Source organism: Streptomyces sp. cg36 (genome assembly GCF_041080675.1).
Taxonomy (GTDB): Bacteria; Actinomycetota; Actinomycetes; order Streptomycetales; family Streptomycetaceae; genus Streptomyces.
Window position 1 is genome coordinate 1 of record NZ_CP163522.1, and the last position, 54,972, is coordinate 54,972.

Annotated in this window: 62 protein-coding genes; 42 read left to right on the forward strand and 20 right to left on the reverse strand. The window is 71.5% G+C overall.

Annotation, left to right across the window (positions count from 1 at the left end):
* Positions 1-1,095: 1,095 nt before the first annotated feature.
* Both AB5J87_RS39685 and AB5J87_RS39690 read left to right on the forward strand, forming a co-directional pair.
* Positions 1,096-1,653 (forward strand): replication/maintenance protein RepL, encoded by a 558-nt coding sequence (locus AB5J87_RS39685; RefSeq protein ID WP_362499913.1) that lies wholly within the window; start codon positions 1,096-1,098, stop codon positions 1,651-1,653.
* Complete coding sequence (locus tag AB5J87_RS39690; protein WP_224291230.1) at positions 1,650-2,123, forward strand: helix-turn-helix domain-containing protein; 474 nt, start codon at positions 1,650-1,652, stop codon at positions 2,121-2,123. Before AB5J87_RS39685 ends, AB5J87_RS39690 begins: the two co-directional genes overlap by 4 nt.
* Positions 2,124-2,397: 274 nt before the next feature.
* Here AB5J87_RS39690 and AB5J87_RS39695 read toward each other — a convergent pair whose 3' ends face one another.
* Entirely contained in the window at positions 2,398-3,234 is an 837-nt protein-coding gene (locus AB5J87_RS39695; RefSeq protein ID WP_369384205.1) for a hypothetical protein, read from the reverse strand.
* Between the two features lie 173 nt (positions 3,235-3,407).
* Between AB5J87_RS39695 and AB5J87_RS39700 the strand changes: the two genes are divergently transcribed.
* Positions 3,408-3,704 (forward strand): hypothetical protein, encoded by a 297-nt coding sequence (locus AB5J87_RS39700; protein WP_369384206.1) that lies wholly within the window; start codon positions 3,408-3,410, stop codon positions 3,702-3,704.
* 111 nt (positions 3,705-3,815) lie between these two features.
* Positions 3,816-4,319, forward strand: coding sequence for a hypothetical protein (locus AB5J87_RS39705; protein WP_369384207.1), 504 nt, complete (start codon positions 3,816-3,818; stop codon positions 4,317-4,319).
* Positions 4,320-4,441: 122 nt separating this feature from the next.
* Here AB5J87_RS39705 and AB5J87_RS39710 read toward each other — a convergent pair whose 3' ends face one another.
* The 11 genes from AB5J87_RS39710 to AB5J87_RS39760 form a co-directional block, all read right to left on the reverse strand.
* Complete coding sequence (locus AB5J87_RS39710; RefSeq protein ID WP_369384208.1) at positions 4,442-4,702, reverse strand: hypothetical protein; 261 nt, start codon at positions 4,700-4,702, stop codon at positions 4,442-4,444.
* Positions 4,699-5,004, reverse strand: coding sequence for a DUF6247 family protein (locus AB5J87_RS39715; protein ID WP_369384273.1), 306 nt, complete (start codon positions 5,002-5,004; stop codon positions 4,699-4,701). Before AB5J87_RS39715 ends, AB5J87_RS39710 begins: the two co-directional genes overlap by 4 nt.
* A 77-nt stretch (positions 5,005-5,081) precedes the next feature.
* The gene (locus tag AB5J87_RS39720; RefSeq protein WP_369384209.1) at positions 5,082-5,648 is read right to left on the reverse strand and encodes a hypothetical protein; all 567 of its coding nucleotides are present in this window, start codon (positions 5,646-5,648) and stop codon (positions 5,082-5,084) included.
* A 14-nt stretch (positions 5,649-5,662) separates the two neighbouring features.
* A complete protein-coding gene (locus AB5J87_RS39725; protein WP_369384211.1) occupies positions 5,663-6,220 on the reverse strand; it encodes an XRE family transcriptional regulator in 558 nt (185 codons plus the stop codon).
* Between the two features lie 3 nt (positions 6,221-6,223).
* Positions 6,224-8,350 (reverse strand): helix-turn-helix domain-containing protein, encoded by a 2,127-nt coding sequence (locus tag AB5J87_RS39730; RefSeq protein ID WP_369384212.1) that lies wholly within the window; start codon positions 8,348-8,350, stop codon positions 6,224-6,226.
* A 198-nt stretch (positions 8,351-8,548) separates the two neighbouring features.
* On the reverse strand, positions 8,549-9,367 hold the full coding sequence (locus AB5J87_RS39735; RefSeq protein ID WP_369384213.1) for a DUF721 domain-containing protein: 819 nt from the start codon (positions 9,365-9,367) through the stop codon (positions 8,549-8,551).
* On the reverse strand, positions 9,364-11,997 hold the full coding sequence (locus AB5J87_RS39740) for a hypothetical protein (protein WP_369384214.1): 2,634 nt from the start codon (positions 11,995-11,997) through the stop codon (positions 9,364-9,366). Before AB5J87_RS39740 ends, AB5J87_RS39735 begins: the two co-directional genes overlap by 4 nt.
* Positions 11,998-13,008: 1,011 nt before the next feature.
* Positions 13,009-13,434, reverse strand: a complete 426-nt coding sequence (locus tag AB5J87_RS39745) for a deaminase (RefSeq protein ID WP_342211097.1) — start codon at positions 13,432-13,434, stop codon at positions 13,009-13,011.
* A gap of 35 nt (positions 13,435-13,469) precedes the next feature.
* Complete coding sequence (locus AB5J87_RS39750) at positions 13,470-14,150, reverse strand: dihydrofolate reductase family protein (protein WP_111340008.1); 681 nt, start codon at positions 14,148-14,150, stop codon at positions 13,470-13,472.
* Between the two features lie 4 nt (positions 14,151-14,154).
* Positions 14,155-15,588, reverse strand: a complete 1,434-nt coding sequence (locus tag AB5J87_RS39755; protein WP_369384215.1) for a helix-turn-helix domain-containing protein — start codon at positions 15,586-15,588, stop codon at positions 14,155-14,157.
* Positions 15,589-15,709: 121 nt separating this feature from the next.
* The gene (locus tag AB5J87_RS39760) at positions 15,710-17,029 is read right to left on the reverse strand and encodes a GNAT family N-acetyltransferase (protein ID WP_369384216.1); all 1,320 of its coding nucleotides are present in this window, start codon (positions 17,027-17,029) and stop codon (positions 15,710-15,712) included.
* 344 nt (positions 17,030-17,373) lie between these two features.
* On the opposite strand from AB5J87_RS39760, the gene AB5J87_RS39765 reads away from it, so the two are divergent.
* From AB5J87_RS39765 to AB5J87_RS39890, 26 genes are all read left to right on the forward strand, one after another.
* Positions 17,374-18,192, forward strand: coding sequence for a hypothetical protein (locus AB5J87_RS39765; protein WP_369384217.1), 819 nt, complete (start codon positions 17,374-17,376; stop codon positions 18,190-18,192).
* Positions 18,193-18,709: 517 nt separating this feature from the next.
* The gene (locus AB5J87_RS39770) at positions 18,710-19,009 is read left to right on the forward strand and encodes a WhiB family transcriptional regulator (protein ID WP_111340004.1); all 300 of its coding nucleotides are present in this window, start codon (positions 18,710-18,712) and stop codon (positions 19,007-19,009) included.
* A 148-nt stretch (positions 19,010-19,157) separates the two neighbouring features.
* Positions 19,158-19,355, forward strand: a complete 198-nt coding sequence (locus AB5J87_RS39775; RefSeq protein WP_111340003.1) for a hypothetical protein — start codon at positions 19,158-19,160, stop codon at positions 19,353-19,355.
* Between the two features lie 207 nt (positions 19,356-19,562).
* Positions 19,563-19,823, forward strand: coding sequence for a hypothetical protein (locus AB5J87_RS39780; protein WP_241990241.1), 261 nt, complete (start codon positions 19,563-19,565; stop codon positions 19,821-19,823).
* Positions 19,820-21,568, forward strand: coding sequence for a DUF2637 domain-containing protein (locus AB5J87_RS39785; protein WP_369384218.1), 1,749 nt, complete (start codon positions 19,820-19,822; stop codon positions 21,566-21,568). The genes AB5J87_RS39780 and AB5J87_RS39785 overlap by 4 nt, the downstream gene beginning before the upstream one ends.
* Before the next feature lie 356 nt (positions 21,569-21,924).
* Positions 21,925-24,027 (forward strand): hypothetical protein, encoded by a 2,103-nt coding sequence (locus tag AB5J87_RS39790; protein WP_369384219.1) that lies wholly within the window; start codon positions 21,925-21,927, stop codon positions 24,025-24,027.
* A gap of 149 nt (positions 24,028-24,176) precedes the next feature.
* The gene (locus AB5J87_RS39795; protein WP_369384274.1) at positions 24,177-26,597 is read left to right on the forward strand and encodes a DNA translocase FtsK; all 2,421 of its coding nucleotides are present in this window, start codon (positions 24,177-24,179) and stop codon (positions 26,595-26,597) included.
* Between the two features lie 2 nt (positions 26,598-26,599).
* Complete coding sequence (locus AB5J87_RS39800; RefSeq protein ID WP_369384222.1) at positions 26,600-26,902, forward strand: hypothetical protein; 303 nt, start codon at positions 26,600-26,602, stop codon at positions 26,900-26,902.
* Between the two features lie 114 nt (positions 26,903-27,016).
* Positions 27,017-27,655 carry a hypothetical protein gene (locus AB5J87_RS39805; protein WP_369384223.1) on the forward strand — a complete coding sequence of 213 codons (639 nt, stop codon included), beginning with the start codon at positions 27,017-27,019 and terminating at the stop codon, positions 27,653-27,655.
* 105 nt (positions 27,656-27,760) lie between these two features.
* Positions 27,761-28,507 (forward strand): hypothetical protein, encoded by a 747-nt coding sequence (locus AB5J87_RS39810; protein WP_369384224.1) that lies wholly within the window; start codon positions 27,761-27,763, stop codon positions 28,505-28,507.
* A 275-nt stretch (positions 28,508-28,782) separates the two neighbouring features.
* Positions 28,783-29,211 carry an RRQRL motif-containing zinc-binding protein gene (locus tag AB5J87_RS39815; protein WP_111339996.1) on the forward strand — a complete coding sequence of 143 codons (429 nt, stop codon included), beginning with the start codon at positions 28,783-28,785 and terminating at the stop codon, positions 29,209-29,211.
* A 19-nt stretch (positions 29,212-29,230) separates the two neighbouring features.
* A complete protein-coding gene (locus tag AB5J87_RS39820; RefSeq protein ID WP_111339995.1) occupies positions 29,231-29,476 on the forward strand; it encodes a hypothetical protein in 246 nt (81 codons plus the stop codon).
* Entirely contained in the window at positions 29,473-29,763 is a 291-nt protein-coding gene (locus tag AB5J87_RS39825) for a hypothetical protein (RefSeq protein WP_369384226.1), read from the forward strand. Before AB5J87_RS39820 ends, AB5J87_RS39825 begins: the two co-directional genes overlap by 4 nt.
* Positions 29,764-29,885: 122 nt before the next feature.
* A complete protein-coding gene (locus tag AB5J87_RS39830) occupies positions 29,886-30,503 on the forward strand; it encodes a hypothetical protein (protein ID WP_369384227.1) in 618 nt (205 codons plus the stop codon).
* Positions 30,500-30,853 carry a hypothetical protein gene (locus tag AB5J87_RS39835; protein ID WP_369384229.1) on the forward strand — a complete coding sequence of 118 codons (354 nt, stop codon included), beginning with the start codon at positions 30,500-30,502 and terminating at the stop codon, positions 30,851-30,853. The genes AB5J87_RS39830 and AB5J87_RS39835 overlap by 4 nt, the downstream gene beginning before the upstream one ends.
* On the forward strand, positions 30,850-31,851 hold the full coding sequence (locus AB5J87_RS39840) for an AAA family ATPase (RefSeq protein WP_369384230.1): 1,002 nt from the start codon (positions 30,850-30,852) through the stop codon (positions 31,849-31,851). The genes AB5J87_RS39835 and AB5J87_RS39840 overlap by 4 nt, the downstream gene beginning before the upstream one ends.
* Before the next feature lie 228 nt (positions 31,852-32,079).
* The gene (locus tag AB5J87_RS39845; protein WP_111339985.1) at positions 32,080-32,853 is read left to right on the forward strand and encodes a hypothetical protein; all 774 of its coding nucleotides are present in this window, start codon (positions 32,080-32,082) and stop codon (positions 32,851-32,853) included.
* Positions 32,854-32,975: 122 nt separating this feature from the next.
* Positions 32,976-33,833 carry a DUF4097 family beta strand repeat-containing protein gene (locus AB5J87_RS39850; protein WP_369384232.1) on the forward strand — a complete coding sequence of 286 codons (858 nt, stop codon included), beginning with the start codon at positions 32,976-32,978 and terminating at the stop codon, positions 33,831-33,833.
* A 121-nt stretch (positions 33,834-33,954) separates the two neighbouring features.
* Positions 33,955-34,200 carry a hypothetical protein gene (locus AB5J87_RS39855; RefSeq protein WP_111339983.1) on the forward strand — a complete coding sequence of 82 codons (246 nt, stop codon included), beginning with the start codon at positions 33,955-33,957 and terminating at the stop codon, positions 34,198-34,200.
* Between the two features lie 163 nt (positions 34,201-34,363).
* Positions 34,364-34,669: a hypothetical protein gene (locus AB5J87_RS39860; protein WP_369384233.1), complete on the forward strand. Its 306-nt coding sequence runs from the start codon at positions 34,364-34,366 to the stop codon at positions 34,667-34,669.
* Positions 34,670-34,761: 92 nt separating this feature from the next.
* Positions 34,762-35,445: a GGDEF domain-containing protein gene (locus AB5J87_RS39865; RefSeq protein ID WP_369384234.1), complete on the forward strand. Its 684-nt coding sequence runs from the start codon at positions 34,762-34,764 to the stop codon at positions 35,443-35,445.
* On the forward strand, positions 35,442-35,882 hold the full coding sequence (locus tag AB5J87_RS39870; RefSeq protein WP_369384235.1) for a hypothetical protein: 441 nt from the start codon (positions 35,442-35,444) through the stop codon (positions 35,880-35,882). The genes AB5J87_RS39865 and AB5J87_RS39870 overlap by 4 nt, the downstream gene beginning before the upstream one ends.
* A gap of 54 nt (positions 35,883-35,936) precedes the next feature.
* The gene (locus tag AB5J87_RS39875; protein ID WP_369384237.1) at positions 35,937-36,143 is read left to right on the forward strand and encodes a hypothetical protein; all 207 of its coding nucleotides are present in this window, start codon (positions 35,937-35,939) and stop codon (positions 36,141-36,143) included.
* Entirely contained in the window at positions 36,140-36,625 is a 486-nt protein-coding gene (locus AB5J87_RS39880; protein WP_369384239.1) for a hypothetical protein, read from the forward strand. The genes AB5J87_RS39875 and AB5J87_RS39880 overlap by 4 nt, the downstream gene beginning before the upstream one ends.
* Entirely contained in the window at positions 36,622-36,807 is a 186-nt protein-coding gene (locus tag AB5J87_RS39885) for a hypothetical protein (RefSeq protein ID WP_369384240.1), read from the forward strand. The genes AB5J87_RS39880 and AB5J87_RS39885 overlap by 4 nt, the downstream gene beginning before the upstream one ends.
* 83 nt (positions 36,808-36,890) lie before the next feature.
* Positions 36,891-37,127 (forward strand): hypothetical protein, encoded by a 237-nt coding sequence (locus AB5J87_RS39890; RefSeq protein WP_369384241.1) that lies wholly within the window; start codon positions 36,891-36,893, stop codon positions 37,125-37,127.
* A gap of 131 nt (positions 37,128-37,258) precedes the next feature.
* On the opposite strand, the gene AB5J87_RS39895 is transcribed toward AB5J87_RS39890, so the two are convergent.
* The 3 genes from AB5J87_RS39895 to AB5J87_RS39905 all read right to left on the reverse strand — a co-directional run bounded on the left by AB5J87_RS39895 (position 37,259) and on the right by AB5J87_RS39905 (position 40,125).
* Positions 37,259-38,167 carry a ParA family protein gene (locus AB5J87_RS39895; protein WP_369384242.1) on the reverse strand — a complete coding sequence of 303 codons (909 nt, stop codon included), beginning with the start codon at positions 38,165-38,167 and terminating at the stop codon, positions 37,259-37,261.
* 43 nt (positions 38,168-38,210) lie between these two features.
* Complete coding sequence (locus AB5J87_RS39900; protein ID WP_369384243.1) at positions 38,211-39,707, reverse strand: ParB/RepB/Spo0J family partition protein; 1,497 nt, start codon at positions 39,705-39,707, stop codon at positions 38,211-38,213.
* 112 nt (positions 39,708-39,819) lie between these two features.
* Positions 39,820-40,125, reverse strand: a complete 306-nt coding sequence (locus AB5J87_RS39905) for a hypothetical protein (protein ID WP_369384244.1) — start codon at positions 40,123-40,125, stop codon at positions 39,820-39,822.
* A gap of 360 nt (positions 40,126-40,485) precedes the next feature.
* Here AB5J87_RS39905 and mobF point away from each other — a divergent pair, with 360 nt between their 5' ends.
* The 5 genes from mobF (at position 40,486) to AB5J87_RS39930 (ending at position 45,519) form a co-directional block, all read left to right on the forward strand.
* Complete coding sequence (gene mobF / locus AB5J87_RS39910) at positions 40,486-42,375, forward strand: MobF family relaxase (RefSeq protein ID WP_369384245.1); 1,890 nt, start codon at positions 40,486-40,488, stop codon at positions 42,373-42,375.
* A 105-nt stretch (positions 42,376-42,480) separates the two neighbouring features.
* Entirely contained in the window at positions 42,481-43,065 is a 585-nt protein-coding gene (locus AB5J87_RS39915) for a hypothetical protein (protein ID WP_369384246.1), read from the forward strand.
* Positions 43,066-43,121: 56 nt separating this feature from the next.
* Positions 43,122-43,853, forward strand: coding sequence for a hypothetical protein (locus AB5J87_RS39920; protein ID WP_369384247.1), 732 nt, complete (start codon positions 43,122-43,124; stop codon positions 43,851-43,853).
* A gap of 197 nt (positions 43,854-44,050) precedes the next feature.
* A complete protein-coding gene (locus AB5J87_RS39925; RefSeq protein WP_369384248.1) occupies positions 44,051-44,248 on the forward strand; it encodes a hypothetical protein in 198 nt (65 codons plus the stop codon).
* Between the two features lie 842 nt (positions 44,249-45,090).
* Positions 45,091-45,519, forward strand: a complete 429-nt coding sequence (locus AB5J87_RS39930; RefSeq protein WP_369384250.1) for a hypothetical protein — start codon at positions 45,091-45,093, stop codon at positions 45,517-45,519.
* Between the two features lie 420 nt (positions 45,520-45,939).
* On the opposite strand, the gene AB5J87_RS39935 is transcribed toward AB5J87_RS39930, so the two are convergent.
* Positions 45,940-46,748 (reverse strand): IS5 family transposase gene (locus AB5J87_RS39935; protein ID WP_369384251.1). Its coding sequence is split into 2 segments (ribosomal slippage): positions 45,940-46,400 and positions 46,400-46,748, totalling 810 coding nucleotides; the frame shifts between segments, so codons are not numbered across the junction.
* Between the two features lie 42 nt (positions 46,749-46,790).
* Here AB5J87_RS39935 and AB5J87_RS39940 point away from each other — a divergent pair.
* From AB5J87_RS39940 to AB5J87_RS39955, 4 genes are all read left to right on the forward strand, one after another.
* Complete coding sequence (locus tag AB5J87_RS39940; RefSeq protein WP_369384253.1) at positions 46,791-48,062, forward strand: replication-relaxation family protein; 1,272 nt, start codon at positions 46,791-46,793, stop codon at positions 48,060-48,062.
* A 50-nt stretch (positions 48,063-48,112) separates the two neighbouring features.
* Positions 48,113-48,742: a hypothetical protein gene (locus tag AB5J87_RS39945; RefSeq protein ID WP_369384254.1), complete on the forward strand. Its 630-nt coding sequence runs from the start codon at positions 48,113-48,115 to the stop codon at positions 48,740-48,742.
* Positions 48,743-48,823: 81 nt separating this feature from the next.
* Positions 48,824-49,351, forward strand: a complete 528-nt coding sequence (locus AB5J87_RS39950) for a hypothetical protein (RefSeq protein WP_369384256.1) — start codon at positions 48,824-48,826, stop codon at positions 49,349-49,351.
* 93 nt (positions 49,352-49,444) lie between these two features.
* Positions 49,445-49,741 carry a hypothetical protein gene (locus AB5J87_RS39955; RefSeq protein ID WP_369384258.1) on the forward strand — a complete coding sequence of 99 codons (297 nt, stop codon included), beginning with the start codon at positions 49,445-49,447 and terminating at the stop codon, positions 49,739-49,741.
* Here AB5J87_RS39955 and AB5J87_RS39960 read toward each other — a convergent pair.
* Entirely contained in the window at positions 49,720-49,986 is a 267-nt protein-coding gene (locus AB5J87_RS39960) for a hypothetical protein (RefSeq protein WP_369384259.1), read from the reverse strand. The genes AB5J87_RS39955 and AB5J87_RS39960 overlap by 22 nt on opposite strands.
* A 138-nt stretch (positions 49,987-50,124) precedes the next feature.
* Here AB5J87_RS39960 and AB5J87_RS39965 point away from each other — a divergent pair, with 138 nt between their 5' ends.
* On the forward strand, positions 50,125-50,532 hold the full coding sequence (locus AB5J87_RS39965) for a hypothetical protein (RefSeq protein WP_369384260.1): 408 nt from the start codon (positions 50,125-50,127) through the stop codon (positions 50,530-50,532).
* A gap of 3 nt (positions 50,533-50,535) precedes the next feature.
* On the opposite strand, the gene AB5J87_RS39970 is transcribed toward AB5J87_RS39965, so the two are convergent.
* Positions 50,536-50,817 carry a hypothetical protein gene (locus tag AB5J87_RS39970; protein WP_369384262.1) on the reverse strand — a complete coding sequence of 94 codons (282 nt, stop codon included), beginning with the start codon at positions 50,815-50,817 and terminating at the stop codon, positions 50,536-50,538.
* Between the two features lie 104 nt (positions 50,818-50,921).
* Complete coding sequence (locus AB5J87_RS39975) at positions 50,922-51,182, reverse strand: hypothetical protein (protein ID WP_158564905.1); 261 nt, start codon at positions 51,180-51,182, stop codon at positions 50,922-50,924.
* Between the two features lie 210 nt (positions 51,183-51,392).
* On the opposite strand from AB5J87_RS39975, the gene AB5J87_RS39980 reads away from it, so the two are divergent.
* On the forward strand, positions 51,393-53,321 hold the full coding sequence (locus AB5J87_RS39980; protein ID WP_369384263.1) for a pRL2-11: 1,929 nt from the start codon (positions 51,393-51,395) through the stop codon (positions 53,319-53,321).
* Between the two features lie 135 nt (positions 53,322-53,456).
* Complete coding sequence (locus AB5J87_RS39985; protein WP_369384264.1) at positions 53,457-54,269, forward strand: hypothetical protein; 813 nt, start codon at positions 53,457-53,459, stop codon at positions 54,267-54,269.
* A gap of 99 nt (positions 54,270-54,368) precedes the next feature.
* On the opposite strand, the gene AB5J87_RS39990 is transcribed toward AB5J87_RS39985, so the two are convergent.
* On the reverse strand, positions 54,369-54,935 hold the full coding sequence (locus tag AB5J87_RS39990; protein WP_369384265.1) for a hypothetical protein: 567 nt from the start codon (positions 54,933-54,935) through the stop codon (positions 54,369-54,371).
* Between the last annotated feature and the right edge of the window lie 37 nt (positions 54,936-54,972).

Below are 54,972 nucleotides of genomic sequence, written 5' to 3' on the forward strand. Positions count from 1 at the left end.
GGGCATAGAGCGCGAATTGCGCAAGCGCAATTCGGATTCCCCCGCAAGCGGGGGAATGGAATTCCGCAAGCGGAATTCCGAACGGAATGCAATTCGCGCAAGCGCGAATTGGAGGCGACCGCGCAAGCGCGATCACCGGGGCTGGCTACGAGGGGAGGTGCATCACGCGCGGGACTGTGTAGCGCTTGGGGTTCCTGCCCACCACCCCCGCAACAAGGGTGACGGACCGTCGGCCCGATCGAGTGCCGGCCTCCACCGCAGTGACGGGCTCCGCTGCGCTCCACCCTGACCACTCCCCCACCCTCGAAACCGGCCGCTCACGTTCACGAATACCCCGCCAGCTTACACGTCCAACCCACTACTGTGGGGCGGATTACGTACACGCATCACCCGAGCGAGCGAACGCGCAACCAGCGTGATGCATCACGCAGCGCGGGTGTGTAGCGTTTGGGTCCTGGCCGCACCACCCCTAAGCCCGTCCAAAAACTCACCGGCTGAATTCACGATTGCACGGCCTTGAATACCTTAGCCACAGAACGGAAGCCCGATATGGGAATGACGGAATTCGGCGTACGGAGGTACATGAGCCGTTCGGCCGCCAGGCCGTACGGCGGAACCCACCACCGGCACCGGCCCCGCCTCCATGCTTTTGAGCGTCATGGCCGGTACAACCCGAGACGCAGCTCCGCTGGTGCCGCCTACGGTCCGCACCCGACACACGGAGCCGCACGCGAAGCCGCCTCAGCCCCGTCCGGGGGCCGACGCGCAGCAGCTGGCGGGCCGCCGGCGGATGGATCCGCGGCCTCCCCCGCCTGGTCGCGAGCCTCGCCGCTGGATGGAGCGGCTGGAGGGCGCGGCGCGGGCCGTAGGGGGCGCGCCTCTAAAGATCAGATAGGTGCGAGCCTCTGACCTGCGAAAACGCGCGAGATATATGCAGCCTGAGTGAATGGATCACGCCCGAGGGAGGCGAGTTGCATGCACGTAGGTGAATAGATCGTTCCTGTCCAGAGACACGCCCGCCGCGTGCATACATCGCCTGCATAACATCGCAGATCTGCTATGTTATGCAGCCCCGACGATCATGGAGGAGAGCCCGTGGCCCAGCCCTTGAGGCGCAGCGCGGAGGCGCCGGCGACCACGCCGCGGCTGGCCCCCGCTCCGCCGCCCGCCGATGCCGTCAACGGCATGGAGACGGCGCAGCAGCTGGTGAGCAGCCTGGAGAGGCTCGCCAAGCGCGGCGGCACCTTCACGACGAAGGACCCGGTCAAGCCGTACGTCTTCTACGGCAAGGGGCACCTGAGCATGTCCCAGGTGATCGAGGACAACCTGTGGAAGTTCGATCTGAGCGCCATGTCGCGGAACGTCTTGGACTACCTCAAGACGCACCACGACAAGGAGGGCCTGGTGGAGATGACCCAGGGCGGCCTGGCGAAGAAGTACGGCTGCTCGCAGTCGAAGATCTCCCGCGCCGTGAGCCAGCTCAGCCACCACAACTTCACCTGGCGGGAACGCCGTGGGGTGTACCGGCTCAACCCGCTCTACGCTTACCGGTGGGGCAGCGAGAAGCAGCTGCGCCTGGTGAAGTCGCTCAAGAAGACCCTGGTCGACCACGAGATCACCATCCCGACGGTGAGGAACGAGGCCACGCGATGAGCTCCGCTTCCATTCCTGGTTTCCACAACCCGGAGATCTTCGAGGTCCTGCCGAACGCCTGCCTGTCCCCGACGGCCCGCGACGTCTTCGACGTGCTGACCTCCCGCCAGGAGCCGGGCGGCCTGGTCAAGATCCGCCAGCAGGAGCTAGCCGAGCGCCTCGGGCTCACCCAGTCCGTGGTCTCCCGGGCCATCAGCCAGCTGCGCGACAAGGGCATCATCAGCGAGCGGCAGCGCCGCGGCGAGGTCCTCATCCACCCGCTGCTGGCCGGCTACGAGTCGCTGAGCCACATGGTCAACCACCTCAAGGCGCCCGACACGTTCGTGTGGCCGCTGAACTTCCCGACCGGCGACATCCGCCCGCCGCGCGCCCGCGACGCCCGCATCGGCACAGACTTCGACCCGGACCCCGACGGGGGCGAGGACGCCCCGCTGCCGGACGCACCGCCCGCTCTGCGACTGGCCGGATGATCCGCGACTCCTGCCCCGCCACCACGGCGCCCACCCCACCGGGAGGGCGCCGTCGTCGTTCCCGGCCGCCCCGCTGCAGCACGGTGGCCGGCCCGCTCGCCGTCGTCGGCAGCGCGCTGTCTCGCGTCGTGCTGTATGCAGCAGCCGCATAGATCTTTTGGCCTGCTGTACGAGCAGCACCCTTGTCCCGCCTGGCCCATGCAAAAGCTGCGCTGCCCCGGACCCTCGCCGTACAGCAGACCGCGAGCACGACCAGGACCACGGGCAGCACCGACTACAGCACCGTCCCGGCCAGGGCCCGGCGGTCACCGGTCAGGGCGTAGCGGCGGGCAGCGAGGCCGTGGTCGAGGGGCTCGCCGATCTGCTCGCACAGGAGCGCCAGGACGTCGGCGGCCTCGGTGTCGGACAGGTAGGCGGGGGCGACTTCGAGCATCAGCTCCCCGATCGCGTGGCTGCTGGCGGCGAGGTCGTCGACGACGGCGCGCAGCGCGGCGACGGCCGGGTCCGCCGGCGGTTCGGCGGGCGCCGGGGGCGGCGCGGTGCGGACGTCGCGCACGGCCTGGCGGACCACGGCGCGCACCGTGGCCGTGTCGAGGGCCTGGAGGCCGCTGTGGGCGAGCGCGGCGAGTCGGCGGGTGATGATCTCCGCGACGGCGTCCGTACGGCCGGAGACGGCGATCAGGGCCCGCTGGGACAGCCCGTAGTCGAGCGCGGCCGCGGCGCCCGGGGCGCTGTCTCGCGTGCGAGACGTCTCGGGGCCGGCGGCAACGGCGTCGTGGATCGCGGCGAGCGCGCGGGCGACATCGAGGAGCCGGTACGCCTGGGCGCGGCTGATGCCGAACTCTGCCCGGCAGTACGACTCCCAGCTGCTGTGCCCGAGCGGCACCCAGACGCGGGCGGCGTGCGCGTCGCGGACCCGGGCGGCGAGGACCGCCACGGAGCGCCGGACGTCGTCCATCGCCTCGCGCAGCCCGGCCGTCAGCTCCCGGGCGCGGGCCTCGCTCAGCGGCGGCCGCGCCGGTTCGACGCCGTGCTCCTGGTCCTCGTTGTCCTCGCCCACGACTCCATCGTCCTCCGCGCCGGCGAGCACCACCAGGGCGTGCGGGAGCACGAGGCGCGAGCTCCGTCTCACACCCTCACAGCCTCACAATTCACCCCGTCCACCTGGGAAAACGGCCTGTGAGTCTCCTAGCCTCACAGCGTGACACCGGCACGCGGGGCGGGGCTGTCACGCTGATCCGCGACGGCGGGCGCGGGCCTGCCGCACGAGGCGAAGGGGGCCCGGTGGCGGGGATCGAGCGGGAGCCGGCGGAGATGCGGATACCGAAGGCGGCGCTGGACGCCTTCGCCGCGGCGCTGAGCGTGCGCACGGTGGCGATGAGGACCTGGCCGAACGACGGCCTGGAGTGGATGTACCCGGTGGGCACGTGGGACGAGGCGCACCTGGAGGTCGCGCTCCTGCCCGGCGGCGAGGAGGTCTGGCTGCGGATGTCCACCGACTGCTCCAGCGTCGCCGTGTGGACGATCGAGCAGTGGTGGGAGTTCGCCGGGGAGCTGCCCGGCGCGACGCCGCCGGCCTGAGCCGCGGGCGGCCGGAGCACGGACGGCGGAAGTCGGCGTGGCTCCGGCGGGCCAGGGTCGTTGAGCACCCGGCCGGGGTGCTGGCCGCCGGAGCGACGCGAGCGAGGACCGATGCCGAAGAAGCCCCACGACCCGACGTACGGGTTCGACGCGGAGACGAACACGGTCCGGGTCGATCAGCACGACCTGGCGCGGCTGCTGCTGATGTTCCGCAAGGTGATGCGCGAGCAGCCGCCCGGCACGTGGAAGCACATGAACGACTACGACCTGTCCTTCGAGCGCCTCGCGGACGCGGTCGACGCCAGCTCGGAGATCCGGTACGGCAAGCGCTGGACGGGACCGGATGCGCGGATGCGGTGCACCACGACCGAGGCGGCCTACGAGTGGCCGAACGGCGCCCCGTACGACGGGGAGGGGACGTTCACCTGGTTGGTGCCGGGCTACGGCTCCCACGCCACCAAGGACGAATCCTTCCGCAGCGTCACGCACAAGGCGCTGTGCGGGTTCAGCTGGGCGAAGGACGATCGGCCGCGCCGGGTGGAGGGGCTGCCGGAGTGCCCGGAGTGCCGGCGCGAGGTGCAGCTCGGTGCCGACCGCCCGCGCGGCGCCTGGTGACAACTGCCGGGCGGATACGCGTTGCCGCCGGGTGGCAACGGGTGGATACAGCGGTGGCTACGATGCGCAACGGCCCGGCCCCGGCAGCTGCAATGCCGGGGCCGGGCCGTTGCCACGGGTGGCTACCCGAGCCAGACGATGTTCAGGACCGTCAGGCTGTTCAGGGGCCGGTTGACCCAGTAGGTGACGGAGAGCTGGCCGACGGCCGCGTAGCGGACGTCCTCACCCTCGTCGTCGTCGGTGTCGAACTGCCGGAAGCCGAACGGATCGCCGGCGGCCGCGGCGAGGATGTCCCACACGGTGTCCACCGCGTGCTCGGGCAGCGCGTCCAGGACCTTGGCGGCCGGGGCGGAGACGCGGACCGCGTACGGCGCCGGGCTCACCCGCGACGGCGGCGGAGCTCCGCCAGGTCGACGGCGTCGCTGTCGTCGTACCCGGAGGCAACGAACGCGTCGACAGCCGGGGCGTGCGCGAGGCGGCCCTGCCACTCCTGGACGACCTCGTAGAGCCCGGCCAGGGAGAAGCTGCGGCGGGATTCCTCGAGGGCGGCGGTCCACTCGCGCTCGAAGGCCGGCACCCAGCGGTCCGCGCGCTTGTCGGCGCGCAGCTGGGCGAGGAGTTCGGCCGGCGCCCCGGGCGCGGGGGCGTAGGCGGTGACGGGTGCGTGGTCGGGCTGCGCGCTCATCGTGTCCTCCCAGCGGGTCCTCCCCTCACCGTACGCGCGCCGGGTGGCCGTGGATGCGGTCATGGGCGGATCCCCTCCTACCGGGTCAGGGTGCGGGCGACGGCCTGGGCGTGCTCGCGCAGCGGCAGGTCCTGCTTGTCCCAGGTGGCGGCCACGTAGTTGAGGAGTTCGGCCGTGGCGCGCTCCGAGTCGCTCGGGTCGCTGGTGAGCAGCTTGTCGGCGGCGAAGGCGACGTCGACGGCCGGGGTGGACAGGTCCTCCGGAGCGAGGGCGTTGCCGCGGTCGACGTCCAGGACCAGGAGGTGGCGCACCAGGTTGCGGGACTGGATGGTGATGGTGTCCTCGCGCGGCGAGTCCGCGTCCGCGACGGTGAAGCCGGGGTGGTTGAGGATCGCCGCGGCGATGGCCTCGGTGAGCACCGGCTCGGGCAGCAGGTCGTCCTCGGTGGGCTCCGCCTCCTTGAAGGTCAGCGTGTAGTTGATGCCGGCCTCGGTGGTGAACCACACCGTGTCGCCGCCCGGGTCGGCGTCCGCGGCCGCGAAGTGCGGGCTGCGGCGCAGCGCGTCGGCGACCCGGACCGGGTCGTGGTCGGCGTCGAACAGCGGGCTCTTGTCGCGGTCGATGGGCGGAAAATCAGCGGTCACGTATTCGCTCCTAGTCAGTAATCCAGATCAAGGTAATCGATGTCGTTGATTTCTACGTCCGACAGTCCCATAGCGCGACCGCCGCCGTCCTGGAAATAGACCTCCTTAAACCCTTCGGCGATGATTCCGCGCATCTGCTGGTCGCTGGCCCCCGCGTCGCGGGCGTCGAACAGCTGCTGCGCGTACGTCGCGGGGAGGTGCACGGTGAGGCGGCGGAACCGCCCGTCGTCGGTCGATCCTGCGGACGACGTGTAGCCGAACCGGGCCCGGGTCTCCACCGTGATCCCGCCCGACGCGGCGGCCTGCTTCTGCCGGCGCTTGCGCACCAGCGGCTGCCAGCGGGCCTTCACCGCGTCGTCGATCTTCGCGGCGACGTCGGCGCGGGCGTGCTTGCGGGCGCCGCGCCGGTACCTGTTGACGGAGTCGGCGGTGACCCCGAGCTCCTGGGCGACGGCCTTGGCGCTGCCGAACTGCTTGATCAGGAACCCGATCTGCCCCTTGAGAGTCTTGGGCGGGTCCTTGGTGAACGCCTCGCGGTCGGCCCGCTCGATCGCGTCCTCGATCTCCCCCACGGGCTACTCCCCTTCGTCCAGGACGGCGTCGCCGCCCTTGATGTGGCGGGCCGGGTTGAGGCCCTTCTCCATGAGGTCGACCGCCCACAGCATCTGCTGGACGCCCTCCAGCTTCGCCAGGCCGGGCGTGGGCCCGAGGCGGAATCCGCCGGGCTGCGGCTTGCCGGAGGCGGCGTACGGGAGGAAGTCGAGCGGGGAGGTCCCCGGGCTCGGGTAGACGACGCAGTCGGAGAGCACGGCCAGCGGGTACAGGCCGGTCATGTCCGCCATGTTGCGGAGCTTGCGGTGCATGTTGACCCGGGCCTTGCTGATGACGGCGGCCCGGATGTCGGGGCGCCACGTCGGCCGTGCGAGGGCCGGCCACGTCTCGCCCTCCTTGTAGTGCTTGCCCTGGGGGCGCTCGCGGAGCTTGCCGACGCCCCCCTTCACCGTGGCCTTGATCGCGGAGAGGACGGCGGCCAGGCCCGGATCCTTCTCCTTGTGGTGCTCCATCGCCGCCAGGAACTCGGTGTCGGACAGGTCCCGGGTGACGCCCATGTCGGCGAGGGTGTCGACGTAGGCGTTCTTGAGGCGGTCGTGCCACGGGTCGAGGTACGCGCCGGTCTCCCGGCGCAGGTACGCCTCGATCGGGTGCACGTCGTAGCCGAGCTCCTGGGCGTAGGCGAGGGTGTGCGTCTGGTACCAGGCCGGGCCGGTCGGGCGGGAGCCGTCCGGCGTGAACGGGCTGGGCAGGCGCGGGTCCAGCTCGATGTGGCTCAGGTCGGCCAGCCAGCTCCCGGGGATCTTCGGGTTGAACTTCGGGGCGTGGAAGTGGTCGGGCGCGCTGAGGCCGACGACCAGGCGGGCCGCGGCGGCGAGGAACGCCGTGTTCAGGTCGAGGCCGACCGCCCACGGCAGGGTGCACTCCTCATCCGAGAGCGTGTCCACCGAGCGCACCCACTGGTACGCCTCCTCGTTGAGGAAGCCGCCGGTCCAGCCGGAGTTCACGACGACGGGGTGTTCCGGGGTGGCCTCCGGCGGCGCAGGGTCCATCGGCTCGGTGCCGAGGCTGCCCGCGTTGTGGCCGGACACCCAGTTCCCGGTGGCCGGGTCCTGCACGGCCTTGGTGGGCGGGCGCAGTGCGGTCATCAGCTCCAGGCCGGAGACGGCGGTGGAGCCGCGCGGGGTGATGACCCGCTGGGCGTACACGCCGAGGACGCGGGCGATGTCGGCCGGCTCCATGTCGGTGACGCCGGGCCAGGACCGCTCGTCGAGGGCGTCCCAGGACAGGATCGCCAGCTGCACGCACTGGCGGTCGCGGCCCTGTGCCTTGCGGTAGATCCGCGCCCACGGTCCGAAGCCCCGCTGGGTGAGCTGCCACTTGGCCTTCGCGACCTGCTTGACGACCGGGTGGTCCTCCGGCAGGCGCAGCGAGCGGCGCTGCTCGTGGCCCTCCAGGCGCTCGGGCAGCCCCAGCTTCACGGCGGCCGCGGCGGTGAGGACGATCAGCGGGTCGCTGTCCTTGCCGTACCGGTTGAGCTTGGCGGCGCCGAGACCGGACTCGCGCAGCGTCCACTCCACCAGCTCCGGCACGGTGGTCGCCGGGCAGTCCAGCACGACGCCGCCCGCCGCGTACGCGGAGCCGTCGCCGTCCAGGACGGCCAGCGGGCCGTGCGGGAAGCGAGGGTCGACCGCGGGCTTCGCGGCCTTCTTCGCGGCCGGACGCCGGGACGACGTCGCCGGGCGCGCGGCCGGACGGGCAGGACGCTCGGGTACCGGCTTCACCGCAACGCCGATGTCGGGCTCAGCCTCGTCCTGCTCCACGGTGGGCACGCGGGTGAACGTCTGCGGCACCTCGGGCTGAGGCGCGACGGCCGGGGCCGGGGCGGCGGGAGCCGCGTGGGCGGGGTACTTCGCCGCCCATCCCTTGAGGAGCCGCTGGTACGCCTCCAGGCGCGGCGACTTCGGCTCGGAGCGGCCGTTCTCGTAGTTCTTGACCGTCTGCACGGTCGACTTCAGCGCGGTCGCGAGGCGGGCCTGGGTGATGCCGGCGGCCTCGCGAAGGCGGGCGCGCTCCGCCGGGGGCGGGAGCTGCGGCTCCTCCTCCAGCAGCGCGTCGATGTTCGCGAACAGCTCCTCTTCGGATGCCATGTCGATCTCCTTTCGTGCCCTCACCCTAGCACTGTTTACCCTAGCCTTTAACCCACTTTTTAACCCGTTCGGATTCATTGATCGGGCGGGAAATGGACGGCTCGAAGGGTCTGCCGCAGGCCCTGGCTCACACCTGACAGCCTCATCGCGCACCGCCTCCACCTGCGGAAACGCCGTGTGAGGCTGACAGCCGGAGCGTCATGCTGTCTGCTCCAGGCGGGGCGGCGCGGCCACGGTGCGCCCGGCCTTCTCGGCTCGGGCCCGGCGCAGCGCGGCGGCCTCGGTCGCGGCGGCCTGGCGGCGGCGCTGGAGGCGGGCCTGCTCGATCGGGGCCGGAGCATCGTCGGCGGCGACGTCGGGCTCGGGGAACGCCCGGCGCGACAGCTCGCGCATCGCGGCGGTCTGCCGCTCCACCGCCTCCGCGATCCCCGGGTCCACCCGGGACGGCGGCGCGGCCTGGCGGTGCGCCTCGATCGCGCGCCGGTACCCGTCCGGCGGCGGTCGGCGCTCCACCGGGACGGCGGGCAGGTCGGGCGCGGCCGGGGCGGCGGCCGCCGTGATGGTGGCGGTCCTCGCGGGCGCGGGCGCCAGGACGTGCAGGGCGCGGACGTTCGCGCCGGGCACCCGCTCGTTGGCCGCCGCGATCAGCTTCGGGGCGCTCCAGCGCAGCTTCGTGCCGACGGCCGGGGCGTCGGGGACGACGTCCAGGCGGCCGGTGTCCGCGTCGAACGCCGTCGCCTGCACGCGCCCGGCGAGCTCGGGCACGGCCGCGGCGAGGATGGCGTCGAAGTCGGCGAGGACGGAGCCGCCGGCGGCCGGGGCGACCATGCCGCGCTCGGTCATCATCATGCCGATCGCCGCACCGAGCCCGAGCGGCTCACGGCCGTCACGGCGTACGACGGTGGTGGTGCGCCGCTTGGGCTTCTTCGTCTGGTTGGCGCCGTTCTTCTTCGCCGCCTCCCGGGCCGCGACCAGGGCCTGGCGGGCGAGGTCGACGCCGCTCAGCTCGCCGGTCATGCGATCACCGCCCCGGTGGCGTCGCCGTCCAGCGGGCGCGCGGCGAGGCCGGGCAGTCGCTCCGTCCACGACGCGGTCCTCCGGGCCGGGGCGGCGGGCCGCTCGTGCAGCTGCTTCAGCCGCGCCGCCAGCAGGTGCTCGGCTACCCGCTCCCGAGCGGTGTCGGCGGCGTTCGTCGCGGCGGCGACCGCGTCCGCGCCGGTCGGGTTGTGCTGGAACCAGGGGCGGCCCTGCTCGGACCGGTACGCCCGCCGGGCCTCGGCTTCGGCCTCCGCAGTGCGGCCCAGCATCGCCAGGGCGTCGTCCTGGTACTCGCTGACGGCCTGCTGCGCGACCTGGAGCGCGGTGAACGCGTACGCGTCCGCAGCGGCCTGCGGATCGGCCTCCAGGGTGGCCACGTCGGTGATCTCCAGGAACTCCTGCCAGGCGGCGGCGGTGCTGTCCTCGATGGCCGTGCGGGCCCCGGCGACGGCCGCCGCGACGCTGGCCGGGTCGCTCAGGTCGGCGGAACCGGCCGCCACGAGAAGGCCGGCCTCACCGATCAGGGCCTCGGTCTGACGGCGGTGGTCGCACGCCTCGCACAGCCCGGCCGACCGGCCGCGCCCGCAGTCCTCGCACGCCAGCGCCTGCCGGACCGCGTCGGCGGCGGCCGCGGCCTGCCGCTCGCGTTCCGCCTGCTCAGCGGCTGCCGCACGGGCTGCCTCGCGCCGGGCCCGCTCCGCGCGGGCCTGCTCCTGGCGCCAGGCGAGGTCTTCGGCCTCGATGGCGGCCCGCTCGCGCAGCCGCTCCTCGAGGACGCGGCGGCGCTCGACGTCGGACAGGTCGGGCAGCTCCCGGTCGATGTCCGCGCCGATCCGGGCACGCCAGGCACGGCGCAGGTGGATGACGTTGCCGCAGTTCTCGCAGTCCTCGCCGGTGTCGAGCCGGACCCCGTCGTCGCACTTGAGGTGCGAGCAGGCCCGGCGCTGGGGCAGGCCCCGGTGGATCAGCCACGGGAACGGCTTGTCGACCATCGCCTCGCCGCCGGTCTCCGCCAGGCGGTCGGTCAGCCGGTCGGCCAGCAGCCGCGGCGCACCCTCCGGCGCCACGCCCAGGCCCGCCAGGTTCGCCAGCTCCGCCTTCGCGGCGGCTTCCACCTGGTCCTGCTGCCACCCCGACAGCCGCTCCCACAGCCAGGAGACCGGTCCCAGCGCTACCCGCAGACGAAGAGCAGCCGGGAGGGCCACCCGCCTCTGCTGCTGCGCCTTTTCCCACCCTCCGGCCTTCGGCCGGCCACCGACACCGGCCCCGGCAGCGCGCTGCCCCACCCGCTCATCGACCGGGGACTCCTTCGGCTTTTCCCCGCGCAGCGGGCCGCCCTCAGCCACCGGCGACGCCGACCCGGTAGCGGCGGTCTCGCCGTTGACGGCCTGGTCCTCGCGCACGCACACGCGCTCCGGCAGATCACCGGACCCCCCACGGCCTTCGCCGGAAAAACCACAATCAAGCTGCGGAGAAACGACGGGAGTAACCACAGAAGCGTGGTCTGCGTGGAGCTCTGCACCATCGGGACGCTCCTGATCCACAGCATCCCCGGCACCCTCAGCACCACCGATCCCAGGCGTACCAAGGGCACCAGCAGCACCGGCCGGACCATGATCTCCGCACGCACCATCAGGACGCGCCGAAAACACCGCACCGGCGCTCTCAGCCGCCTCCACAGAGGCCAGCGTGCGGCCATACGCGCGGGCGACCGGCAGCAGCATGACCCGGCCCCGGCCGTTCATCCGCGTCGACGTGGCCTTGCGCTGCCGCGCCACGACACCGGCCTCCGTCAGCCTCGCCAGGACCTTCCGGGCCCCCGACGGCGAGCAGCCCAGCAGCCGGGCCAGCGTCGCCGCCCCGCGCCCCTCGCGCTTCTTCACCGAGCCGCCGACCAGCTGCAGCCAGCCCGACGCCCGCGTGTTCAGCACCATCAGCAGCAGCCCGAGCCGGTCGGTCGCCGCGCCCTTGCCCGTCCGGCCGGCGAGCAGCCCCGGCGGCGTCGGCTCCTTGTCCTTCGGCGTCCAGCCGTGCCCGAACAGCGCCTCCAGGAGACGCAGCAGCGTCGCCAGCTCCGCCTTCGTCAGCACCAGCGGATGCCCCGCTCCCCCGCCGTGGTGAGCCCGCCACAGCGGCATGACCAGGCAGTCCAGCCCGGTCGGGTGCCCCTTCCCGTCCCTCACCACCTGCGTGTGCACCGCGTCCGAACCGCGGAGCACCGGCAGCACCTTGTGGTGGACCGTCGACTCCTTCATGCCCATCCACCGGCCGAGCTCCGCACCCCAGATCGAGGTCTGGAGGTCGTCGTCCTCGCCCTTCGGCGCCCGCGACTTCGCGTAGAGCACCACCGCGGCCAGCTTCGGCGCGTCCTTCAACCCGGCGATCGACGGGTCGGCCAGCAGCGCCTGGACCGCGTCGCGCAGCCGAAGCCGCATCGCCCGACCGAGGCGCAGCGGGTCCTCCGGGCCCTCGCCGTCCGGCTTCCCGGCGGCCGGCACCGACCGCAGCGCGTTCCGCTGCCCGGGAAGCCAGGACCCGTCGACGGAGTTGCCGAAGATGTCCGGCAGCGGGTGGTCCAGCACGGCGGCCGACGCCGCCCCCGCGCTCACAGGGACATCCCCGAGGTCAGGCGGTCAGCCGACCGGGCGTAAACGGTGTGACAGTTGGGGGGTGTGATGTACGTCACAATCCCGCCAGGGGGGACACCACAACCTGCGGTAATCACCCCCAAGGGGGTACTGACCTGGTCGTGGTCGACCTGACAAGACGACCGAAGCTCCTGCATTATGGCGAGACCAACCTTCATATGGATCAACGCGGACGGGCCCCTTGGCGGGGGCGCGATCGCAACGGCTCATGTGGTGGGCGGGGCAGTACGAAGGCCCAGAAGCGATCTCCTTTCGTTTGGTGGCGTTTTCGAACTGGTGTTTCGAAGCCCTTGGCGGGGCCTCGGAACGACCGAGGTGTTGGTCCTGGCTAGGGACCGGTGCTGCGGGTGTTGCTGCTGGACCCAGATGGGGCCCTTGTGGTCCTGGCTAGGGACCGGTGTTGCAAATGGCCCTGATGAGGGGCCGAGTGGGAGATATGCGGCTTGATAGCCGCGGCTCAGGACCGGTGACAGCCGGGATCTGAGCGGACCGCTCTGGTGGGGGATTGCCGCCAGGCGGTAGACGGGCCGCGCGAGGCCGAAGGGGATGGCTAGTCCGCCTCTTCTTGGCGCGCGCGGCCGATGGCCGGCTAGGTCATCCCAACCCCCTGAATCCGGAGGCTGGCGTCAGCATGTCCAGGCGCGCACCCGATGGCGTGATCGCGATGGTGGAACGGCCTTGCGGCGCGTGTAGTTCCGCAGACGCGGGTACTCTTCATTTCGCGATCACCTCCTTTCCAGGTGTCGCCCAACGAGGCATTGCCCCGTACGAGGCCCCGAGGACCATGCCCGGTCCCGGGGTTCTCGTCGTTAAGGATCACATCTGTGATCACCCTAACCCCCTGTGACGACACACAGGCGGGTCGAAAACGCAACAGGCCCGAGAAGTCCCGAATGCCGGAAGAATTGCGGCGTTTGACGGGAAACTCGTTACCGAGGTGAGTCGCCCAGTGGGTAAGTCGCTGAGTCCGCATCAGGCCAGCCCGCCCAGGTGCGCGTTAACTTCCTTCGCGGACGCAGCCAGCTCGTGCAGTTCCACGACCACGACCCCGGCCTCCACCAACTGCTCGTAGCCGATGCAGTCGTCGACGAACAGCGACGGCTCCCGCCAGGCGATGACCACCCGCGGAATGCCCGCCTCGAGGATGCGCTGTGCGCACGGGGTACGCGGCGAATGCCGCTGTGAGCAGGGCTCCAACGTGCTGTAGAGCGTCGCCCCGGCAACGAGCCGGGGGTCCGCCTTCCCGAGCGCGGCCTCTTCCGCGTGCTCACGCGGGTCGGACTCCCGGGAGTAGCCGGCCGCGATCTCGTTGCCGTCCTCGTCGACGATGAGCGCCCCGACCGAGTAGGCACCTGCGGCCGGCGGGCACATCGCGGCGAGGGAGATGGCACGCCTCATCCACTGCATGTCCTGCCATCGGTCGGGCGCGTACATCAGGCGCGTCCCTTCGGGGCGTAGCGGACGAGGACGACGTCGTCGATCGCGCGGACCTCGAGGACCTGCATCCGCGCGGTCGACCCGCCCGGGTAGTCGGCGGCTCCGAGGAACCGGGCGGCCTCCGGCTGGCCGACCAGCAGCGGCGCGATGGCGAGGTGCACTTCGTCGGCGAGGTCCTGGGCCATGAGCTGGGTGTGGATCGTGCCGCCACCCTCCACCATCAGCTGCTTGACGCCGCGGCGCCCGAGCTCATCGAGGACCAAGCCCCAGTCGAGGTCGGGCCCGACGCTGACGACGTCGGCAAGGTCCCCGAGCGTCGCGCGCACCTTCTCCACCGCGCTGTCGACGGTGACGACCAACTTGTCGCCACCGTGGTGCCAGAACTTCAGGTCGGCGGCGAGGTCGCCGGTGCGGGTGACCGTGACCTTGAGCGGGAACTCTGGCTTGCCGTCGGCGACGCGCTGAGCACGGCGTTCGTCGCTGTTGACCAACAGGCGCGGGTTGTCCCGGCGCATGGTGTTCGCGCCGATCAGGATCGCGTCGGACTCCGCGCGGACCTGGTCGACGCGGTCGAAGTCGGCGGCGTTGGACAGGCGCAGCCGCTCGGGGCTGGTGTCGTCCAGGTAGCCGTCGACCGACATGGCGGCCGACAGCAGCACGTACGGGCGGGCAGTCATCTGCTCAGGCATCCGTTTCTGTCTCGTGGAAGAGGGTGGAGTCGAAGGCGGCGCGGAACTCGGACACGACCGGCTCGCGCTGCCAGGGGATCAGGGCCTTGTCGAGCCGGGCGAGCTCGGTGGTGATCCGGCCGGAGCCCGTGTCCTCCGCCACCGTCAGCGCGTGCATCCCGATGGCGGCGGCCTGCTCCGGGACGCGCGCGCCGGCCAGCGCCACGGCCTGCCGCGCCAGGTAGACGCCGCGGTCGCGGTGGTAGCCGTCGGGCATCATCCGGATGGCGGCGCCGAACGCGTCCGCGGCCTGGTCGTGCTTGCCGAGAGCCTCCAGGCCCTGGGCGCGGTGAATCTCCACGTACGACGCGTTCAGCCACACGCCCCACGGGGTGGGGTCGGCGGCGGCGCCATCGAGGGCGTTGCGGACGTCGTCGATCGCCCGCTCGCTCTCGTCAGCGTCACCGCGCAGCGCGTGGCCATACGCCTCGTACGTGCGCGCAACGGCGGCAAGCCGGCTGCGCGGCCGCGCCATGTTCTGGGCGGCTTCCGCGAGGTCGACCACGTCGACCAGGTCCGCGACGTCGCCGGCCAACTGCGCCTTGCGGGCCATCACGTACGTGGTCAGGTCCTGGTCACCGACCGTTTGCGACCACTGCATCGCCCGGTCCAGCCAGTACGAGGCCGCCTTCGGGTCGCCCAGGTCCTGGTAGAGCCAGGACAGGAACTCGCCGTACTGCGTCTGGAGTTCCATCAGGTCGCGTCGGTCGGCGCCCTTCGCCTCGCGACGCAGCTCCTGGATGACCTGGATGTGATCGCGTGTCGCGCGGACCGCGTGCCAGGGGCCCAGCAGGTTGTCGTTGTCGATCAGCAGGCGGCGGGTGCGGCGCAGGTGCTCCACCGGTGTCGAGCCGTACGCAGATGCGGCCCGAGCCTTGCGAACCAGGCCCGGAACGGCACCCGAGTCCGCAAAGGCCGGCGAACCGATCCCTGCGGCGGCCGCCGCCCCGATCCCCACCCCCGTGCGCAGCAGCGCACGCCGATTCATTGCCACCCAGACCACCGACCCATCACGTAGACGACACGGGACCGAGATCCCTTCATCGTCCGACGCTGCCTGGTCCGGCATGGCCAGGGCCAGATCAACCGATGACTTGGCCACATGAACCGGCTGATTGGCCACATGCCCAGGCTCGTCTCCGATGCGCTCCCACAGCCGGAGCAGCATGCCGTTCGCTCCCAACGCACTGTCCAGCTGTGCGGCCTGCGCGCGGGTGGCCATGCGCTCAGCACGCTCGAATCGTCCCAGGTGGGAGTGGTCAACCATCGCCCGCTTGGCCAGGGCACGCAGGCTGAGACGGCGCAGATTCCGCAGCTCACGCAGCTCGTAGCCCCAGTTGTGCAGGGGCGACACCCAAGGCGTCAGCTCCCTTGGCTTCTGTGCCATCTCGCCCCAATCCTGTGGCTGATGTGGCCAGTTAGCCCGGCCACATGTCAGATCTGGAACTTGCAGCTCCCCGGGCTTAGAACCGAAGCAACGGTTTCCGAGCCCAGCGAGGGGGTGTTGCTCAGTGAGTGCTGTCGGGCAGTTCGATCTTCAGTTCAGGTCCGTCACCACGGCTGTAGTTGGCCGCGCGCTGGAACAGGGCACCGCTGCTGCGGTCGGCCGCTTCCACAGTCCGGACGTGCACGAATCCACGGTCGCTGTAGTACCGCTGGAGCTCGTCGTTGGAGCGCCACGCGTCCAGGCGAAGCAGCTGCTTGCCCTGGCGGAGCGCTTCCCGTCCAGCCCAGTCGAGCACGGCCGAACCAAGGTCCTGGCCTGCTACGTCGCGACGCACGACCATGCGGTGCACGTAGAGCGCGGGGTCGTCGGCCTCGGAAGGGGTCCAGAAGTCAGGGTCGGCGTGCTCGTCGATGGTGATGGTCGCGACCGGCGCACCGTCTGCTTCGACGATCCAGCACTCGCCGGCTTCGATGTTCGCCTTGATGCGTTCCTCGCGGGGCGGGTACTGCCACTGGTCGATGCCGCGCTTGTTGAGCCACGAGGCGGCGTGTTCCCAGAGCTCGATGACCGTACGCAGGTCGGTGGCGACGGCGGGACGGATCGTCAGAGCGTCCGCGACCTGGGGCCGACTGCGCTCGTAGGTGATGACGTGCCGGTCGCCGGGCAGGACGTTGACCACCGCGCGGACGGGCCTTCCGTCCTTCGTGAAGCCCGTGCACAGGTGTACGGCGACCGGCGTACCGGGGCCGAGCTGCAGGCGGTCAGCCTCTTCGGGCGTCGGCATCCGGACGTGCAGCTCATCAAGGGCGCGGACCTGCTCGTAGCCGAGTTCCGCCAGGACGACGTTTGCGCCGCGGGCGATGTCGTCCGGGTTCATGATCTCGCTGTTCTGGACCAGGGACAGCGGGAAGTGGCTGTCGTTGGTGTTGTACGGGATGCCGTCGACGAACCGGACGCGCCGGCGGACAACCACCAGCTCGCCCTCGTTCATCTGGAGGCGCTCGCGGACGTGTCGCGAGGGCGTCTCCACCTTCACCTCGATGTGCTGGCTGGCCTCCCGGCCTTCCTCGTGCATCTGGGTGAGGAACTGGTCCATCTCCGGCGACAGCGGGCGCTTTCGGAACTCGCCCTGCGGTCGGTACACCATCGGTCGCCGACTGCGGACGAAGTAGCCGCGGGGCCGGTCGCTGATGATGAGACCTTCGTTGACCAGGACTTTCAGTCCCTGTACGGCCGTCGAACGGGTGGTGTCCCATTCGGCCGCGATCTCTGCTTCGGTCGGCAGCCGGTCACCCGGGGCCAAGGTCCCGTCGGTGATCTGAGCGCGGAGTCTGTCCGCGATGCGCTGATAGAGGGCTCGTGCCCTGCCACTGACTGCCATGGGAGATGTCTACATGCCCGGGAATGACTAGTCAATGTAGGCGAAGGGGCTTGACCCCGTGTCGCGCGCCGTGCATGCTTCATTGCGTCGGGCATTGAGTAGTCAATGTAAGTCGACTACCTGAAGCTTTTCACCAGCACCACCGCAGTAAGTCGTCTGCTCCTCACGGGGCGGCCGGGGTCGATAGCACCACCAAATCCCCCGGGTTTCTCGACTGACCTGCGTGTACGTCGCAGCGCAGATGCGCTGTCCCTTCGTCAGGACGCCGGGTCTCCCGAGCGGCCTGACGGACGGAGAGAGCACCGCGACGCACCCCCTGCCACTCCGTACACAAGGAGCGCCGCATGTCCGTTTCGACCATGGAACCCACCGCCCGTCTCCGGAAGAGCCGGACCCGCACCAAGAAGGTCAGCTTCCGCGAGGCGCTCACCCTCTCCACCCTCCGCCCCCACCAGTACGACCTCCGCCCCCACTGCGCCTCGCTGATCTGCCCCGACTGCAACACCTGGGTGCCCATCACCGGCATCCAGGCCAAGGTCCACAAGCTGGTCCCGCATCACGCCGGCACCGCCCACGAGGACGCGCCGATCCGCTGCTCGGGCAGCAATCGACAGGTCATCGTCAACGTGAAGTTCGAGGTGTGGGAGCGGCGGCTGCAGGAAGGCGGCGCGGAGACCAACGGGCGCCGCTCGAACCGCGTCACACGGAAGCCGAAGACCGCGGTCGCCCCGGCCGTCATGCAGATCCTGTCGCCGCTCCTGGACGCCAAGGCCGCGCTCAAGATGTACGAGGCCCACACCAGGAACTGCGCGACCTGCGCCCCGTCCGGCCGCACCCGCTGCACCGACGGCGGCAGGCTCGCCCACCTGGTCGCGCACAAGCGCCGCACTGAACCCGCCCGCCGCGCGGCCCTCACGGTCCGCGAAGGACTGGCCGAACAGCGCGAGCAGGGGCTGTGGCTGCTGCGCGAACTCCAGTGGGCGTCGACCGCCAGCTCGGTCCGCCGGGCCGACATCCAGCGGGCCCACGACGCGCTGTTCGCGATGCTCCAGTCGCTCACGCCGAAGAAGGCCGACGGCCCGCAGCTGAACGACTGGGAGCGCGCCGACCTCATGTGCGCGATCACGCTGCTCGCCACGAAGGTGGAGCAGCTCAGCAGGTAAGGCGAGCGCACGAACGCCCACGGCCCCGGCCATCCCGCACACCGCGGGGAGGCCGGGGCCGTGGCTGCTCGTACAGCAGCCAGAACGACGACAGCCCCAGGGATTAGGGCCCCGGGGCTGTCCAGGACCTGACTGGAGGACCTGATGCAGCTCAGCATCGCACGCCCGCTCGGCAACACCGACTCGGACCCGGACATGGACGAGGCGTTGCGCCGGGCGAGGGGAGGCAAGTGATGAACGCGATCACCAGCCTGACCGACGCCGAACGCGACGAGCTGTCGCGGAAGAACGCCGAACAGAACAAGCGCTCGGAGAACAACCGGCGCTGACCGCCTGCAAGTCCCAGCAGTGCTGAACCCGGCCCTGCCCGTCGTCCCCGCGCCTTCCCGGCCGGGGCCGGCGGAGAGCGCCGGGAAAACTCCCGCACGCTCCGGCCATCCGGCCGCCACAACACGCAACAGCCCCGGGGCGGCTACCCCGGGGCTGTCTCTCGCTCTGGACCTTCTGGGAGGCCCTGATGAATCGCGGATCCATCGTACGCACGGCGAACTACAACTCGGTCTCCACGGCCGCCGGGCCCAAGCGGCCCCGCCCGGCCTGCGAGGGCGAGGACCCTGACCTGTTCTTCCCGGTCGGTGACGGTACGCGCGCCCTTTTCCAGGCGGCTACGGCCAAGGCCATCTGCCGTCGCTGCCCGCTCCAGGACTCCTGCCTCGAGGGCGCCTTGGAGCGCGGAGAGGAGTTCGGCGTGTGGGGCGGCACGGACGAACGCGACCGCCGCGCCATGCGCCGCCTGGTCGCCCGCACCGCCGCCTGACCGCTTCCCGCCCGGCGGGAGCGCCGGCCAACTCGCCGCCCGCCCCGCAGCACCGCCGCACATCGGCCGCCCACACCCCGGGCTGCCCCATTGATCCGCCCCCTGCTCCTGATGACAGTCCAGGAGCCAGACCTCGAAGGAGTCCTCCATGGCCGGGATCTTCGCCCGCATGACCAGCCCGCTGCGCCGTATCGACGCCGAACCCGACGAGCTGGTCAGCGAGGCGTACTGGCTGCTCAAGGAAGCCGAGAAGAACCACGGCGTGTGGGCGGCGATGAACGCCTACACCGGCATGGCGAGCGTGAAGATCCAGCTCGCCCAGTACCTCAAGGAGCACCGCGACTGACCGCCGCGGCCCCGGCCGGAGTCGACCTCCGCGCCGGGGCCGGCGGTTCTCCCGCTCCGCCACGACCGACCAGGCCGTGGCGGAGTCGGAGAGCCGGAACGGCTCGGCAAAGCAAAGAGGCCCCGTGCGAGGGGGCCTCTCCTTTGTTCTCGCGATCCGCTGACAAGGAGCGATTCGCATGGCCAACGCTACCAGCGGGGGTGCCCGGTGAGTACAACCACAACCCCGGCCCCCGACAAGACGACGGACGACACGTACGTGGCACACAGCCCCTTCGCGGCGCTGCTGGCCACGGTCATCGCCGTGGCCGCCACCGTCCTGGCCCTGTTCGACCTGTTCGCGAACGGCCTGTGGCCCACCTGCCTGCACCTGGCCGTCGGCCTCGCCGTCTTCGGCGCGGTCCGGCTGTGCGTGGGCATGGCCCTGGAGCCGTTCATCCCGACCGACGACCCGGAGAGCACCACATGACCGCCGTCGACTTCCGCAAGCCCGACGTGATCCGCCCGGACGGCGACGACGACCCGCACTCCTGGGACGTCCCCGCCCCGGCCGACCACCCCGACCACAACGACGTCCAGGAGCTGGAGCACGACGAGGCCCCGGCGACCGGCACCGAGCCGGACCGCGACCCGCGCACCATGCGGCTGATCGCCGTCTTCGCCGGAGTCGGCGGCCTGGTGCTCGCCGCCATCGGCTTCACCGGCTCCTACACCACGCTCAAGAACCTCGCGGAGAGCAAGGACTTCGGTCTCTTCTCCTATGCGTTCCCGATCGGCATCGACGCTGGCATCCTCGTGCTCCTGGCGCTCGACCTCTACATGATGCGCAAGCGGATGCCGCTGCCGATCCTGCGCTGGGCCGCCCACGGGCTGACCGCCGCCACGGTGGCGTTCAACGCCGCCGCACCCAAGGGGCCGTGGACGGCCGACCCGCTCGCGGCCTCCATGCACGGCGTCATCCCGGTGCTGTTCATCATCGCGGTGGAGGCCGCCCGCCACTACATCGGCCGGATGGCCGACCTGCTGGCCGGCGAAGCCCCGCTCGGGTCGGTCCCGCTGACCCGGTGGATCCTCTCCCCGCTGACCACGCCCCGCCTGGCCCGCCGGATGCGGCTCTACAACCTCCCCTACAAGGAGGTCGCCGCTCAGTTCCAGCAGCTGCGGATCTACCGCGAGGGCCTGCGTCAGAAGTACGACGACGACGAGCGGGGCTGGCGGAAGGCGGCGACGGCGAACGAGATGCTGCCGTTCAAGTTGGCGCCCTTCGGGTTCAGCGTGGAGCGTGCCCTCGCGGTGCCGCTGGAGGAGGAGACCAAGCGGATCGAGAGGGAGGCGCAGGCCGCCGTTCAGCGTGCCGAGGCCGAGATTCAGCGAGTGAAGACCGATGTTCAACTCGGAGCCGCTCGCATTCAGGCGGAGGTCGACAAGATCCGCGCCGAGGGTCAGCTGAAGATCGCGAAAGCCGAAGCGGAACGGGAGGCTCAGGCGGAGATTCAGCGCGCCGAAGCCGATGCTCAACTCCGTGAGGCCAAGCGCCAGCACGCGCTCAAGCTCGCTGAGGACAAGGCGGCGGCCGAAGCGCAGGAGCTCGCCGACGAGACCGAGAAGCGCCGCACCCTCGCCCAGATCGAGCGGGAGAAGGTGCAGGCCAGTTGGGGTCTGGAGAAGCAGCAGATGGCCACGGAGGCCACCGAGGCAGAGCGCCGGATTCAGGCGGATGCCGCCGCCCGAGCCCAGCGCGACGAGGCCGCCCGCAAGGCCGGCCTCGCGGAGCAGCAGCAGCGTCTGGCGCGGGCCCTGGCCGAAGAGAAGAAGGCCCTCGAAGAGGCCGCTGAACACGAGCGGAAGGAGGCTGAACACCGCGCCGCGACGGTGAACAAGGACCTGGAGGCGCAGCGCGACGCCGAGGAGATCGCCCTCTCCAAGGCCCGCGAGGAGGCCGCGGTCGAAGAGGCCGCGGAACGCCGTGCGCGGGCCGCTGAACACGAGGCCCGTGCGGTCGAAGCCGCCGCCCTGGCCCGCATGAACCAGGTCGACTGGGACGTGCAGAGGGTCGTCGCGATGATCCAGACCCGGGGCGAGAGCGCGGTCACCGTCCGCGTCATCGCCGACGAGCTGGGCATCTCCACCGGCTCCGCGCAGGACCGCAAGACCCGCGCCGTCGACCTCCTCAACGGCGGCGGCACCGAGGCTCCGGAGCAGGCCGCAGCCTGAAACGGAACCTGATCGAAGGTCTTCCTGGCCCACACGGTCGCCCCTCGCAACGCCCCTCCGGCACACCGCCGGACGGGGTGGCTGCGGGGGTCGGCCGCGGCCGCCAGGCCGACCGCTTCACCCGCTCCACCCAGCACGATCCGGCCCGACCAACGGCCCGGAAAGCACCTTTTGCACCCCCGACCCCGCCGTTTACGGAAAGTAGCGGCGAGGCGAGGCGAAGCGAGGCGAGGCGAGGGGGAAACCCCCTCCCAGCCCCCTGCTGAGCCCTCCAACCGGGGGTGACGGGGGGCCTCTGCCCTCACCTCGCGTCGCCTCGCCTCTCCTCTCCGCTACGCATTGTGAGGATATTCGCCGTGGCAGACACCGCGACCGCGCCCCCGGACACCACCGCCGGCGGCACCACCACCGAGGACACCGACACCGCCGAGTACACCGTCGTCACCGAGCCTTCGGAGACCACGGACCCGGCCCCGGAGCAGAAGAAGACCAGCCGCGGGCGCCCCCAGGCGCTGCCGCTTCTTGTCCACGGCACGAACGCAACCGGAATCGCCACGGGCATCGCCTACGGCGTCGCCGGAGTGCCCGGACTCATCGCCGCGGGCGCGGCCGGAGTGGCTGTCGCCGCTGCCGCACTGGCCGGTCGCAAGAAGCGCTCGAAAGTCTCCGCCGCCCGCAAGGCCGCCGCCGCGAACCGTTCCGGAGGCGGCTCCGGCCGGGCCGGCGGGGGTGCGGGCAAGGGCGGTCTGCTCGGACGCGGCGGAGGTCGCGGCCGGTCGGGCGGCGGCGGCGCCGGGGGCGGCCGGATGAACAACCGCAGCGGCCGGTTGAACGGCACCGGCGGCAAGATGAACGGCACCGGGAAGGGCGCTGAACGGCGTCCCGGCGGCGGCCGTCACGCCGCAGGCGGCGGCACCGGTGGGTCCGGGTCCGGGAAGAACGGGCGCGGCCTGGGCGGTCTGCTCGGCAAGGGCGGAGGCCGCGGCAAGGGCGGCCTGGGCGGCGGAGCCACCAGCCCCGCCGCCAACACCCCCAAGGGCACCGGCGGCAAGAACGGCCCCGGCGGGAGCAGCGGCGGCGGGAAGGCTGGCGCCGGTCAGCAGTCCCGCACCGGCAAGGCGTGGCAGACCCTCAAGGGCTGGGGCAACAAGATGCGCCGCAAGGGCGGCGGCTCGGGCACCGGGAGCGCCGGTTCCTCCGGCGGCTCCAGCGGTTCCGGCTCCGGCTCCGGGTCGGGCTCCAGCGGCAAGGGCACCACCCCGGCGAAGTCCCGCCTCGGGCGCGCGATGCAGAAGATGCGCGGCTGGGCGGGCAAACTGCGCCGCTCCAAGAAGGGCAAGGGCGGTACGTCCGGCGGCTCCAGCGGTTCCGGCACCAAGGCCGGTTCGGCATCGGGCCGCCTCTACCGGATGCGCCGCACCGCCGCCCGCAAGCTCGGGCACTGGGCACGCTGCGCCGGAGCCGGATTCCTCGCCGGACTCGCCGGGCTCCTCACGCTGCCGCTGGGAATTCTGTGGGGCACCTGGCGCCTGCTCACCAAGCACCGCGACCCGCTCGCCGGGTTCGCCTTCCCCGTCCGGATCGCCGGACGGATCTGGCGGTTCTTCTTCCGCCGCTCCAAGGCCCGCCACGACAAGGAAGCCAAGGCGGACCAGCTCAACCTCACCGTCAACGACCCCCGGAAGGACACCGACCCCATGACCGGACCCTCTCTCGCCGCCGGCACCACCGTGCTGGACGGCAACAACTCCAAGTTCGCCCTCGCCATGCGGGCGACGCACTCCGCGTACACCGGCTACAGCCCGACCAGCATGATGGAGGTCGCTGCCGAGTACGCGGGCCTGCCCAACGGCATCCGGGCCGCGGCGATGGCCGTGCAGCAGATGGCCGTCAACTCCGACCAGAAGTACCCGTGCAGCAAGCGGGCCATCGCCAAGCTGACCGAGGCGTACCAGCGGATGGTCAACGCCGCCTCCCGTGCGGAGAACATGGTCGCTCTGTTCCGCTTCGCCCACGCCTTCGACATCGAGCGGATCGTCGCTCCGAGGACGAACGAGTGGATGTGGAACGTCACCCCGAACGGGTCGTCCGCGTCCGAGGCTGCGATGTTCCAGCCGGGCCGGATCGAGTCCGGGTGCGTCCTGATGGCCGTGCTCTACCGGACCTTCGACCCGGTCCACATGCTCCAGGTCGGCTCCGAGTACCAGGGCATCGGCTACGGGCTGAACGCCCTGGCCGACGCGATCGAGGCGCTGCACCAGCGCACCCGCGACCTGTACCCGGTCGACGACCGCGTCACCGACGAGCTCGGCACCCTGGTCCAGATGATCCGGGCGGCGGCCGACGACGCCGACATGGCCGCGAAGCTGTTCCTCGAGGACCACCGCCTGGAGATCAGCCACAACACCAACCCCCGCAAGGGCCCGGCCGCCGAGTCCATGTGGAACACCCCCCGCTGACCCTTCGACCCCCAGCATGACCCGCACCACCAGGAGCCGGTGGCCGACCCCGAACCCCGGGGCCGGCCACCGGCTCCCTTGCTGCCTATCCACCTTGTTGCTGCCCCCGCCCCGCCTTCCTGACCAGGACGGAGAACCTCCCCATGTCGATGCGTCACTGGGACTGGTCGCTGCCCAGCGGCCACACCACCTTCCTCGGATACGCCAGCGAGACCGCCGCTTCGATGGTGATGCTCGCCCCGATCACCGGACTGCCCTGGCAGGCCGCCGCCGTCACCCTCGGGGGCGCGGCCGCCGCCGGTGCCGTCCACGACCTGCGCGAGGGCACCACGGCCGGCACCCTCACCACCCGCGCCCTGTCCTGGGTCACCGCGGCCGGGTGGGCGTCCTGGGCGCTGGCGACCGCGCCCCTGACCTCCACCGGCTGGGCGACCGGCCTGGGCCTGGCCGCCGTCGGCATCGCCGCGAACGCGTCCGCGACCCGCTCGGAGTCCACCCGCTCTGAGCGCAAGCGGCTGCTCAAGCTGCGCCGCGAGTCGGTCGGCATCCTGCGCGACTGGGAAGACCGCATGAAGCGCGTCGCCCGGGTGGAGAACTGCGTCGGCAAGGACGTGCAGCACTGGCCCGGGAAGGTCGGCTACACCGTCGAGATCGACCTGCCCTCCGGCGGGACCACGGCCGACGACCTGAACGGCTACGGCCCGAAGTTCGCCGCCGACCTGCGCCTCGCCGACGGCTGCGGCGTCGAGATCTTCCCCGGCGCCAACCGCGGCACGATCCTGATCGAGGTCACCCTCAAGGACGTCATCAGCGAGGACATCCCCTACCCGGAGGACTTCTCCGAGCTGACGCTGACCGAGCGGTTCCCCTTCGGTCTGCACCGCAACGGCCAGGAGGCCATGGGCAGTCTCTGCAACGACTGCGGCATCCTCATCGGCGAGACGGACGCGGGCAAGACGAACACGCTGCGCGTCGTCACCGGCCAGCTCGCCCGGATGCCCGACGCGCTGATCTGGGCCATCGACATCACCGGTGGTGGCGTCGCCCTCCCGTGGATCACCCCGTGGGCCACCGAGGGCCTCGCGTCCGCGCCGGTCGTCGACTGGATCGCGCACACCGAGGACGAAGCCCGGCTCATGCTCAAGATGGCCGGGGAGATCATCGCGGCCCGCAAGGCCGGATACCAGCAGCTGATGCGGGAGAAGAAGACCGACAACAAGCTGCCGATCTCCCACGAGATCCCGGGCATCGTCATCATCACCGACGAGACCGCCTCCCTCCCCTTCGACGTCAAGGAGATGCTCGACAAGGTCGCCGAAGAGGGCCGCGCGATGCGCGTGCGCAACCTCGTCTGCGGCCTGCGCGCCACGCAGGACGTCGTCACCGCCACCATGAAGATCCAGGCGAAGTGGCGCGTCGGCATGACCGTTTCCGACGCCGAAGAGCTCGCGTACCTCTTCCCCGGCTACATCAAGATCGACCCGAAGGACGCGCCCGTCGCGGGCGCCGGGTGGACGATGCACACCCGCCTCGGGCCCAAGAAGCCCACGGCGATGAAGGTGTGGCGCCTGGTCGACGAGCTCACCGACAAGATCTGCGCCGCGACCGCCGCCCGGCGGCCCAAGCTGGATGAGCTGTCCGCGTCGGTGGAGAGCGGCGCGTTCTACCCGCAGCGGTGGGCGCGCACGCTGCCGGACCTCTACAAGGGCCAGCAGCTCACCGAGTCCGCGCAGCACGCGATCGACAACGCCGGGGAGATCATCGACGCCTCCACCCTGCTCGCCTCCGCCCCGGCCCCGGCCGGATCGGCCGGCACCACCCCGGCGGCCCCGGCCGCCTCGGTGCCGCAGGGGTTCGAGGGCTTCGGCGGCGCGGCGGAGCTGTTCGCCGCCGTCAACGCCAGCCTCGACCCGACTGCCGGGCCGATCGCGGTTCCCGCCGGACCGGCTCCGGCTGCCGCTCCGGCAGCGGCCCCGCTCCCCCGCCCGACCCGCCCGGTCGACCCGCGCGAGAAGGGCTGGGAGCTCCTGGTCGCCGCCGGCGAAACCGGCTACACGCCCAAGCTCCTGCACGAGGCGCTCCAGCAGCTCCTGGGCGACGCCACCCCGGCGCCGCGCACGGTCGGCGGCTGGCTCAGCAAGTGGGCGGAGGAAGGCAGGGCCATCAAGGACGACTCCGGGCAGTACGCCCGGTACATCGCCCGCGAGGCCGCCGCCCAGCAGCCCAGCACCGCCCCCGCCGAGCCGGCCGGGACGACGCTGCCCGAGGGCCTGGACGGCGCCCTGGTCCTCGAGGCCGTCGAACTGGTCGTGTCCACCCAGTTCGGGTCGACGTCGATGCTCCAGCGCAAGCTGCGCATCGGCTTCGCCCTGGCGGAGAGGCTGATGGACTACCTCCACCAGCTGGGCATCGTCGGCCCCTCCGACGGCTCCAAGGCCCGCGAAATCCAGGTCTCGACTGACGACCTGGAGGTGGTAAAGATGAGGCTGGCCGACGAACTCGGCTTCACCGCGCGCGACTTGGGCGCGATGGGTCTCGCGGCCGCCGCCGCTTCGCACACCAAGGAGTGACCATGGAGACAGCGGATGAGGAGATCGAGCGCCTGGAGGCCGAACGGCACTCCTACAGCGAGACCTTCAAGAACACATCCGAGGCCGACACCGTCACCCGCGCACACCTCCAGTCGGAGATGGACCGGCGCACCGCCCGGATCCAGGAGCTCCAGCAGCACCAGCCGCTGGGGTTCTTCGCCCGCTGGGGCCTGCGCGCCGCCGCCATCGCGGCCGTCTGGGGCGCCTTCGAGTTCGGCCCGTGGTGGGTGAAGGCCGGCCTCGGTCTCCTCGCGGCGTTCCTCGCCTTCTACAGCCTCGGCTGACCTCCCCGCCCCACCTCACGGCCCGACCCGGGCCACCCAGGACCCGCCCAGCCATCCCGGCCGGGCGGGTCCTTCGCGTTCCCCACCACCCTCTCCCCCGTCAAGGAGCACCTCGTGGAACCCCGCGACCTCACCCTCACCGACTACCAGCACACCCCGCCACACCCCGGCCCTCCCACCGCCGGCCTCCCGGTCGACGGACTGGAGCAGATCTGGGCACTGTTCCCCGAGGCCCGCCCCGGCGCCCGTCCCGGAGACCTTCCGGCCGCGCCCGCCCACGCCGCCGTCGGACTCCCCACCGACGAGGCGTACATGGCACGCGTCTACGACCTGGTCCGCCGGGAGGAAGCCCTCCAGTACCTCCGCGCGCAGTACCAGCAGGCGGCCCTCGCCCCGGTCCCCACCTACCCGCAGGTCATGGCTCCGGCGCCGACGCACCTGCTTCCGCCCGCCGCTCCGGCCGCGCCGCAGCGAGCGGTTCCCGCGTTCGTGTGGAAGTACAGCGCCATCGCCCTGTCGACCGGCGGCGGCATCGCGCTCGCCGGGGTCGGCGTCGGTGCTGCCGCTCCGACCCTCGCGCAGCTGCCCGCCATCCTCACCGCGACCGGCCAGGCCGTGATGAGCGTGGCCGGCCTGTTCGTGCTGATCTTCCTCGCGCTCGCCGTACGCGGAGCCTCGCGCGGCAACGGCGGGGGCGGCACCACGGTCAACATCCGCAAGGCGGTCTTCCGGCGCAACAAGTTCCACGGATGAGCCGGGCTGCCTGCCTCGCCCCCGCCCCGCCCGCTCCTGGGCGCCGGGGACGGGACAGGCCGCCCGGCCCGCACCACCACCGTCTCGACAAGGAGCAGCATCACCTTGGCACCCAACGACCCGACCCCGGCCGCCGACAACGACCGCACGAAGTCGACGTCGACGAAGAAGGAGTCCCGCCTCTCCGAAGCCCGCACCTGGTGGAACGAGGCATGGGACGAGGGCGGCACCCTCCACGAGCTGTGGGAGGACGTCCGGCGCGCACCCGACGCCGGATGGCACGGCATGGCCAACTGGATCAAGGCCGTCGCCGCCATCGCCGTGTTCTCGTTCGTCGTCCTGCTCTTCAACGGCGCCGTCGACGTCCTGCTGGACGCCGCGCACCGCATCCTCACCGCCGTGCCGAACGTCCAGGTCGGCGACAACACCTCCACCGGCGTGTGGGCCACGATCGACAACCCGATCCGCTCATACATCGCCGCCCACTCCGCCGGCCTGCCGATCAGCGCCTCCACCGTCTACACCCTGTGGCAGGTCACTGGCCTGTTCTCCCTGATCGCCGGGTTCATCACCCGCAGCAACGGGATCCGGCTGACGTGGCTGGCATGGGGGTGCGCGGGCATCGCGATGGTCTGGACGACGACCCCGGACACCTCGCGCACCGTCGCCACCGCCATCGCCGTCCTCGCCTGGACGTTCGCGTCGGCCTTCGCCCTGCGCGGGCTGAACCTGCGGCCGCGGGTCTTCTCCACCGTGCACACCGCCCCGCAGATCACGGTCCAACCGCAGATCCACATCCCGGCCCAGCCCGACGGCCCCGCCCCGGACAACGTCCGCCAGCTGGGCCGCTGATCCGGTCGCTCCGCCTGGCCACCGGCCGCCGCTGCCCGTACCCCGGGCGGCCGGCTGCCGGTGACCGGACAGGCCGACCGGCCTGAGCTCCACCCGCGCCCGCCACCCCGCCACCAGGGGCGGCGGGCGCTTGAACGTCCACGCCACCGACGACATGGAGGGTTCATCGTGCTCATCCCCCGGCCCCGCCGCAGGATCGGCCGCCCCCGCCCCACCATCCCCGGCCCCCGCTACCCCGCGCCCCAGCGCCGACTCCCCGGTACCTGGAGCAGGTGATGGCCGACCAGGACCAGGACCTGGTCGACGTCGACCCGAACGACCCCGGCGATGGCTCCTTACCGGTCTTCCGGTGGAAGCAGGCCGGGCGCGAGAACCTCGCGACGCGCCGCCAGTTGCGGGAGATGGGCCTGCGCCCCGGCGGCCAGGAGCCCGTCGCACGGATCGAATGCCGTGGCGGCAAGCGCTTCGCGTGGCTGTACCGGATCGACCTGGCGAAGCCGAAGTTCGCGATGACGCTCGCGAAGGAAGCCGCGCTCGACAAGGCGATGGCTGCTCGCCAGACGTGTCCCGGCCCCTGCGGCCGGCGCTATTTCCACTGCCTCCCGCTGAAAACCCTGGGGTCCTGCCTGGAGTGCTACGACGGCACGCCCGCCGACCCCGCCTCCTACATCGCTCCCCCGGCCAAGCACCTGCTGGCCGCCTGATCCGAGAGGACACCAGCCCATGAGCACCGCCACCCTCGCCGCCTTCACCGAGCCGGACCGCCCCAAGAACCTGCTGATCAGGTTCATCACGGTCGGCGGCTCGTACGTGGACGTCACCGGCCCCGGCGAGCACTCCGACAAGAACCGCTGGCACTGCCACGGCTGCGGCGACTCCTCCGACCGGCCCGAGGAGGACTTCCTGTTCTGCATCCGGCCGGACGCCAACAGCCACGCCGCCGCCTGCCGCGCCATCCCGCTGAAGTGAGCGCCCGCCACCTGCGCGGCGCCCTGCTGCTGGCCGCCGCCGTCCCGCTTGCCGCGGCGACGGCCGCCGCCGCGCTCAGGGCCAGCCACCTCAAGCTCTACGCCGACCGGCACCGCATCGAGATCACCGCCCGGCCCCGGCCGGGCTGCCCGCGCTGCCACGGCGAGGGCGGCTGGTGGGTCGGCGGCGCCTTCCCGGAGATGGAGGCGTGCGGCTGCTGGTCCGACCGGCGCGAGCTGCGCATCCGGCTCCTGCCCGTCCCGGCCTGGAACGAGCCTCCGTTCTGAGCACCACCGCCCCCGGCCGGAGATCGGCCGGGGGCGAAGGCACCACGGGGCGTCCGCAGCATCGGCAAGAGGCCGGCCGCCCCGCACCCCACCCCGAATCCGAGATGAGGAGCACACCCAGCATGACCGATCGCCTCCGCGCCATCGAGGGCCTCGCCCTGGTCGCCGCCCTGACCGCCGTCTTCGACGGAGTCCACGCACTGGGGGACCAGTTCGTGCAGAACTCGCACGACGCGATGACCAAGGGAATGCACGGCTCCCACCTGGTCTACAAGAACGACGGCAGCCCGGTGGAAGAGAACCCGTGGCGGCACGGCAAGGAAGGCCGCACCTGCACCGCCAGCGCGTACGGCCGCCGCTCGGTGAGCCGACATGTGGCCAGCTACAGCGCCGTACAGCTCGCCTCCACCCTCGCCGTCACCCGCACCCTCGGCTACCGCGTCCCCGCCGGCGCCCTGCTCACCGGCGCCGCGATCAACGCGATCACCCACGGAATCCTGGACAGGCGCGAACCGCTGCTCTGGCTCGCGGAGAAGGCCGGCAAGTCCGGCTACATCAAGCACGCCACCGTCGTCCGCAAGTCCGGCGGCGAGGGCACCGAGTACCCCAAGGCCGTCCAGGACGTCTCCGGTCCCGGTACGGCGCTGATGGAGTTGGACCAGGCGGCGCACCGCGCGATCGGCGTGGCCGCCGCCCTGGTCACCACCTGGATCACCCTGCGCAAGGGCGGCCGCCGGTGAGCCCCGCCGCCCGTACCCGGCTGGAGCGCGTCCGCGCTTCGGCCGGGATCGTGAAGCTCGCCGTCCAGCAGATCGAGGACGAACTGGGCGGTCCGATCGATGCCGAGTTCCTCGCCGAGACGCTGCGCGAGCTGTTCGACGAGGCCGACCCCAAGGGCGGCGTCCTCGGCTCGCTCAACCAGCTGCTGACGATGGCCGCGAGGGCCGCCGCGCTCACCGAGCTGAACGGCGAGGACTCCGAGTCCGCCGCCTGCGCGATCGAAGAGGCTGCGGCCTACATCGGCGACTCCGCCGGGATGCGCCTGCACCTGGCCACCTCCACCCTCCACCCGCAAGGAGAACGCTCGTGAAGACCACCTTCGAAGGCACCATGCAGCCGCTCGACACGACCATCCCCGACCCGGCGCTGATCGTCCTCATCGGCGCGGCGGGGAGCGGCAAGAGCACCTGGGCGAGCACCTGGCCCTCCACGCAGGTCCTGGAGCTCGACCAGTTCAGGGCGATGGTTTCGGATGAGGCCGGGGACCAGGAGGCCACCTTGTCCGCAGTCAACGTGATGCACACCGTGCTGGAGGCCCGCCTCGCCCGCAAGCGCACGACGGTGATCGACGCGACGAATACCGAGGAACGGGTGAGGGCCGGCCTTGTGCAGATGGCCCGGAACTACGGCGTGCCCACCGTCGCGTTCCTGGTCTCCACCCCGGCCTCGGTCTGTGTGGAGCGCCAGGCCGACCGGAGCCCGGACCGCGCCGTGCCCGAGGGCGTCGTACGTCGCCAGCACGCCGAAGCCGTCGCCGCCTTCCCCCAGCTGCGCGGCGAGGGCTTCGACCACGTCGTGTTCGCCGACAACATCCACCGCCTTCAGCCGCTTCTGCAGCGCGCCAGCGACACCCGCCGCCGCGAGCTCGGCTGGGACGGCGGCGACGGCCTGGGCGGCCTGCTCCTGGTCCGCCGCACGTTCGGCGCGGAGGTGGTGCCGCTGTGGCGGTGGCGGGACAACTCGCCGCTCGCCAGCGGCGACCGCGTCGGCGAGATCCGCCTCGGGCCCGACCGCCTGGTCCTCGCCCTGCGCACCGACGTCGACGGCGAGGGCGACGTGGGCTTCGACCTGCTGGTCGGCTGCCCGTACGACGACGACTGCGACGCCCCGGCGTGGCAGCCGGTCTTCTCGGTCACCGACCTGTGGAAGGCGCACACCAGCGACACCGGGCTGCACCCGGACGCAGTCTGCTCCGTCCACGGCGGCCCCGACGACGTCGACCAGGAGGCCGACGACCACGACCAGGACGACGACCCTGAGGGCCGCGCGGACCTGGAAGAGCAGTTCGCGGCCGCGGTCCGCGAGTGAGCCGCGCCGCCGACGGTCCGCACCCGCACCCGCTCACCCCGGCCGAACTTCTGGCCGGGGATGAGTGGGCCCACGGCTGCCCTGACTGTCACCTCCCGATCCAGGGCGGAAGCGCCGGCCTCGCCGCGCACCGCCGCACAGTCCACACCAGCGCGGGCGACCCGCGCCGCCAGATCAACATCCAGTTATGAGCGGCCCGGCCGCTCCCACCCCTTCACGGAGGCCCGCATGGCCCGCAAGCCTGTCACCTGGTACATCGCCACCCCCGCCGACGGCATCATCGAGATGTCCCGCGAGGCCGGCACCCCGGTGAACCTCTCCGCCAACGTCGGCAAGGTCATCGACCACCCCAACCCCTGCCGCAACAAGTGGTACGACGAGAGCCGCTTCTCCTACTTCCGCATGGTCAAGCGCGTCGGCGAGGCGTTGGAGGACACCGGCATCTGGCCCGTCACCTGGCCCGTCCGGCTGTGGATCGTGGAGCCGCTGGGCGAGACCGGCAACTGGAGCCAGCGCTACTACCCCTACCGGCTGCTCTCCCACCAGATCCGCGTCCTCGAGGAGACCGACGCCCACCCCGCGCTCGGGCCCTGCGGCCGCGACGTCCTGAACGTCATCCAGCAGGAGATCCCCGAGCGGGCCGTGCGCTGGGCGTCGGACTGGGACGCCGATCCCGAGGGCATGCGCGACCGGAAGTGGGACTGGGAGCAGTGCGGCGGCCCCACCTGCGGCAGCGGCCGGTGGGCGGACTCCGTCGCCATGTCGACCTCGCACGCGCGCCGCGAGTCGGCCGCCCAGACCTGGATCGAGCACCTCGCACGGAACGCCGTCGACCAGGCCCTCGCCGTCACCGACGCCAGCATGATGGCGCGCTGCTACGCCTACAGCCGCGCCACCGGCTGCGCGGTCGCCGCCCAGCACCAGGCCCGCTTCGAGCCGTACGTCCTGGACGCTCTGCGCGGCGTCGGCCTCGACTCCCCCGCCCCGGCCGTGGCCGCCTGACCTGCACCAACAGAAAAAGGCATCCTCAAAAGATGCCAATCCCTAGAAATGCATCCTTCGAGGATGCATTATGGATGTGCGGGGGTCACCCGGCCCCCGCCTCTCCGACCAAGGAGCCCACCTTGAGCACCTCCCAGACCTTCACCGCCACCGCCGCCGGCGCCGTGTGGACCGACATCATCAGCCACGTCGGCACGGTCAACGTCACCATCGATCCGACCATCAAGCACGCCGTCATCACGGTGAGCACGGGCGACGACGACGGCCCGCTGGCCGACGCGGTGCGCGGTGCGACCAAGCGGGAGAGCCGCTACCAGAACCTCGACTGCGTCACCGTCCGCGTCCCCGAGGTCCAGGGCAACACGATGACGATGGGCAACTCCACCTTCAGCTTCAACGGCGGCAACATGGTCGTCGGCCAGAACTTCGGCGTCGTCCGCGGCTCCGTGACCGGCATGACCATCAGCAACGGCGACGTCATCATCGGCGGCCGCAAGGTCGTCGAGAACGGCCGCGTCGTCGCCGAGCAGGGCACCGTCGTCAGCGGCGGCGGGATGGGCACCATCACCGTCGACGTGAAGCTGCCCAGCGACCAGTCCTCGGTCCGGCTGGAGACCACCAGCGCCGACATCACCGTCCACGGCGACCTCCAGGTCCTGGACGTCCACTCCGTCTCCGGTGACATCGAGGCCCGCGGCGTCCACACCCTGCGCGGCAACACCACCAGCGGCGACTTCGAGGTGGACCGGGTCGACGCCCGCGTCGACGTCAACTCCGTCTCCGGCGACATCGAGATCGGCGCCTACAACGGCACCGAGTTCCGCGCCAACACCGTCTCCGGCGACGTCCACGTCAGCGCGACCCCGGCCGCCACCGGCTCGATCGACGCCAACACGGTCTCCGGCGACGTCACCACGCGCGGCACGGACCACCTCCGCGAGCGCGTCGGCACCGTCTCCGGCAAGCACCGCCGCCGGTGACGTCGCCCCGGGGTGGCCGCCACAGTCGCCAAACTTCACCGGCCACCCCGGGCCTCCCAACCCGCTCCAAGAGGAGCAGGGGGCAGACACATCGTCCCTCGAATCCCCGCAGGAGCACCCCATGACCCCGCGCCCCGACGATGAGGCCCGCAACGAGCTGCGCGACCTGGTCGCCCAGGCCAGCCAGCGCCGCGACGACGGCCACGAGCGCATCGAGACCGAGTTCTGGCAGGAGATCGACCGCCTGCAGAAGCGGTACCACGGCGCGCAGCAGGACATCGCCGACGCCCTGGACGTCAAGCGCAACCAAGTCTTGAGGCAGACCAAGCGCTACCGGTCCACGGACCAGCCTGCCGCCAACGACTGAACCCCCCGGAGCCGTTCCGGCCCTGCCCACGCCGGGCCGGAACGGCTCCACCGTCTCCGCCCCACGGCGACCTGACGGGCTTCCCCGCCGCCCTGGCCTCACCTCCGAGACCAGGACGGCGCGGTGGCCCCTCACGCACCAGGCACGGAAGGAGAGGGTCGTCATGCCGAACCGCGAGGTCTACGAGGTAGACGTCCCGATACACGACACCACCAACCCGGCCCTGCGGGGGCTGCACGTCTTCACCGGCGAGGCGGACTCCCCCACCACGGCCCTGCGCCGCGCGCACGAGGTGTACGACGCCGCGCTCGCCGCACAGCAGGCCGGCCTCGACATCCCCGGCAAGCAGCCGGACAGCTGGGGAGCGCGCGGGCTGCGGCCCGGCTGGGAGCTGGACTGGCCCGCCGCGAAGGCCGGCCGCTGGCACAACCCGCTCAGCTGCACCCGCCTCAGCGACTTCGCGCTGTAGCTCCGCCCCGGGACAGGCGACAAGGCGTCCAAACCAACCGCCTGCCCCGGGCCTACCCACCCCGTACGAGACGAGAGAGGGAGATCCCAAGTATGGACCCCGTCACCCGCGTTGCGTCCCCGATCGGGCAGCGCGCCCTCATCATCACCACCCTCGCGGTCCCGCTCACCGGCTGGACCGTTCACGCGCTCACCCTTCACCGGCGCCTCGCGGCCGAACGCCGCGACCCCCTCACCGGAGCCCAGCGCCGCGCCGCGTTCGAGCGCCGCGCCCAGCGCCTGCTCGCCCGCCACCGGCAGGACTCCCTGGTCTGCCTGGTCGACCTCGACAACTTCAAGGGCCTGAACGACAGCCACGGCCACTCCGCCGGCGACAAGGTCCTCGCCGCGACCGGCGAGCGTCTTACCCGCTGGGCCGGACCGCACGGAGTCGTCGGCCGCCTGGGCGGGGATGAGTTCGCGGTCGCGACCCGTGTGGACACCCGGGCCGGAGACGAGGCGATGGAGCAGCGCCTGATGGAGCTGATGGGTGTGCTGCACGAGCCCGTGCCCACCGAGACCGGGCCCCTCGCCGTCGCCGCGTCGGTCGGCACCGCCGTCCCCGACTACCTCGGCATCCACGCCCTGCCTGCCCTGTTGCGCGGCGCGGATGTCTCGATGTACCGGACCAAGCACTCCGGCCACTACGGCTGGGCGGAGATCGAGGACCTGGAGACGCCCACCGTCAACGGCCGCCGCGCCGGCCGCCCCGGCACCGCGCTGGAGCGTGCCGCGTGACCGTCGACCTCGAAGGCGGCGACTGGATCCGCGGCATCACGATCCGCCAGCCCTGGGCCACCTGCATCCTCGCCGGGAAGACCCCGGAGAACAGGCCCGCGAACTGGCCGTGGCGCGGCTGGGTCCTCATCCACGCCGGGAAGGCGAAGCCGGACCCCGCCCTGCTGCGTGACCCGCTGGTGGCCACCGCGATCCGCGGCCGCGAGCTCCACCGCGGCGCGGTCATCGGCGTCGCCCGGCTCACCGACTGCCACCCGGACCAGGGCCCCGAGCGGTGCACCAGCCCCTGGGCGCAGAGGGACGTTCACCACCTGGTTCTCGACGACGTCCACGAGCTGCCGCTGCCCGTGCCCGCCACGGGCGCGCTCCCGGCCTGGAAGCCGACGCAGGACCTCGTGGACCAGGTCCTCCAGCAGCTGCCCCACCTGCGGCCGTGACCCGCAGAAGCCGCAGCTGCCACCCCGCCTGAACCCCTCCACCCGGAGGCCCCAATGAGCAGCACACCCCAGCACGGCACCGACCACACCCTGGCCTACCCCGAACCGCCGGCCTCGCCGCTCTGGCACCGGCGCGGCACCAAGGCCCGGCCGCTCACCCCCGAGGAGCAGCGGCGCAACCGCGAACTCCTGGTTCTCGCTCAGCACACCCCCCGACCCTGCTCCCGCACCACCAAGACCCGGGCGGAGGCCCGCTCATGACCTCTCAGACGCACCTCGCCATAGACGGCTACGTCGACGCCATCCCGGCCCCCGGCACCCACTGGGGCACCGCGACGTTCGACCTGATCCACTCCCCCGCCGACGCGGACCGGATCGCACCCGACACCCCGGACACGGTGTACGCCTGCACCACCGGCGACCCGCGCATCGCCCACGCCCTGCTGAACGAGATCCAGCCCGGCGACCTCCTGCGCGTCACCGGCACCGTCGCCCAGCCGGACGACCCGACCGCCCCGGCCCTGCTCACCGTCGACGCAATGGAGGTCCTGGAAGCCGCCCCGGCCCCGGTCCTGTACGACCTGGTGCTGGAGCGGTGGGGCGGCTACGCGGCCGTGTTCGACGCGGACCGCGACACCGTGCCGGTCTTCACCGCCGCCGGAGCCTGGGTCGGCGAGGCCGCCAACCCCGACGCGATCCTCGACCTGATCCACACGTACGAGAACGGCGGCGACACGCGATGACGACCGCCACCGCGCCGCGCACCGTCCTCGAACGCTTCCCCGCCGGCCACCCCCGCGGATCCTGGCCCGCCGACGACTACGCCGCCGCCCAGCGCGCCCAGGGCGTCGACGCCCAGGTCGTGATGGACCTGACCACGGACCAGTTCCTCGTGGTCACCAGCCACGCCACCGCCAAGTCCTGACCGCCCCGCAGACGGCCCGGGGCGGCCATGAGCCTACGAGCCCGGCCGCCCCGGCGCCACTCTCCACACAGAACGGAACCGCGATGCTCACACAGCTCTGGGTCGGCACCTACCACGGCGCTCACGACGGAGAACGCGTCGTCGTCACCACGACCCGAGACGACACGCAGCCGCTCCCCTACGGCCTGACGTGCACCTGCGGCCTCTCCCAGCGCCACACGGACCCCGTACGCCTGGACCGTGTCGCCTGGCGCCACACCCACCCCACCCTCTGGGACCGCTGGAAGCAGAAGATCCGACGGCTGCGCCGCCCCGCCTGAGCTCAGCAGGCGACCGCTGTCTGAGCCCGACCAACACGAAGGCCCGTACCCCCTGTGAACACCACAGGGGGTACGGGCCTTTTTGCGTTTCAGGCCCAGCGGGCCGCTACTTTCACGCGTGAAAGTAGACCTCAGCGGTGCGGGAAGCCCAGCGCTGTAGCGACCTTCGCATAGTCCTGAGACGGACGAGAATTCGGCGAGAGGATCGGCACCGCGCACTCGTTGCGGTAGATCTTGGTGGCGACACCGGACCAGTGCACTGGCGGCAGCAGTATGTCGCCGTACTCCTCCTTGAGCTCGTTGAACGTCTCCCAGTGCTCCTCGGTCCCGAACGAGGCTGTGGGAGCGGCGCAGGCCATCACGTACTTCATCTGCGGCCGGATCCCGCGCCGCTGGTACATGCGGCGCTCGCTGATCTCCTTGAGCTTCTTCTCCAGGCGGACCAGCGCGTCGGCCTCCTTGTAGGTGCACAGCACCGGCGGGATGACCGCGCCCTCGGTCTCTTCGTCCAGGAGCACGAGGGCCGTGACCGTCAGGCGGCCGTACGTCGCCGGAGGGTCGATGAGGACGACGTCGACGTCGAACTCTTCCGCCAGGTCGTCCAGGCCGTCCTTGAGCCAGAAGACGTTTCCGTCCTCAGCGTTGAGGATCCGCTCAGCGTCGTCGATGTCTGGGTGATCGAGGTCGCCGGGAGCGATCCAGACGTTCGGGATCTCGGTGAACGAGTCGTCGCCGTCGCCGTCCGGGTCGGTGCGATACCGGGCCTGGAGGATGATGTCCTTGAGCTGTGCCTTGTCCGCCATCACGTCGGTGAGGCTCTTCTGCCCCGGCTTGAACACACGACGGCCCAGCACCCGGGTGGCGTTGCACTGCGGGTCCAGGTCGATGACGAGGACGCGGTAGCCGCGTAGGCCCAGCTGCACGGCGAGGGCCGTGGTGGTGGACGTCTTGGCCGTGCCGCCGGCCTTGAGGGCGAAGATGAACACCTTGTAGGCGCGCCTGAGATTCTGCGCCCTGGTCTTCGCGAGTGTGCTGGTCATCTGGTCTCCGTGGAGGCTGAGCCGTCCTGTCGGGGGCGGGCGGTCACTGTTTCCCGCGTGAAAGTAGCTCCACCTGCTGCTGCTCCCACTCGCTGAGCTGGTACGAGGCGCGGCTGGTGGCGAGGAACTGAACGTGCGCGACGTCGCGAGCGTCCCACGCCCGGTCTGGCTGAGCGGCCCGTACTTCGTCGGCAGCCAGGCCGATGGCGAAGGCGGCACGGTGCATCAGGCCGGAGTCCTCGGATGCGGCGACGGCCGCGAAGTAGTCGGTGGGGCGCTTCTTGCTGGACGGCCCCTTCTTGAGCTCCACCAGCCACGCGTGGGCTTTGGCCGCGGCCTGCTTCCACTCGTTCGGGTTGAGCACCACGGTGACGAGGCGGGCGTTCGACTCCGCTCCCTTTGCGAACCGCTCCTCAGCGAGCAGCAGTCGGCACGCCAGGTCCCGCTGGTCCGCCGCAGCCTTGCGGAGCACCTCGGGATCGACGGCCGGGGCCGGCGAAGCGGCTGGCGCGGCTCCATCGGTCGTCTCGATGACCGCGACGGCGTCCGGGGCGGCAGCGGTCTCGCCCTGCGGCGCCGCGTCGCTTCCACCGGAGGGTGCTTCCGGCTTCGGCGTCTCACCGGAAGGGGCCTGGGGCTCTCCGGCCTGGGGGCTGCTCTCGTCTCGCGGCTCCGGTACAGCCACGGGGGAGGAGGGCGAGTTTCCCGCGTGAAACTGGGGCTGCCCCTCCAGGGTCAGCCGGTTCTTGGCCGCTTCGACGGAGAGCTTCTCGTCTCGCATCAGCTGCCAACCGCGCAGCTGGAGAGCGTGGGCCTCCGGAGACTCCTTCTTCCCGTCGGCGTCCTTGAGCAGCGAGAGCGAGTAGCCGGCGCGCATCGACAGGTCCCCGATGTGAATCGCCTGCTGAACTTCTTCGGGGAGCTTGAGGAGCGCGAGGTACTTCGACACCGTCCCTGCGGTGTATCCGGCCCGCTCGACGACCTCGTCGAAGCTGAGGGCCCGGTCTTCGTCCTCGTGGACGCGTTGGCGCAGCAGGTCGATCGCCAGGGCCTGCTCGATCGGCGAGAGACCGGCGCGGCTGTTGTTCTCGGAGACCAGCTCTTCCTCGACGCGGCGGTTCCGGGCGAGGTCATCGCGAAGGACCGCAGGCATGATGCGTCCCGTCGCGAGCGCAGCCGCGTGCCGTCGGTGGCCAGGCCCGAGGATGAAGGTTCGGTCAGGGTGCTTCACCCTGGACGCCCACTGCGGATAGCACTCCATGAAGACCTTGGTGTGCATCACGATGCCCGGCGTGTGGACACCGCGCTCGCCTACGTCAGCGATCATCGCGTCCATGTCCCGCAGCTCAAGCCGCATGTTCATCGGGTTGGGCGAGATGGTCTCCGGGTCGAGCTCCAGGAGCTCGCCGTCCTCGGGAGGCAGAGCGTGGATGTCCTGGCTGCCCGTGAGGCCGGCCTTCTCGCGGTCGGCTCGTAGAGTGCCGCTACCGCCGCCCTCGCCCTTCTTCTTACGCTTCGGCCGAGGCAGCGGCGTCGTCATCTTTTCCTCCGGGGTGGTGCAACCTGTCGGACCGAACCCTAGCGGCCAGCCGCCCCTGGCCTCAGCCGGACCGACTTGGTTTCACGCGGGAAAGTAGCGGGGGGACCTCGCGTCAGGGGCCGGTGAGGATGTCGTGGGTGCCGATGCGGCGCCAGATCACGTGCGGGGTGCCGGGACGGAGCGCCGGACCGTACTGCCAAGTCGCGCGGCCTGCGGGGCCAGCGCCCATGGACCAGGTGAGTTCGTAGACGCCGGATGCGCGCTGGACACGCTTGACGCGGAGGCCGGCGCGGAATCGTCCTCCGGCACGCAGGTCCTCGACGAAGGCCGCCACGGTCTGGCGGAATCGGCGGCGCTGTTCTGGGGTGAGGCGGTCCAGGTCGGTGGTGAAGCGGGGCAGGGCTTCGTAGGTCGGCACGTCGGTCCTCCAGGAAGCACGAAGCCCCCGGCGTTGCCGGGGGCGGTGGGTGTCTCGCTCGGGTGTGGAGTCGGTGGTGACGAGTGCGGGTGGGACGTCCTTGGTCGTCGCCGGGGGGAGCGGTACGTGAAGGTGCGCTGGGTACGGCTGGAGTCGGTTACCTGGCGTTTTTGAGGCGTGTGAGGTGGGTGGGGCTGGCTGTCGCGCAGCATTTGCCTGGCCCCAGGTGGTGTTCGCCTGGCGGGCCAGACGTCGCCTCAGATGCCCGCCAGGCGGGATCGGCCGTGAAGTTGCGGTGAACCCTCCCGCCTCACGGGATCGGGCTTTATTCGCAGGTCAGAGCCGGTGTTCGCTGCCGGGATGCTGAGTGTTGCGAAGGTTCAGAGGCGGAATGCGTGGCGCTACTACGTGCGTGGGGTCGCCTTCGGGGACGGCCGACGCCCGGTCGGCCAGCCCCTGAAGGGCGCCCTGGAGAAGGCCGGCCTTCCGCCCGGAGTGTGGATGGGGCGGGGCCTGGCCGCGCTCGGGCTCACCGCCGGGCAGACGGTGACCGAGCGACAGATGGAGTTGGTCTTCGGGCAGCTCCGGCACCCGGACGCCGACCGGATCGAGCGCGAGCTCCTGGACGACGGCGCCGCCCCGGAGGCGGCCCGCTTGGCCACCGTCCTCGGGCAGCCGATCGAAGAGATCGAGGGACGCAAGGCGACCCCCTTGTTCGCGCTCGACTACACCTTCCGGGCGCAGGCGTCCCTGATCGTGCTGTGGGCGCTGGGAGACGACCACACCCGGCGCGTCATCGAGCGGGCGCACGAGCGGGCCATCGCCACCGCGCTGCGCTGGCTCGAGGATGAGGTCGCAGAGACCCGGTGGTCGTCGGGCCGTCAGCGTGCGAAGGCACCGGCCCTGGTGGTCGCGAAGTGGCGGCACTGGGACAACCGGGACGGCTTTCCTCTACTCCACGACCACTGTCTGGTCCTCAACCGGGCGCAGCGCCCGGACGGCTCCTGGTACGCGCTGGACACGGTCCGCCTCTACCAGCACGTGGTGGCGGCCGGGACGCTCTACACCCTCACGATGACGACCGAGGTGTGCGAGGAGCTCGGGCTGGCGACGGTGCCCCGGGAGGTGACGCCGGGCCTGCGCCCCGTGATGGAGGTGGCCGGCGTCGACCAGGAGCTCATCGACTGGTCCTCCACCCGTCGCGAGCAGATGGCGCCGGTGCTGGAGCGCCTCACCGACGAGTACGTCCAGGAGCACAAGCGGCTGCCCGGCGAGCGCGGCCGCCACGGCCTGGGCTGGTGGGCGGCGCAGGACACCCGCCGGGCGAAGAAGACCCCCAAGCCCTTGGAGCAGCTGCGCGCGTGGTGGCGCACCTCCGCGATCCTGCGCTTCGGCAAGGAGATGGTCGACGGGCTGCTGGAGCGGTGCCGTGCGGCCGGGAAGGCGATCCGGGCCCGGGTCGGCCCGGTGGTGGACACCGCGCTCGCCGCCGTCGACGTTGCCGCGATCGTCTTCACCGTCCGCAACTCCTTCGCTCGCCGCCACGTCCTGGCCGAAGCGCGCCGGCACCTGCTGGAGACCCTGCGCGGCCGTGCGTTCACACGCGGCCTGGACGACTACATCGCGGATGCGGCCCTGTCCCGGCACTCCCGTCAGCTCACCGCGCCGCAGAAGGGCCGCCGGGCCCCGGCGCCGGATCAGCTCACCTACACCGCGGACTTCGCCTGGCCGCACCGTTGGTGGATCGCTGGCACCGGCGGCAAGCCGCCGCGGGAGTCGAGCCGCTACGAGCGCGCCCGGGTCGCCAGCCTCGCCCTGCAGAACGCGATCCGCGACGCCCGGATCCTTGCCTCCGCGCGGGACGGAGCGCCGGCCGCGACGGCATCGGCCGCCGCGCGCGATGAAGACCAGAACCACGACCAGGCGGCGCCGCACGCCGTCGACCACCCGGACCGGGACGCCGTCCTCACCCCGGCGCAGCAGGCCGCCGCTGTTCACGCCCACCAGCAGGCCGCGATGCCCGAGGAGTACCTGGAGGGCCGTACGACCGATCCCGCGACGTGGCTGCACACACCGAAGAACCTCGCCCGGCTGGCCGCCTTCACCCAGGCCGCCGAAGCCCGCGCCCGCATCGTCGCGGACGGACCGCAGCCGCAGCAGCCGGCCAAGGATGCCGACGACCCCGCCCGCCAGCAGCAGCACCACACAGCGCAGCCCGATCAGGGCAGGGGAGCGGGCCGGGACCGCTGACGGGGACGCCAATCGGCCAGCGGCTGGCCGATTGGCGACTTCACCCCCGAGGCCCGGCGGACCGGACTGAGAATCGGGGCGTTGGCACCCGGCACGGGAGGAACCTTGACCGACCTGCACGAACCGCTGGAACCGCTGGAGAGCTACCCCGACGAACTGCCCCCGCCCCGCCAGCGCGGCGACGTGAACCTGGTGGGCCTGCTCAGCATGGCCGACGACCTTGCCAAGACCGTGTCGGCGCTCCTCATCCGGGCGAGGTCCTCGGGCTCGGAAGTCCAGATCATGCCCCGGGAGATGATCCAGAAGAATCTGGAAAAGCACGCTGAGGAAGTCCTGGGGAAGGTCGTCTACCTCCAACGCCACGCCCACGCCGCGCTGCTCGGACGGTGCGTGCTCGGCGCGGACTCCAAGGAGGACTGTTCCACCGAGGGCGCCAACCTCCAGCTCAACGTCTGGGATGAGCACACCCGCCGGGACATCGTGGAAGACGGCACCACCGGCTGCGTCGCCCACACCATCGAAGCCGCCCGCCGGACCATGGCCGACCCCGCCAGCGAGAAGATCGTGCTCGCCTTCGTCCGCGACGCCGAAGGACTCGCCGTCTGCCGCGCCCTCGGACTCGGACCGGACGATGCCGAGCAGTTCTTGTACGGCGGCCTCACCCTGCGCCCCGAACACCGCGTCGGCTGACCCTCCCCCTTCCCGCGGCCGCGCCCGGCCGCCAAGCCCCCGCATTGGAGCGCCACGTGCCCTACGAGGCCCGCGATCTGAACCTGACCGATCCGACGAAGGGCTACCTGAACTTCGTCCTCTACACCGAGCCCCAGCGCGGCGCCGCCACATCGTCGCTGAACGCCGTGCTGGACATCGAGGCTCAGCAGACCGTGACACCGCACTTCCAGGAGTGGCTGGGCAGGCTGGTGCGGTGCGAACCGAACGCGATGCACTGCACCCTCGTGCGGTCCACGGACATCCCGACTCTGTTCCACCCGTGCGTCACGGAGGACCCCAGCAGCCCGTCGGCGATCAGCGGCTCAGGCTGCATGTGCCGCCGGACCTTCTACGACCCCGAGTACGGGCTGCCCGTCGTCGGCAAGCACTTCAAGCACGCGGGTGCCGGCGGCACGGACCAGTGGAGCTACACGACGTACGCTCCGCTCGAACTGCGCCCGGACGACGTCTTCAGCCGCTTCCACACCGGCCGCGGTCTGTTCTGGGCCCGGACGGACAAGGGCGTCCTGTCGTTCCTTCCGCAGAGGAACGGCCTGGGCTACGAGATCGGGTACAACGGCGGCGGCCCGCATGCCCTGGCCGCCTACCTCACCCAGGTCGCCACGACGGACGGGCAGCACACGACTGCCGGCGCCCAGTACGAGGATGCGCACCCGGCGATCGTTTCCTGGACGCAGAGCAAGGCGGCGGACCGTGGCACGAACGAGCTGTCGCTCAGCGACCTCGAGGCCATGATGCAGAGCTGACTGCCGTCGCATCCGGGCGCCTCACGGACCAGCCGTCCGTGGGGCGCCCGCGTGTACGCGCGGACCGGCCGCGCTCCGCCTCGCGGGACGCAGGGCGAAGTCGTCGGCGCACCTGCCGGGACGCGATCGACGCGCACGTCCTGGAGGTGACGGTCAGGGGCGAGGGTGCGAGACCACACCCGACTACGGAGGCCCGCATGGTTGAACCGGTCCGGTTGTCCCTCTCGCCGGAGCAGCGTGAGCGCCTGGAGCAGCTCGCCGACGCCGCTCGGCTGCGCATGGCGCTGTACCCGTTGCCGACGTCGCCGCGCGTCCGTGGCCGCTCCCGCTCTCGGCAGTACCCCGGTGGCCGGCCGAACCTGTGGCGCACCGCGCGGGGCCGGCGCCGGGGCTGAGTGGGCACGGTGGAGTCCACCGCGCACCGTGCACGGAGGGGAGTGGAGTCCACGGTGGTGCGGGTCGGCCGGTCCACTCGGTGCGCTCCATCCGGTGGGGGAGTGCGGAACATCCCGGCATCCGGTGCGGTGGTGCGGTGCATCGGGTGCACCGGTGCGGCCACCGACGATGCCGTGCACTCCCACCCGCCGCACCACCGCACCGGCGCGCCGCACTCACCGCACCGGTGCGCCGCACCGCACGTTCCACTGCCGCGCGTCGGAGTGGCCGCCACTCCTGTCCGCTCCACTCGATGTGTGTACGGAGGGTGACGGTGCATCGGATGCGGTGCACTCGATGCACCCCCCTTGACCGGGTGTGCCGCCGGATTCCACCCAGCCCATCGGATGGAAAGCAACCCTTGTCCACCCATGAGTTTCGGCGTGATCTTCGACGTTTCCCCTTGACACACTCCGCTACCACCAGCGAGACGCCCAGCACCGTGCCCTTGATGCCCGGTGCGGTAGGGGAGATCTCTCCCTCCCGGCGCACCGCGCACCGTCACCGTCCGTAGGGGTGGCGCGCGGTGCGGAGGATGCCGTGCATCGCCGCATCGCGGTGCGTTCCACCGGGTGGGAGTGCACGACATCGTCCGCACCGAGTGGAGAGTGGAGGCCACCGTGAAGCGCACCAGGCGTGGGTGGAGTCCACTCGGTGCGCTCCATCGGGTGGGTGGTGCGTTCCATTGCGCGCAACTCAACGCACCATGCGCGCGCCGGTCCGCACCCGCGCGCCACCGCCCCGGCCATCCGATGCGCGTGGCGCGCGCCGCCCGCCGCGTGTCGGCTTCTACGATCCGCGCGTGGGAGAGACCCCGGCACAGAAGGCCGCCAAGGCGGCACGCGGGCAGCAGCCGAAGAAGAGGCCCGGCAAGGCGCAGCGCGAGGCGATCAAGCGGGCGCAGGCGGCGAAGAAGAAGGCGGGCGGCGGGAAGCCGGGCGCGAAGAAGACGGCGGCGAAGAAGACGGTGCCGCTGCCGCGCGGATCGGTGCGGGCCGCCTACCCGGGCACCTGCCCGGCCTGCTTCAAGGACTACGCCAAGGGCGAGGTCATCACGAAGGTGACCGACGGCTGGGGACACCCCGGCTGCGCGCCCCGGAAGCTGTCGGCAGCCGAGCGCGAGTTCGCCCGGAACAAGGCCCGGATCGAGAGCGGCGAGACGTTCCGCGGCCAGAAGCCCTCGGACTGGCGGCGCGGAGCCTCGCCGTCCAGCACCCGGCCCGCCCGCTGAACTCCAGTCGGGAGATGTGGCGTCGGCCACGGACAAACCCGCACGACATGGGGGTGGTCAAGGAGGAATCGGACACCCCCTCTCGCTGATCGTTAGACGACGGTCAAGGGGTGCTTCCTCACGGTGGCCCCGGCCCGCGCGCACATCCGCGTACGGGCCGGATGACTGCCGACCCGGCCCGCAGGCCGGAGAATCCGAGGACACCGTGCCCGCCGACCTCACGCCCGCCCCCGCCTTCGAGCCGCACGAGCCGGCCGACCGCAGCCCCGTTGACGGCGTCGACCAGGCCCCGCCGGCCCCCTCCATGGGCCCCTCCATCGCCCCCTCCACGGCCACTTTGTTCGCCGGACGCGTCCGCGCAGGTCAGCCCGGGAAGTCAGGGTCCGGCGATGCGTTCGACAACCCTTCTAAGAAGTCATCTCATTTGGAGAGCCTGCGGTAGCAGATAAGAGTGCAGGCGATGCTGGTGAAGGCGAGGAAGTGGACGGCCTTGCGTTCGTAGCGCCGGTGGAGGCGGCGGCAGCCGGCGAGCCAGGACATGGTGCGTTCCACGGTCCAGCGGTATTGGCCCAACCGCTGCGAGGACTCGATTCCCTTGCGGGCGATGCGGTGGGTGATGCCGCGTTCGCGTAACCATCGCCGCAGGTGGGCGTAGTCGTAGCCCTTGTCGGCGTGGAGTTTCCCGGGCTTGCGCCGTCGGCGGCCGCGGCGTGAGCGGATCGGCGGGATGGCCTTCACGAGCGGGATTAGGGCCTGGCTGTCGTGGAGGTTGGCACCGGAAATGCCGACGGATATGGGCAGACCCGACCGTTCCGTAATCAGGTGGATCTTCGAGCCGTACTTGCCCCGGTCGACAGGATTCGGACCTGTCAGGTCCCCCTTTTCAGGGCTCGCATGTTCACCGAGTCGATCGCGCAACGCGACCAGTCCAGCTCGCCACGGGCACCGAGTTCGTCGAGGACCAGGCGGTGGAGCTTGGCCCACACCCTGGCCTTCGACCACTCCGAGAACCGCCGGTGGGCGGTCGCTCCGGAGGGGCCGAACGACGCAGAAGGCAGCTGCTGCCAGGTACAACCCGACGTGGCCACGAAGACAATCGCGGCCAGTACTTCCCGGTCGCCGTACCGACGCCGACCCCCGCCCTGCGGCCGCGACGGCGCCTCCGGCACCACCCGTTGGAACAACTGCCACAACTCGTCCGGCACCAGCCGCTCAACGATCCCCACCATGACGGGCAGCTTACCCAGCCAAATGAGATTACGTCTAAGTCTTTGAAGCAGACATGGAAGCCGACCCACACCAGGAAGAAGGAAGTGCTGAAGGCTCTGGGGATCTTCCAGAGGGCTACCGCTGAACACCTGTGGCGGATGCTCCGGCCCGGAGACCGGCACGACCGGTGCACGAGGGACACCCTCAACGCCCTCAAGGGCGAGGGGAAGGTCCGGGTGGAGACACGACTGGAGTCGGGACACCAGCTATGGGTGCTGACCGAGCGAGGACACAAGGAAGCCAAGCAGCTGCTCCCGAAGAGCGCGCGGATGTCCGTGCTGCGCAAGCTCCAGTACGACGACGACGGAGAGCCGGTCGACGGCGACGGCTACGACGAACACGCCGCCGCCGTCACCTCGACCGCGGCCGTGCTCACCGGGGCCGGGTACGGCACTCCGCTGTCCTGGCAGACCGAGATCGCCCACCGCCTCCCGTACGGGTACACCCAGTACGCCGACCTGACGATGCGCGCCCCGGACGCCGGGGTGCCCGCGATGCTCCTGGAGGTCGACCGCGTCAACGAGCCCGTCGACGACCTGACGGCGAAGCTGCGCCGCTACAACGACTGGTTCGAGCTCCTGGCACCGAAGGCCAACAAGGACAGGGAGAAGGCCGCCCGGCGGCAGGGGGCGGCGGTGCACGACTTCCGGCTGTGGTCGCGGATCTACCCGGCGACCGGGCGGGAGGGCTACGTGCCGGTGGCGTTCGTGTTCACGGGCAAGACCGCCGCGCAGCGCGAGAGCCGGATGCGGCGCCTGGAGCAGGCCGCCCGCCGCTACTTCGCCGGCACCCGGTACCCGTGGGCCGGGTTCACGGCCGTCGACTACCACCAGGCGGTGCCCGTGGTCGTCACCGAGCTGGAGCGGATCACCGCCGACCCGGCCGGGGCCGCGGGGAAGGTGTGGCGGCGGCTCGGGCGCGATGAGTGGCAGACGCTGAGCGAGGCCCTGGACAACCCGGACGGCGAGCGGCTCTACCGGAGGGAAGAGGAACAGTCCCGCCGGCGGCAGGCGGAACGCAAGGCCGCGGAGCGCGAGGCGCAGCGGCCGGTGTGCACGCGGTGCGGGACGAAGTTCACCGACGAACGCTGGCAGGTAACCGCGGGATCCTCGTGGCACGGCCAGTGGGACGGGCTGTGCGGATCGTGCGCGGAGCAGGCCGCCGACCGCGCGGAGGCTGAGCGTGTCGCGCGCCGCCAGGCGGAAGAGGCGGAACGCGCGGCGGCAGAAGCGCCGGCCGTGAAGCCCCGCGGGCTGTTCGGGCGCCGCCGGTAGCCGGGCGGCTTCCGTCTCCGGCCGGACAGGCGGCCCGGCCGGAGGCGAGGATGAGCACCGCGAACAACGACGTGAAGGAGCCGATCGACGTGTCCCTGGTGCGCAAGAACTGTGCGGTGGCCACCCAGCTGACGGTGGAGGAACACCGTGAGCTCGCCAACCTGCGCTTCGGCGCGAACGCGCTGGAGGACTTCACCTGGTGCGAGGTGGAGTCCGGTCACGAGGGCGAGTGGCACTACGCCCTCGGACAGACCGCCAGCGACGGGAACTGGTGGTTGCGCTGGCGGCCCGGGGCCCGTGAGCTGGTCAATCTTCCGCCCTGCACCGACCGCGACACCGAGCACGCCCCGGACGACCCGACGCCGTGTCTGCTGTTCGACGGCCACGACGGCCGCCACACCTTCGAGTTCGGCATGGCGAGTGACCGGCAGGGCCTGCTGCACCGGGCGCTGACGGTCGGCGATGTGCGCAAGGCGATCGAGGGCCTGGACGACGACACCGCCGTCCGGGTCGGGGCCGTCGCCACGGGCGTCCTGCCCGACCTCGAGTTCGAGGCGCTGCTCCAGGCGGTGGGCGAGGGCGGCGTCGAACGCCTCGCGCCCGGCGGGGGAGTGGACCCGGCCCTGGTGCTGCTCATCGGCCTGGGCTCGGTGAACCAGAGCGACCGCGAGGTCATCTGACCGGAGGCCGCCTTGTCCGCCCACGCCACCGGGCGGAAAGATCGACACAGACCACCGACGTCATCGAGGGGGAAGAACACGGTGAACAACACGCTGCTGCGTCCGGACGGCTGGCTCGTGCTGGGGCTGCCCTGGCCGGAGAAGACCCAGGACGGCTGGGGCGAGTGCGCCCTGGCCATCGCCCCGCAGATGATCCCCCGCCACCTCGTCAGCAAAGGCGCCGGCATCGCGCTCGACCTCGCCACCGGCCTGGCCCGCGACCAGAACGAGGGGCCCGGCAAAGCGGTCTTCTTCTCCGACGTCACCCTCTGGCTCGACAAGCAGGGCAAGGACTGGGCGGACTTCGGAGCCGACTACGAAGCCGTCATCGACGAACTCGTCAAGGCACCGGTCCCGCAGCTCTACATGACGCTCGTGCAGAAGGCCCACGCCATCCTGTGCGACGCGAGCCGCGACGGGGTGCGCCTGTACTACCCCGGCGGCCAAGTCGAGCACGTCACCCCACAGGTCCGCGCCGACGTCCACGCCGCGATCACCACGAGCCTGGAGCGGGACTGGCCGCCCTACATCCAGGGCCTCATCGACCGCGGCGCCCTCCAGACCCAGTAGCACCGCATCGCTCCCGCCTCGGGCCCGGCCACCCCGGCCGGGCCCGACGCCGTCTCCGCACCCGTTGTCGGTGCCGGCTGGAAGGCTGGTCGGATGAACGGTGACGAGCAGCTGCTGACCGGTCGCGTCTACGGCGCGGACCACGACGACCCGAACCCCGGCCCGCTCCCGCACCGGACCTATGCCGAACTGGTCGGCGGCCCGCTGGACGGCCTGCTGCTCGACATCCACGGCTGGCGCACCGAGGAAGTCGACGACGGCGTCGCCCTGACCACCGAGCTGTCCCGGTGGCCCGGCGGCCGCGCCCTTTACGACCCGCAGCCCGGCGAGCCCCGCACACCCGGCCCCGGCATCAGCTGCCGCTTCCACTACTCCGGCGACACACCCTGACCCCGGCCGCCGGCCCCGCCGCCCGGGGTGCCCTCGGTCAGCTGGGCGGCGGTGTTCTCGATCCACAGCAGCGTCCACTCGACTCCGGCCCGCCACCCGGGCTCCGCGCTGTCGTACCGGCCTTCGGCGTCGGCGCGGATGTTGGCGGCGAGGGTGCGCAGGTCCTTCTGCAGTCCCTGCCGCTTGGCCGCGTCCATGGCCTGGATCATCTCGTCGGTGATGTCACCGGGTCGCAGTGCGCTCATCGCCCCACCCTGGACGACCGACCCCGCGCAAGGCCACCCCTGCCCCTGCCTCGTGCGAAGGGCCTCGCGGCAAAGCCCTGGTCACCGCGTGATCTCCCGTGGCAGGCTCGTGAGCTTCCAGGCGGAGGGAGCGAGACGATGAAGAACGGCTTCGCGGAGACGCCGGGCGAACTGTGCCCGGACTGCACAGCGGGCCCCGCCCGGGAGAACGTCCGCGTCGCGGGCGGCACGCCGTACGAGATCTGGCATACCTCCGACTGCCCGGAGTGGACCGTCATGCAGATCAGCTTGGAGGCAGGCTCCCGGCGCATCAAGGAACAGGACGCGTGGGCCAAGGAGCTCTTCCCGACCGTGCACGAGCGGCTGAAGCAGGCTGCCGAAAGCCTGCCGCCGGGCAGCCCCGCCCAGCCGTTCGTCGACGCTCTGACCGAGCTGGTCCAGGCGCAGGCCGACACCACCGGCTTCGTGGTCCTGCACCGGTGGGTGGAGATCCTGGAGCGCCACTTCCCGCCCCAACTGCCGGACCCTGAGCACACCACCGAGTAGCGGTCAGGCGGCGTCGCCGTCGCCGGCCGGAAGCTGAGGCCGGCGGATCCGCTCACGCTCGACCTCGGCAGCGATGACCGCGCGCTGCGTCTCGCCGCGCTGCTCGATGGCCGTCCGCTCCGTCGCGCCGCGCTGCTCGATGTGCGCCTTCGCCACCCGCCCGGCCACCGTGACCGCCGTGGCGACGGGCAAGGCCGTGACCAGGATGCCCGGCCAGGCGGAGCCGGTGAGGGAGTCGCCCGGCTGGAGGTCGGTCGGCGGAACATCAGGCTCGTCTGTACTCATAGCCCTCATAGTCCGGCCCTCGCACCCCTGTTGACCAGCACAGTCACCCGTACGGCCCACAGGGGGCGGTCAGGGGTCGGTGATGTGGTCGGACTCGATGGACGTCACCGCTCGGGCAGCTTGCGGCGAAGACCGTCCATCGCCTTCTTCACGTCCCCGAGCTGGTCGCCCAGCACCCGCATACGCCAGTCCAGGCGCTCCATCCGGGCAGCGGCCGCCAACGACGCGAACGTCTGCGCCATCTGCGCCGCACCCGCCTCGCCCGCCAACGCCTTCTTGACGTACCGGGCGGCCATCGCCTCGTACTGCTTCGCGCGCTCCACCGCAGCCTTGAACTCGGGTGCGTCGTCGTCGTGTTCGGTCATGCAGCCCCTCCCAGGTTGATCTCTCCCCACCGTTGTACCGACCGCGCCGCACAGGCGGAGCCGCTGCCGATTTTCGGGCCGAAAAGTTGTCCACAGATCGCAGCTCAGGGCCCACTTTTCGCCGCGCTCTATCCACAGGCCAACGGCTTTACGGTTCGTGTCCGCTTCCGGGTGTGAGGTGCCGGGACGCACACCGAAAGGGCACGACCGATGGCACAGACGAAGTTCGACAAGCAGGTGGAGGAGACCGCCGAATCCCTCGCGTTCGGCATCGGCCGGTTCCTGGCCGGCCGACCGATGGACGGCGAGCGCAAGACCGACGCGACGTTCTGGCGGTCGGGCACCCGGGTCCTGCCGAAGGTCGAAGGCCGCGTCTCCCGGTCCTCCTACCGGGCCGGGTGGAAGCGCCTGACCTTCCGCATCAGCTCACTGGCCGCCGTCGGCGCGGGCGGCTACCAGGCCGGGTGGGTCCACCAGGACGCCACCGTCGCCACCGCCCAGGAGATATGGGCCAACCCCGATCCGGCGATTGCCGCGCTGGAGCAGACCGGGATCGCCGCCGCGTCGACCGCGGCTGTCGGGACCGCGGCCTACCTCGCGCTGACCCGCAAGCGCCGGGAGCTGATGCGGGAGTGGGTGCTCCCGCTCCACGAGGCCCTCGCGCTGCCGCTGCGCCTGCCGGAGCAGACCGACCCGCGCCGCTACCTCCACATCCCGCGCAACTTCTCCGAGGACGACGCGGTGATCCGCGTGGACGTGCCGGGCCGCCTGGACTTCTCCAAGGACCTGGTCGTCGACATCATCGCCACCAAGCTCGCCCTGGAGGGCGTCACCTTCTCCTGGCACCTGGCGGGCCGCGAGACGTACGTGACAGTCAAGAAGACCCGCAAGCCCCCGGCCAAGGCGGCCTTCAAGGACCCCAAGATGCGCGAGATCGTGGCCGCCGCCAAGGAGTCCGCGCCCGTCATCGGCATCGGCTCCGCCGGGCGGATCGTCACCGTCGACCTCGACGCGGAGTCCCCGCACATCCTGGTCAACGCCTCCACGGGCGGCGGCAAGTCGGTGACCCTGCGGTGCATCGCCTGCCAGATGCTCCACCACGGCTCGCTCGTGTTCGTCCTCGACACCAAGCGGATCTCCCACCCGTGGGCGTCCGGCCTGCCCGGCGTCACGTACTGCCGCGACATCGCCGACATCCACGACCAGCTCATCGCCCTCGGCATCGAAGGCCGGCGCCGTACGCGCGTCGCCGACGAACTGGGCATCGACGCCGACCCCAAGGCCATCGGTCCGCGGCTGCTGATCCTCCTCGAAGAGGTCAACGCGACGATGAAGCAGCTGACCCGCTACTGGGAGAAGACCCGCGAGTCCGGCGACCCGAAGGTCTCCCCGGCCGTCGACGCGCTCAACGAGATCCTCTACATGGGCCGCCAGCTGCGCATGCACGTCCTCCTGGTCGCGCAGTCCGCCACCGCCCGCGCCCTGGGAGGCCCGGAGGTCCGCGAGCAGTTCTCCACCCGCATCCTCGCCAAATACAGCGTCAATGCCTGGCGGATGCTCGCCCCGGAGGTCCATCCGGCGCCGAAGTCCACCAAGCACCGCGGCCGCGCCCAGGTCGTCTCCGGCGGGTCCGCGCGGGAGACGCAGATCCTGTTCTTCACCGAGGCAGAAGCCCGCGAGTGGGCCACCACCGGCAAGCCGGCCCCGCCCGCAGTCGGCGCACAGCCGGGTCCGGTGCAGCTGCAGAAGCCGCCCGTCGGCTCCCTCACCGACGCCTGGTCCACGCCCGCCCCCGACCTGCCGCCCGTCACCGAACTGCCCGCCGACCGTGGCGCGCTCGCCGACGCCTGGAGCCTCACTCCGGCCCCGGCCGCCGACCCGGGCGGCCCCACGGACCAGACCCCGCCGCCGCCGACGGCCCCGGACGGCGACGACCAGGCGGTGGGGCTCCGTGAGGCCGCCGAACACCATCTGCCCGGCATCACCCTGGCCGCGCTGCGCTTCGCCCGCGCCAACGACCCGGCCTTCCCCGACCCGGTCGACAAGCGCGGCGCCGAGCTCCTCTACCGCGTCGGCGACCTCAAGAAGTGGGCCCGCAACCGGCCTCGGGCCGCCACCGGCACCACCGACCTGGACTGACGGCGGTGGGTGGCGGGTCGGAAATCCGACCCGCCGCCCACCGATCCGGACCTGTCCGCTTTCCCCGACACGATCCCCCCGGCCCTGGAGAACACCCGGTTCACCAGGCACTACACAGAAGAGGAACACCCCGCCATGAACAAGACCGCGCTCCCCACGAAGCTCAGCTTCCACGCCCCCGACCTGCGCGAGCAGATAGAGGCCCTGCCCGAAGGGACCGCGCTCATCGGCATCAGCACCCACGGCGACGCCATCGCCGTCGACCTGACCGGCGAATGCCCGCACGTCCTGGTCTGCACCTCCACCGGCGGCGGCAGCACCACCGTGCTGCGCTCCCTGACCGCCCAGTTCCTCCACCAGGGCGCCCACGCCCTGGTCATCGACCCCAAGCGGATCTCCCACCTGTGGGCCAGGGGCCTGCCGACCGTCACCCACCGCGGGAACGTCGCCGGCATCCACGACGCGCTGGTCGGCCTCGGGGAGGAACTGGCGCGCCGCCTCGACCTCAACGACAGCGAGCTGGACGCCACGCCCCGGCTCATCGTCTCGGTGGACAGCGCCTACAGCGCGCTGCGCCAGCTCACCCGCTACTGGGAGACGTTCCGCGGCAAGGACGACCCGCACACCTCCCCGGCCGTCGCCGCCCTCGAGGCCGCGCTGTGGACCGGACGCGCCGCCCGCGTCCACGTCATCCTCGACGGCACGCCCGCCCCCGGCGTCCTCGGGGCCGCGCCGCACGAGATGTTCGGCACGGTGATCCTGGCCCGGGTCTCCGCCAGCACCTGGCAGCGCCTCGCCCCGCTCGCCGGCCCCGCGCCGAAGCCGAGCAAGCACGGAGGCCGCGGCCACGTCGTCCAGCACGACGGCGTTCACGAGACGCAGGCGATCTGGATGACCGACGCCGACGTCGTCACCTGGCTCACCGACCCGGACGACACCCAGAGCTGACCGAGCGCCGGACACGCCACGGGCCCCGGGGGAATCAGCCATGACATCCCCGGGGCCCGGAATGGGTTCACGCTGTCCAACGACCGCGCGTCTCCAGCGTCACGCGGTGGCCGGCTCCGGCACTTGGAGTGCGTCCGCGACCCGACGGGCCATCGCGGCCACCTCCGGTGGGAACCGGTCCAGCGACCCGAGGTCGTCGCACAGCTTGGCCCGCAGCCCGTGCAGGCACGCCATCGTGAACAGCACCTCCGGGCTGTCCTCGGGTTGCTGCGCGCCCTCCGCCTCGCGCTGCCCGCGTCCGTACAGCATTCGCACCGTCCCGAGCTCGCTGGCGTCGGCGGGCGCCGTCTGACCGAGCAGGCCCGCCAGGTGCGCCCGGTCGTCCTCCTGGGGTCCGTCGGCTCGACTCTGCTGCTGGCTGAGCTGGAGGTAGCCGTTCAGGGTCTCCGGGTCCACGCCGTTCTGCTGGCAGTACGCGGCGATCAGCATGGCCACGCTGTTCATGGTGTCGGCCGCGTCGGTGGACCGGTAGAGCGTCATCCGCTTCCAGTCCCGGGCGACGTCCGAGGCCGCGTAGCTCATGACCTCCTGGCAGCGCTCAACCGCCTCGTACACCATCTGGTTGACCGCGCGGCGCAGCGGCTCGGGCATCGGGGTGTGTTCCATGGCCGCACGCTAGAGGCCCGCGCGCCTGGAGTCCGCC

Excerpts from the sequence above, each read along its gene's own strand:
- AB5J87_RS39690 (WP_224291230.1), top strand. The coding sequence starts at position 1,650 with ATGAGCTCCGCTTCCATTCCTGGTTTCCACAACCCGGAGATCTTCGAG.
- AB5J87_RS39705 (WP_369384207.1), top strand. The coding sequence starts at position 3,816 with ATGCCGAAGAAGCCCCACGACCCGACGTACGGGTTCGACGCGGAGACG.
- AB5J87_RS39715 (WP_369384273.1), bottom strand. The coding sequence starts at position 5,004 with ATGAGCGCGCAGCCCGACCACGCACCCGTCACCGCCTACGCCCCCGCG.
- AB5J87_RS39730 (WP_369384212.1), bottom strand. The coding sequence starts at position 8,350 with ATGGCATCCGAAGAGGAGCTGTTCGCGAACATCGACGCGCTGCTGGAG.
- AB5J87_RS39735 (WP_369384213.1), bottom strand. The coding sequence starts at position 9,367 with ATGACCGGCGAGCTGAGCGGCGTCGACCTCGCCCGCCAGGCCCTGGTC.
- AB5J87_RS39745 (WP_342211097.1), bottom strand. The coding sequence starts at position 13,434 with ATGAGGCGTGCCATCTCCCTCGCCGCGATGTGCCCGCCGGCCGCAGGT.
- AB5J87_RS39750 (WP_111340008.1), bottom strand. The coding sequence starts at position 14,150 with ATGACTGCCCGCCCGTACGTGCTGCTGTCGGCCGCCATGTCGGTCGAC.
- AB5J87_RS39755 (WP_369384215.1), bottom strand. The coding sequence starts at position 15,588 with ATGGCACAGAAGCCAAGGGAGCTGACGCCTTGGGTGTCGCCCCTGCAC.
- AB5J87_RS39760 (WP_369384216.1), bottom strand. The coding sequence starts at position 17,029 with ATGGCAGTCAGTGGCAGGGCACGAGCCCTCTATCAGCGCATCGCGGAC.
- AB5J87_RS39765 (WP_369384217.1), top strand. The coding sequence starts at position 17,374 with ATGTCCGTTTCGACCATGGAACCCACCGCCCGTCTCCGGAAGAGCCGG.
- AB5J87_RS39770 (WP_111340004.1), top strand. The coding sequence starts at position 18,710 with ATGAATCGCGGATCCATCGTACGCACGGCGAACTACAACTCGGTCTCC.
- AB5J87_RS39775 (WP_111340003.1), top strand. The coding sequence starts at position 19,158 with ATGGCCGGGATCTTCGCCCGCATGACCAGCCCGCTGCGCCGTATCGAC.
- AB5J87_RS39785 (WP_369384218.1), top strand. The coding sequence starts at position 19,820 with ATGACCGCCGTCGACTTCCGCAAGCCCGACGTGATCCGCCCGGACGGC.
- AB5J87_RS39795 (WP_369384274.1), top strand. The coding sequence starts at position 24,177 with ATGCGTCACTGGGACTGGTCGCTGCCCAGCGGCCACACCACCTTCCTC.
- AB5J87_RS39800 (WP_369384222.1), top strand. The coding sequence starts at position 26,600 with ATGGAGACAGCGGATGAGGAGATCGAGCGCCTGGAGGCCGAACGGCAC.
- AB5J87_RS39815 (WP_111339996.1), top strand. The coding sequence starts at position 28,783 with ATGGCCGACCAGGACCAGGACCTGGTCGACGTCGACCCGAACGACCCC.
- AB5J87_RS39820 (WP_111339995.1), top strand. The coding sequence starts at position 29,231 with ATGAGCACCGCCACCCTCGCCGCCTTCACCGAGCCGGACCGCCCCAAG.
- AB5J87_RS39830 (WP_369384227.1), top strand. The coding sequence starts at position 29,886 with ATGACCGATCGCCTCCGCGCCATCGAGGGCCTCGCCCTGGTCGCCGCC.
- AB5J87_RS39845 (WP_111339985.1), top strand. The coding sequence starts at position 32,080 with ATGGCCCGCAAGCCTGTCACCTGGTACATCGCCACCCCCGCCGACGGC.
- AB5J87_RS39855 (WP_111339983.1), top strand. The coding sequence starts at position 33,955 with ATGACCCCGCGCCCCGACGATGAGGCCCGCAACGAGCTGCGCGACCTG.
- AB5J87_RS39860 (WP_369384233.1), top strand. The coding sequence starts at position 34,364 with ATGCCGAACCGCGAGGTCTACGAGGTAGACGTCCCGATACACGACACC.
- AB5J87_RS39865 (WP_369384234.1), top strand. The coding sequence starts at position 34,762 with ATGGACCCCGTCACCCGCGTTGCGTCCCCGATCGGGCAGCGCGCCCTC.
- AB5J87_RS39875 (WP_369384237.1), top strand. The coding sequence starts at position 35,937 with ATGAGCAGCACACCCCAGCACGGCACCGACCACACCCTGGCCTACCCC.
- AB5J87_RS39880 (WP_369384239.1), top strand. The coding sequence starts at position 36,140 with ATGACCTCTCAGACGCACCTCGCCATAGACGGCTACGTCGACGCCATC.
- AB5J87_RS39885 (WP_369384240.1), top strand. The coding sequence starts at position 36,622 with ATGACGACCGCCACCGCGCCGCGCACCGTCCTCGAACGCTTCCCCGCC.
- AB5J87_RS39890 (WP_369384241.1), top strand. The coding sequence starts at position 36,891 with ATGCTCACACAGCTCTGGGTCGGCACCTACCACGGCGCTCACGACGGA.
- AB5J87_RS39895 (WP_369384242.1), bottom strand. The coding sequence starts at position 38,167 with ATGACCAGCACACTCGCGAAGACCAGGGCGCAGAATCTCAGGCGCGCC.
- AB5J87_RS39900 (WP_369384243.1), bottom strand. The coding sequence starts at position 39,707 with ATGACGACGCCGCTGCCTCGGCCGAAGCGTAAGAAGAAGGGCGAGGGC.
- mobF (WP_369384245.1), top strand. The coding sequence starts at position 40,486 with ATGCTGAGTGTTGCGAAGGTTCAGAGGCGGAATGCGTGGCGCTACTAC.
- AB5J87_RS39925 (WP_369384248.1), top strand. The coding sequence starts at position 44,051 with ATGGTTGAACCGGTCCGGTTGTCCCTCTCGCCGGAGCAGCGTGAGCGC.
- AB5J87_RS39945 (WP_369384254.1), top strand. The coding sequence starts at position 48,113 with ATGAGCACCGCGAACAACGACGTGAAGGAGCCGATCGACGTGTCCCTG.
- AB5J87_RS39955 (WP_369384258.1), top strand. The coding sequence starts at position 49,445 with ATGAACGGTGACGAGCAGCTGCTGACCGGTCGCGTCTACGGCGCGGAC.
- AB5J87_RS39960 (WP_369384259.1), bottom strand. The coding sequence starts at position 49,986 with ATGAGCGCACTGCGACCCGGTGACATCACCGACGAGATGATCCAGGCC.
- AB5J87_RS39965 (WP_369384260.1), top strand. The coding sequence starts at position 50,125 with ATGAAGAACGGCTTCGCGGAGACGCCGGGCGAACTGTGCCCGGACTGC.
- AB5J87_RS39970 (WP_369384262.1), bottom strand. The coding sequence starts at position 50,817 with ATGAGTACAGACGAGCCTGATGTTCCGCCGACCGACCTCCAGCCGGGC.
- AB5J87_RS39975 (WP_158564905.1), bottom strand. The coding sequence starts at position 51,182 with ATGACCGAACACGACGACGACGCACCCGAGTTCAAGGCTGCGGTGGAG.
- AB5J87_RS39980 (WP_369384263.1), top strand. The coding sequence starts at position 51,393 with ATGGCACAGACGAAGTTCGACAAGCAGGTGGAGGAGACCGCCGAATCC.
- AB5J87_RS39985 (WP_369384264.1), top strand. The coding sequence starts at position 53,457 with ATGAACAAGACCGCGCTCCCCACGAAGCTCAGCTTCCACGCCCCCGAC.
- AB5J87_RS39990 (WP_369384265.1), bottom strand. The coding sequence starts at position 54,935 with ATGGAACACACCCCGATGCCCGAGCCGCTGCGCCGCGCGGTCAACCAG.